Source organism: Rhizobium sp. RSm-3 (assembly GCF_001854685.1).
Classification (GTDB): Bacteria; Pseudomonadota; Alphaproteobacteria; order Rhizobiales; family Rhizobiaceae; genus Rhizobium; species Rhizobium ecuadorense.
In genome coordinates this window covers 167,421-225,091 of sequence record NZ_MAWZ01000046.1, presented here as the reverse complement: position 1 = coordinate 225,091, position 57,671 = coordinate 167,421, and the positions used below count along the sequence as shown (strand labels likewise).

The following is a 57,671-nucleotide window of genomic DNA, read 5'->3' as shown; positions in this document are numbered from 1 at the left end:
CAAGGCGATGGAGCATTCGCTTTGCCAAAGCCGCGCCGCCAAGGCCTTTCTGTTGCACGCGCAAAATGCGCTGATGGAGTGGGTCATCGCCTAGATTCGGCGCACTTGCTCCCCCCGGCATGCTCAGGCATTGTTGAGGCATGAGGAGAGTTTTCATCTTGCTGCTGGCGTTCTGGCCGGACTTTGCGCTGGCCGATCAGGCCTTCTATACGGCGAAATCGGGCAATTCGGATGCGCCGGTGCTGACGGTTTATTCTTCGCTCGACGAGCCGTTGGCGCAGCCGATGATCCGGGGTTTCCAGGAAGCCAATCCCGACGTTGCGGTCAAATACGAGGATATGCTGACCGGCGATATCTACGACCGGATCGTCAGGGAGACGGATGCCGGCAAGAAGACCGCGGATTTCGCCTTTTCCTCGGCGATGGACCTGCAGGTCAAACTCTCCAACGACGGATATGCGCAGGTCAGCAACCTGCCGATGAGTGCGGCATGGCCGAAATGGGCGAACTGGCGCAACACCGCCTATGCGCTGACCTTCGAGCCGGCGGTGTTCGTCTATCACAAGCCGAGCTTTGTGCATGAGCCGGTGCCGAGCTCGCGGGCGGAATTCGTCGATTACCTCAACCGCAAGGGCAACGACGTCTATGGACGGATCGGAACCTACGATATCGAGCGCTCCGGCGTCGGTTTCCTGTTCATGGCGCGCGACCAGGAGCAGTTCGGCGATATCTGGTCGGTGATCGGAGCGATGGGGGCTGCCGGCGTCAAGCTCTATTCGACGAGTTCGGCGATCCTGGAGCGTGTTGCCGACGGGCGCTTCGTGCTCGGATACAATATTCTCGGCTCCTATGCGGCCGACTGGGCCTCGCGATATCCGGATGTCGGCATCGTGCTGCCGAAGGATTATACCGTGGTGATGTCGCGGATCGGACTGGTGCCGCAGGCAGCCGCCGAGCCGGAGCTCGGCCGGCGTTATCTCACCTTCTTCATGTCGAGGGAAGGGCAGACGATCATGGCGCGCGAGCTGCAGATCCCGGCCGTCAGCCCGGAGGTGGCGGGAGAAAATACCGCCAATACGCTGCAGGAACTGCTCGGCGCCCAGCTTCGACCGGTGCCGGTCAGCCCCGGGTTGATGGTCTATCTCGACCAGGTGAAACGGGCGCGGCTGATCGCGCACTGGAACGAGGTTCTGCGGGCGCAGTGAAGCGTTTCAGGGTTCGGCCGGTCCACACATAGGACTTCGGTTTAGACCGGCGCCTGGCAATTGCGGCAAAAAAGTGGCCTCCTCTCCTGGATATCTCGCCGATGTCAGCTAAATGACAGCTTGTTGTGGTGGCTTTGGCTACTTCTTCTCCGTGGAGGCGGAGAGCTGAAGCCTTGGGAGGTATTCTGCTCGTCATCAGGACAATCGTGTCCGCTGTCGGCCGTTCCTCCCGATTCCCAGAGAATAACAGGCGGTTCGCTCAGCCGCCCACGGAGGACACATCGTGAAGCATAGTTTCATCGCAACTCTTCTTGCAGCGACCATCGCGCTGCCGGCCTATGCGGCCGACTACACCATCATCGCGCCGGCCGCTCCCGGCGGCGGCTGGGACCAGACGGCCCGTTCGCTGCAGACCGCGCTGCAGCAGGAGAAGATCTCCGGCAACGTGCAGGTCCAGAACGTGCCTGGCGCCGGCGGCACCATCGGCCTGGCGCAGTTCAGCAGCCAGGCTGCCGGCAATCCGAACTCGCTGATCGTCGGCGGCTATGTCATGGTCGGTGCGATCCTCACCAACAAGTCGCCGGTAACACTCAAGGACGTCACGCCGATCGCCCGTCTGACCGGTGAATATGAAGCCGTCGTCGTTCCGGCCTCTTCCGAGATCAAGACCATGGCCGATCTGGTTGCGGCGCTGAAGAAGGATCCGGGCGCAGTTTCCTGGGGCGGCGGTTCGGCCGGCGGTACCGACCACATCACGGTCGGCCTGATCGCCAAGGCCTCCGGCGTCGACCCGACGAAGATCAACTATGTCGCCTTCTCCGGCGGCGGTGAAGCGCTCGCCGCCATTCTCGGCGGCCAGGTCACGGCCGGCGTCTCGAGCTACAGCGAGTTCGAATCGCAGGTGAAATCCGGCACGCTCCGTCTTCTCGCCATCTCCAGCGACAAGCGCATCGACGGCGTCGATGCCCCGACGCTGAAGGAAGCCGGCACCGACGTCACCATCCAGAACTGGCGCATGGTTGCCGCAGCCCCGGGCCTGTCGCCAGAACAGGTGGCAGGCGTCACCGCCGATTTCGAGAAGCTGCACAGCTCCGCCACCTGGCAGGAAACGCTGAAGACCAAGGGCTGGGCCGACACCTATCTGTCCGGCGACGCCTTCAAGGCGCAGCTCGAGAAGGATGTCTCCGCCACCGAAGGCATTCTCAAAGATATCGGACTTGTTCAATGAGCGAGGATAACACCTCCTCGGCAACGACACGCCGCCCTGATTGGGCGGCGTTCATCATTGCCGTTTTCCTCTTCGTCATCGCCGGCGTGATGGCCTGGGATGCCTCGCATCTGAAAACGATCGCGCAATACGACCGCATCGGCCCGGCGACAGTGCCTCAAGTGGTGGCGTTCGGCCTCTTCTGTCTCGGGATCTGGACAGTCGCCGAAGCTTGGCGCGGCGAGTTTCCGGAGCGCGATCAGCAGGAAGTGGCGCCGGTCATCTGGATCGTTGCCGGTCTTGCCGGCCAAATGCTGCTCCTGCGCGTTGCCGGCTTCTCGATCGCCACCGGCATCCTCTTTGCGCTGACGGCACGCGGTTTCGGTAAACGCAAGCTCTGGATCTCGCTGCCGCTCGGCATCGTTCTCAGCTTCGTCGTCTGGGCGATCTTCTCGCAGCTGCTGCAATTGACGCTGCCGGCCGGCCCGCTCGAACATCTGTTCTTCTGACCGCGCGGGACGCGCTGTCAGCTCTTTTGATTTTACGCGGTGCCTGACCCGATCGCATGATCGGGAACGCCGCTTGGGACACCAAGATGAGCACATTCGAATTCCTATGGCAGGGTATCCTGGTTGCGATGCAGCCGATGAACCTGGTTTATGCGCTGGTCGGCGTAACGCTCGGCACTGCCGTCGGCGTGCTGCCCGGCATCGGCCCGGCGCTCACCGTGGCGCTGCTGTTGCCCGTCACCTACAAGCTCGATCCCGGCGGCTCGCTGATCATGTTCGCCGGCATCTATTACGGCGGCATGTATGGCGGTTCGACGACCTCGATCCTGCTCAACACGCCGGGTGAAAGCGCCTCGATCGTCACCGCGCTCGAGGGCAACAAGATGGCACGCGCCGGGCGCGGCGGACCGGCTCTGGCGACGGCGGCGATCGGCTCCTTCGTCGCCGGCCTGATCGCCACCCTCGGGCTCGCCTTCATCGCTCCCTATATCGTCAAGCTGGCGCTGGTCTTCGGGCCGCGCGAATATTTCGCGCTGATGGTGCTTGCCTTCGTCACCGTCTCCTCGGCCTTCGGCGATTCAGCGCTCAGGGGCCTGACCTCGCTGTTCATCGGCTTCGCACTCGCCATGGTCGGCATCGACCAGCAAACGGGGCAGGCGCGGCTTTCCTTCGGCATTCCCGACCTGCTCGACGGTGTCGAAGTGACGACGCTTGCGGTGGCGATGTTTGCGATCGGCGAGACGCTTTACATCGCCGCGCAGGGCAACCGGATCGCCGAGAAGGTCGAGGCGGTCAAGGGTTCGCTGTGGATGACGGCGCAGGACTGGTCGCGTTCGTGGAAGCCCTGGCTGCGCGGCACGCTGATCGGCTTTCCGATCGGCGCCATGCCGGCGGGCGGCGCCGAAATCGGCACTTTCCTCTCCTACGCCACCGAAAAGCGGCTGGCGAAGAACCCCGAGGAGTTCGGCCATGGCGCGATCGAAGGCGTGGCCGGTCCGGAGGCTGCCAATAACGCCTCGGCCGCCGGCACGCTGGTGCCGCTTCTGACGCTCGGCCTGCCGACGACGGCGACGGCGGCAATCATGCTTGCCGGCTTCCAGCAATACGGCTTGCAGCCGGGGCCGCTGCTGTTTGCCACCAACCCGCAGCTCGTCTGGGGGCTGATCGCCAGCCTGCTCATCGCCAATGCGATGCTGCTGGTCTTGAACCTGCCGATGATCGGGCTCTGGGTAAAGCTGCTGACGATCCCGAAGCCGTGGCTCTATGCGGGCATTCTGCTGTTTGCGACGCTCGGGACGATCGGCGCCAACCCGTCGGTGTTCGAGCTCGGCATGTTGCTCGCCTTCGGCCTGCTCGGTTACGTGATGCGGCTCTTCGGCTATCCGATTGCGCCGACCGTCGTCGGCCTGATCCTCGGGCCGCTTGCCGAGCAGCAGCTCCGCCGTGCGCTGGCGATCAGCCAGGGCGACGTCACGACGCTGGTGATGTCGCCGATTGCGGCAGGCCTGCTGATCGTTGCCGCAGCGGCCTTTCTCATCCCGCTGATCCTGCGGATTCGCGGCCGCGGCCAGGTGCTGTCGCAGCTCGCGGCAAACGAAGACTAAAAAGACGACATTACCCCTGCCTCAAGGCCGGCCATGGAAACATGCGCCGGCCTTCTGTTTTTGCATGGCTGCGGTGATTTTCTGAGCATTGTGGTAGTGCCTGCGCGATACCATCTACAAGCGGTCAATCAAAACAAGAGGAAATGGACAATGTCCGCCATCCGCAGTTCAGTTCGCACGGGTTTCTTTGGTCGCGCATTTGCCGTGCTTGGCGCCGCAAATGCCGTCAGCGCCGCCGTTGAAGCCGGTCGCCGACCGCGTGCCCGCGATCTGAGGGAACTTGGCATCGACCCGGCCGCCTTCGGTCAGGCTTCCCGCTGACACCTTCAAGTCATGCATGAATGAATTAGCCCGCAACCCCCGTGAACTGCCCCGAAGGTTGTCGTCCAACTTTCGGGGGCAGTTCACTAGTGGTCGCGGGCTTTGTTTTGTCCGAAAGAGAGTGCCGCAACGCCAAGCGCTGCGGCCTTAGTCTTTGTTTATGCATGTCGCCCGGAGCCGCGGCGCAGTTCCGGGCGACATGCATTGTCATCGTCAGGCGTGAAGCTCTTCCTGCCGGGCGGCGTGATCTTCCATCCGCTCGCGCTTGTTGTGGCGGATCGACGACCAGAGCGACAGGCCGATCAGGGTAGCGCCGCCGAGACCGGTGATCACTTCGGGGATGTGCACCAGGGTCTGCGCATACATGATCACCGAGAGGATCAGGATGGCGTAGAAGGCGCCGTGCTCGAGATAGCGGTATTCGGCAAGCGTTCCCTTTTCCACCAGCATGATCGTCATCGAGCGCACATACATGGCGCCGATGCCGAGGCCGATCGCGATGACGAAGAGGTTCTGCGTCAAGGCGAAGGCGCCGATGACGCCGTCGAAGGAGAAGCTGGCATCCAGCACCTCGAGATAGATGAAGGCGCCGAGGCCGCCCTTGGCGGCAGCGCTCATCGTCTGCTGCGAGGCATCGAGCAGTTCACCCACCACCTCGACCGCGAGGAAGGTGAGCAGCCCGTATATGGCGCAATGAACGAAGATGCTGGCTTCCTCGCCGCCGATCAGCCAGGAGAAAACAAGCATCAGCGCCAGCACGAAAGCGATCTCGATGCCCCTGATGGTGGCCGAGCGCGCCATCACCTTTTCCAGGCCGCGGAACCAATGGACTTTCTTCTCGTGGTCGAAGAAATAGCTGAGGCCGACCATCAGCAGGAAGGTGCCGCCGAAGGCTGCGATCGGCAGATGCGCGTCATTCATGATGCGGGCATATTCTTCCGGCTCACGGGCGGCAAGCACAAGCGCATCCCAGGGGCCGATCCGCGCCGCGATCGCAACGATCGCCAGCGGAAAGACGATGCGCATGCCGAAGACGGCGATGATGATGCCCCAGGTGAGGAAGCGCTTCTGCCAGACCGGCGTCATCTCCTTCAGCTTGTTGGCGTTGACGATGGCATTGTCGAAGGAGAGCGAGATCTCCAGCACCGCAAGCACTGTGCAGATGAAGAAGACGGTCGCCATGCCGCCGATCGTGCCTGTCGTCTGCCAGCCGAGCACGGCGCCAAGAACGAGGCCGAGGGCCGTGACGATGAAGGCCCAGCGGAAATAGCTGAGCGAGGAGTGGTGGGTCGCGGGCTGGCTCATGGCCGCACCTCGCGGCCGCAAATCATGGTGGAGAGGGGGAAATGCGGCATGCCACGACGGGCATGCGGATAAGGCATGTTGAGCTTGTTCATCGATGAAAAATCCGCCGGCTATGCTGCAGGCGGTACCGACATCACGAGAGCGCCGTAAAAACTCTCGCCAGAGGGGCCCGGCACCAAAATTACCCGTAGCCGATGTCTGGAAGGCTGCGGGACAGGCCTTAGTTAATCAACTTCCCCTGTCAGTCAAGTCCGGCGGCGGCACGGAAATGAAGTGTTTTTTTGGAACCATCCCGGTGCCTGCTCGTTAGACCCTGGTTGAGCTTAAAAAGGAGGCCGATGATGCACACTTCGACCCATGTTCCCGACAAACGCACGGAGGCGTCCGACCGCATGAAGCGGGCGAAGCCGAACCGCATGCAGAAGGCGCAGGTGCTGCCGCCGCATCATGTCGACCTGACGCTGACGCCGGGTGTCTATCACGACATTCACGTGCCGGCCCACGTTACCGGTGCCGACCTTTCAAAGGGTGGTCCGGACATCAAGAGCGCCGACCTTAAAGGCAAGGCAGAGACCAAGAAATAACCGGCATTCCGCAAGCCTTTTTGGCGCCCCGACAGCAATTCGAACAGGTGAGAAATATATGACGATCAACTTTGTGCCCCGCGAGATCTTTATCCGGCACGAAAATGAATGGCAGGCTGCACGCGAGGCGGCGGATGAGCGCATCGATATCGGCAAAAGCCAAGAGCCGCTTGCCCCGTCCATCGGCGCCCCGTCCTTCGGCACAAAGGCATCGGTTGGAAAAAACAATCCTTCGGCCGCACGCTCGGAATGAGCAGACCGGCCATCACGCTGATACGGACGTCCGGCATATGCCGGACGTCCGTTTTTTATTGGTCGTCATCCCGATCGGCACGCCGTCCGGAATTGTAGCCCAACCATTGTTCGAGCTTGCCGAAGGCAAACAGCACGCAGATGGCGGCCAGCGTCGTGAAGAAGGCGATCGGCCAGTAACCGAAGCCCATGGCAAGGCCGATCGCGCCGGAGAGCCACATGCCGGCGCCCGTCGTCAGCCCGTGCACCCGACCTTTGGCAAAGACGATCATGCCGGCGGCAAGAAAAGCGACGCCGGCAGTCACCGCTTCGATGACGCGCAGCGGATCGATCCGCACCTGCGCGTCATCGGCAAAACCCGGCATGTGCACAGCCTCGATCGAAATGATGGCGAAGAGGGCCGCAGCAAGACTGATCAGAATATGGGTGCGGAAGCCTGCCGGGCGGTCGCGTGCCTCACGCTCGAAGCCGATCAGCCCGCCGAAGACGATGGCGCCGAGCAGGCGGGCGAAGATGACGGGATAGTGGATACGCGACGCCGGTATCATGTCGGCGATGATCAGATCCATGGATTTTTCCTACAGTGGATGAATTTTTCGCTGGCTAACGTCTGAGCGTGCCTTGTCCCATAATATGAGTGACCACCATGAAGTCGCAGAGGCGTGAGCCGACTCACTGGCGCAGCCTCGTTTGCTACCTGCTTCTCCAAAAAAATCGGTTCCATCAAACTTTCCGAGGATATTGTTGCTTCCGCTAGAACTTTAGACATTCGATTACCGGCCTGGAAATAGAGGGCTCGCTATGTGTCGCTCCAGAAGGGGACATTCTTATGCCGGACATCGACATCAAGGCACAGGCGCTTTCCGACGCCCGGACGCGGATTCTGAAACTGCAGGAGCAGATGACCGAGCGCGTCTTAAAGATGGCTGCGGAGGTCGAAAAGCTCATGGAGATCGTCCCGTCTGCTGAAGCGAAGGCCTTCCTGAAGCCAAGATGCGGCGGCGAACGGATGGTCGGAGCGGAGGACTGGTGCCGCGCAATGCGACGGCAGCCCTTCCATGATCGGTTCGGAAACCTTGTCCAGATCGGAGCGCTCTCTTCCACGCTTCGCGGGCGTACAGGCAAAGGCAGATCTAAGGAAGACGCCCGCTGGAGATCAAAGGGGTTCACCTATGCGCCGATACCGAAGGCGGCGCCGACGAACGAGGACGCCATGAAGGAGGGATTCGTCCCCGGCCTGACACTGCGCATGCGCGCGCGGCTACAGGACTTCCCCGATGATTGGCAGTTCGTTGGCGGTTTTGAGAAGGTTGCAGTGCAGATCGGCAATGCCGTCACCGTCAGAGTAGCAAAAGCGATCGGCCTCGCGATTGTCTCGGCCTTGAAAGGTCTTGAGATCGACTGGGAAAATATGCTCCCGCACCCGCCGCGAACGCAGCGCCAGGTTATCGAAGCTCCACCCTTGGCTCCTCTCGACCACGCTGAAGACCATAAAAGCTTCGCCAATCACAGCTTGACAACGAATGGAGACAGGAAATCCGATGCCAAAATTATCTGTCGCGATGATCTTGCTTATTGCCCTCTGGACTGTCTCCGCTGAGAAATCATTCGCAGCAATGTGGTTGGTACGGGGGCCAGCCAATACCAGCATGGCTGCCGATCCCGCCTGTAAAGCGCGCGACGTCAAGCGCGACACACCTGATGACAACCATCTGTGGATTGACTGCTCGATCGGTGAAAAGCACGTCACGCTTTTGATCGTTTCGGTCGCGCCTTTCGTCGCAAAGGACTTTACCTTCTCAAATGCCGGCCCGATGTTTGCGAAGATTACGGCCGGAACAGAATGGTCGATCTTCAACGACAAGGTCGAATTCATCGGCGGCACGTCTTTCGCGGGTTTCGAGCCTTTCGCCCAAATGAGATTGATTGGCAGGCTGTGTGACGTCGGCGAGCAATGCCCGAACCCACAGGAAAGAATCGTTGCCCTCAAGATGCTTGGAACTTCTTCGGTGACGGTTTCCTTGATCGTGATGGGAGACGTAGAGCAGAAAGACTACATTGTGCATGGAAAGCCCGCTGCAACTTACCGGTATTTCCCAGACCCCATCGCTACCATGGTTGACACATTTAACTTTGCGACAATACAAAACCCGCCATATTAAAGACAGCGCCTCGGAGCAGTGCGCAGGATTCCTGCGAGGCAAAAATTACCGTGAATCTGGCCCTAAGGGTCCTGTTCCGATTTGCAGGCAACTGTCATTCCTCTCTAAACGCTCGAACTACCTGATCGGCAAGAGGCTTCGTAAGATAAGCGAGTGCCGTCCTCTCCCCCGTCTGAACGAAGGCTTCCACTGGCATGCCGGCCACGGGCGTCAGATCGTCAAGACGGGCCCATTCCGCGACGGGAATGGAAACTCTGAGGCGATAATAACTCTGGCCGGTCCGCTGATCGACGATCAAATCTGCTGCGATCTTAGTCACGTGGCCGTTTAACTCCGGCGTCGTTCTCTGGCTGAAAGCGGAAAACCGCAACATGACATCCTGTCCAACTGCTACTTGGTCAATATCCTGAGGTGAAAGCCTGAGCTCCGGCGTCAGTACATCATTGTTGGGCACGATCTGCATGATCGCTTCGCCTGGTGTGACAACGGCGCCCGGCGCATGAACAGCTAGTTCATGGACGATGCCGGCCTGCGGCGATCGAATGTCGATGTGCCGCAACTCATCCTCGGCTGCGATGAGCCGCTCGGAATATTCTCCAATCTCGCTTTCCGCCTGACGCAGTTGGTCCGATACCTCCGTTCTCTGATCATCATCGACCTGAATGATCTGCAGCTCGGTTTCGGCTATTCTTCCCTTTGTTTGCGCCTCGGACGCAACGAGATTTCCAAGTTCTCCGGAGAGGTCTGCAGCTTCTCGCTGCAACGCATAGACGCGGGTTGCCGGAATGATCCCCTGATCGAGCAGCGGCTGCAAGCTCGCAAGTTCCTTGTTGATGATGGAGATCGCCGCCTGTTTGCCTTGCTGCTGCGCGGTCAGCCCCTCCGTCTCCTTCGAGAGTTGCCGAACGCGTTCCGCGAGCTGCGCCTTGCGTCCCCTCGCGGATGATCTTCGATCATAGAATAGGCGCTGTTCGCCGTCGAGCATCGCAGCAACCTCCGGATCTTTCCGATGTGTGAGGAGCGCCTCCGGGAAAGAGATGGCCTCTTTCCCGTCCCGTTCGGCGGCCAGGCGCGCCGTTCGCGCGGCCAGCTCTTTCAGCCGCTTCGAGACGATCGCCAGACTGGCACGCGTCTGCGTGTCATCGAGGTGTATGAGTATCTGGCCGGCTTCGACGATGTCTCCATTCTTGACCAATACCTCGCCAACCGTACCACCCTTCTGATGCTGGACGGGTTTTACGTAGCTGTCGACTACAAGCGTTCCGGCGGCGATGACGGCACCCTGGAGCCGGATCGTGGCTGCGAGCCCCCCAAGGACGCCAACCAACAGGACGATAGCTGCCAGAGCAACTAGCGTCAGATGGCGGATGGCTCGTTCTGCCAATGGCGCATGGCCGGATTTCATTGCGCCATCCCCTCGCCGGACACCATCAGCCGAACAGGAGCAGATACTGTCGTCGGCGGTGGCGCTATCTTTTTTAAGACCTCGTCCTTCGGACCGAACGCCTGGGTCTGACCATTTGCAAGAATGAGAACCAAATCGACGCCCGCAAGCGCGCTCGGGCGATGGGCGATGACAATTGCGATGCCACCTCGTGCCCGGATACCGATGACGGCCCTTGTCAGTGCTGCCTCCCCTTCCGCATCGAGGTTGGAATTGGGCTCATCGAGAACGACCAGGAAAGGATTGCCGTATAAGGCCCTTGCCAGTGCAATTCGCTGACGCTGCCCTCCCGAAAGTGTGGATCCTTGCTCGCCAATTTTCGTGTCGAAACCGTCGGGAAATTGAACGATCATTTCATAGACGCCTGCGGCCCTTGCCGCCGCGATGATGTTTTCGGATGACGCTTCAGGATCGAAGCGCGCGATGTTTTCGGCAATCGATCCGCCGAAGAGGGAAACATCCTGGGGCAGGTATCCGACATGCTCGCCAAGTGCCGTTGGATCCCATTGCGACAGCATCGCGCCGTCCAGACGAACCGCACCCGCAAGCGGCTGCCACAGACCGACTAGGCTCCGGGCGAGCGATGATTTTCCCGAGGCGCTGGGGCCGATGACGCCGACCGCATCACCGGCTCGCAGCTCGAAGGAGATCCCCCGCAAAATCGGGTTCTTTGAACCGGGCGCGGCGAGGTGCAAGTTCTCGACTTTCAGCCCGTCGGTCGGAGCAGGCAGAGACACTTCGCGTTCGCTGCTCGGCATGAGTTGCGAGAGCTGCACCAGGCGAGACCAACTATTTCGCGCCGCAACAAATCCTTTCCATTGTCCAATAGCCAGTTCAACGGGCGCCAGCGCACGGCTGACGAGGATGGAACTGGCAATCATGATCCCGCCGGATGCTTCCTGACGGATCACGAGCACCGCCCCTACGGCCAGCACCGCGGATTGCAGCATCATTCGAAGGATCTTCGAAAGTGTTCCGAGTGTGCCGGTCACGTTCGATGCGCGCAGATGATTGCTAAGATAGCGATGATTGATTTCGTGCCATTTCCGGCCAAGACGGTGGCCGAAGCCCATCGCCAGAACAGCCTCGGAATTTCGCCGCGTCGCTTCAGCAAGGGCAGTTCGTTCGGAGGCGATTTTAGCGGCCTCCTTCGCAGGCTCACGGGATTTCTGTTCCGCCAGGATCGTGAGGCCGATGAGCATCACAGCGCCGCCGAGAGCAGTCCATCCGATCCAGACATGGAAGAAAAAGCAAAGGCCCAGATAAAACGGCATCCAGGGAATGTCGAACAAAGCGGTTGGCCCAGGACCCGACAGGAAACCTCGCACCGTGTCCATGTCGCGCACCGATTGGAGGCCGTCGCCGGATACCTGCATGCGCGAAGGAAGAAGCACAAGGGAGTTGTGAACCGTCTCTTCGAAGCGCTCGTCCACGGAAAGCCCGATACGCACCAGGAGCATCGAGCGGACGAGTTCAAGAACACCCTGAAAGACATACAGAGTGGCAGCGATGATGGCCAGGCCGGCCAGAGTCGGGAGACTTCGGCCGGGAATGACACGGTCATAGACCTGGAGCATAAAAAATGAACCGGTCAGGGCGAGGATGTTGACGATCGCACTCGTCGCCCCGATGCCGAGAACGGCCTTCTTCAGCGAAAAAAGCACCGCCACAAGAAACACCTGTGGCGGCTTGGTATTACCTGTCGACAAACTCAGACTCCGCTCATGCTGCGGCCACGAAACGGAAGTCGTCCTGGTGCAGCGCGGTCAGAGCAACGTTTTTCAGCAGGATGGAATTGTCGCCGTCCTGCGTGATCAGCGTGTCCGAACCCGATTGCGTGGCAGAGGCGATCACCGATGCGAAGTCTGCGAAGACATCGGTCTCGATATCGATGACATCCATCGAGCCGGCGCCTGTGGAAAAATCGACAATGGTATCGTGGCCGAAATTGCCCCGGAAGATGAAGGTGTCATCGGCCTCGGTACCTACAAGGACGTTGTCGCTGCCGGCCGCGGATGCCGGGCTGACCGAGGCGAGAATTGCGCTCGGCGAACCGATACCCATGATCGAATCGCGATCCCAGACAGTACCGTCTGCGAACTCGATCTTCTCAAAGCCCCAATAATCGGTGTCAGCATAGTACTGCTCATCAAGCGTGATCGTATCCCCGGTGCCGACAACTGTCAGCTTCAGGTTGATCCCGTCACGTTCGGCAACGATGTCCGACTGGTTCAGATCAGTGAACTTGAGAACGTCGACTTGATTGGCGGCCTTGGCCTCGTCGTCGATGTAATCGGTACCGTCTCCCGCTGCGTAGAGATAGGTGTCACTACCATAGCCGCCCAGGAGGAAATCATTACCAAGGCCGCCATTGAAGACATCATGATTTGAAGTTCCATACAGCGTGTCGTCACCACTTGTTCCAACGACCGTAACCTTGTCGACGGCGTTCAAGGCAAATGCGGTGATGGCGTCGCGGCTCCATGAACTGCCGTCCGCGAATTCGAACTTGTCGATACCCCAATAGCCGGGGTCTTCGTGTAGTTGTCCTTTGAGGGTAATGACCGCGCCCGTGGGAACGATCGTCAGTTCGACATCATCTCCATGGCGAGCGGCTACCAGATCGGTCGCGTTCAGGTCAGTGAAGCGCAGGACATCCAGGGCATCAGTGAAGCCGACCTCGTCGTTCAAGGTGTCACTTCCATCCCCTTGGCGATAAAAATAGACATCACCGCCGGCGCTGCCGTTGATCACATCGTCGCCCTGACCTCCGAAGAAGTAGTCCTTGCCCCAGTTGCCATCGATCGTTTCTGCAGAATTGGTGCCATAGATCCAACTGGTATCTGGCAGATGATCCAGGGTAAGCGAAGTGCCGTCGGCAAACGCCAAGGTCTCCAGCGACCATCCCTGGGCGGCACTATAATACTGCGTGTTGATTGTGATGACGTGACCGGTCGCATTGACCGTAATGAACATATCTTCACCAGTGCGCGATATCGTCAAGTCGCCGATATTGAGATCGGTGAAGCGAAGCACGTCGGTATCGCCGAGTGCAATGGCCACGTCCGATATCGTGTCGTTGCCGTCGCCAGAAGCGTAGTAATAGGAATCGTTGCCTTCCAAACCATCGAGAAGATCGTCGCCTACGCCGCCATAAAGGGAATCGTCGCCAAGATGACCGTTGACGGTGTCATTGCCAGCCGATCCGTTGATCGTATCGTTACCCATCGATCCGGTGATTGCATCATCGCCCGCCGTCCCTGTGTAGGTCAGTGAGGTGCCAACGCCGACGGAAATGCTCAGATCGTTGAACTGCAGCTTCTCAATGTTGGTTATGACGTCGGTGAACGAGCCATCGACGACCACGACACGACCATCAACCCCCGAGATCGTATACGCGCTGAGATCGTACTCGAAGACCGCTACGTCCGAGCCCGCACCGCCATCTATCCGATCGCTACCATTGCCGCCCCGAATCTGGTCGTCGCCCGCGAGGCCTGCAATTACATCATCTCCTCCCGTACCGAGCAGAGTGTCGCCTCCGCTCGTACCAGTCGTGGGTGCAACGGTATTCGTGATGTTCATAAGAACTTCGCGATTCCACGAGGATCCATCGGCGAAATCGATTTTCTCGAAGCCCCAATAGGCAGCGTCGCTGTACCACTGCTCATCGAGTGTGATGACATCGCCGGTCGCCAGAACCGTTATGTCGAGATTGACACCATTGCGCCTTACAGAAATGTCCGATGCGTTGATATCCGTGAAGCGAAGCGTGTCGACCGCCTCGGGCTCATTAGCCTCGTCGTCAATGTAGTCGGTCCCATCGCCGGACGTATAGACATAGACGTCCGCACCCAGGCCGCCGAGCATTCGATCGTTGCCCCGCCCCCCGATGAAAGTGTCAGCGCCATCTGTTCCCGTAAGCGTGTCATTTCCTGCCGTTCCAGTGATCGGCCCCTGCGGAGCGGCTCCGATGGCCATGATGTCGGACCGGTTCCACGAACTGCCGTCCGCGAACTCGATCTTCTCGAATCCCCAGTAGCCATTTACGGCGTACCACTGCTCGTCAATGGTGATGACGTGACCCGTCGCCAGCACCGTTATGTCCAGATTGACGCCATTACGCGCCACGGAAATGTCCGATGCGTTGATATCCGTGAAGCGAAGGGTATCGACTGAGTTCGGCTCGGTCGCTTCGTCGTCGATGTAGTCGGAGCCATCCCCAGACGAGTATATGTAAACGTCCGTCCCTCCCGCGCCGTACAAACGGTCATCGCCCAGGCCGCCATTGAAAACGTCGTCGCCGGAGGTACCGTTCAGGGTGTCATTTCCGCTCGTCCCGGTAATCTCGCCGCCACTCTCAGCCGCCATGATGACCGATCGATCCCAAGAGCTTCCATCGGCAAACTCGATTCGCTCGATGCCGGCGAAGTCGGACTGGCTCGAAAATTGCTGCCAGACCGTGATTGTGCTCCCGGTGCTCAGAATTCTGACCTGGAGATCGGCGCCGCTGCGGACCAGGACGACTTCGGATGGATTGAGATCAGCTAGACGAAGAACATCGACATCGCTCAGGCGGTCATCTTCTCGGTCGGTGATGTTGTCATTTCCATCGCCCGACGCGTAGATGTAGACGTCGGATCCGGCGGCGCCGTCCAGCCAATCGTCCCCTCCTTTGCCCTCAAGGGTATCGTTTGCCGATGCGCCCGTCAGAAAATCGACGGCGCTTGTTCCGACAAGCGTCTGGCTGGATTCGTTGATCGCCAGCAAGTCAGCACGAGACAGATAGCTGCCATCAGCGAACTCGACTTTCTCGAGTCCGTAAGACCCGGCTGGATCGAACTGGTCGTCGATCGTTATTATTTCGCCGGTCGCCAGTATCGTAATCTTGAGGTCCAGACCGCTTCGAGCCAATGAGATACCGACAGCGTTGATATCCGCCAGCCGCAGGACATCGTTGTCTGAGGAAGAAGAGTAGAAATCGTCGATGCGATCATTACCGTCTCCGGAGTTATAGACGTAGGTGTCGCCGCCCGAGCCTCCCCTCAGCAAGTCGTCACCCAGGCCGCCGCTGATCGTTTCGTTGAACCAAATGCCGTCCAGAGTGTCGTTTGCCGACGTTCCGACGATATTGGGGATCCGGCCAAGCTCCATGAGAGCGTCTCGGTCCCACGAGCTTCCGTCGGCGAATTCGATCTTCTCGAAGCCATAGACGTCGTATTGAGAGGAATACTGGCTGTCGATTGTGATTGTTGCGTTGGTGCTGAGAATCCTAATTACCAATGCCAGGCCGTCACGCGTTGCGTTTATATCGGACGCGTTGATATTCGTCAGGCGAAGGACATCAACGCTGCCGATGTCGCTTCCTTCGTCATCGAGAAAGTCATTCCCATCGCCGCTCGCGTAAACGTAGACATCACTCCCAAAGCGCCCCTTTATCGTATCGTCGCCAAGACCACCTGTGATGATGTCGGCCTCCGACGTGCCCACGATCGTGTCATTGCCTGATGTGCCTATGATGGGCTGCGCTTCCAGAGCCATGATCGTAGCGCGGTCCCACGAAGTGCCATCGGCGAACTGAATTTTCTCGAGGCCGAAGTCACCCCATGTGGTGTACCACTGATTTTTGACGGTAATCACGTCACCGGTAGAAAGGACAGTGATCTTCAAGTCGGTTCCGACATGGGCAGCGCTTACGTCGGCGGCATTGAGATCCGTGAACCAGAGGGTGTCGACATTATTTGGCCAGCTCTCTTCGTCGATGATGTCATTGCCGTCGCCTGCCGAGTAGAGATAGGTGTCGCTTCCTCGGTCGCCGATCAGCGTGTCGTCGCCGAGACCACCGCGATAAACTTCGTCTCCATCGTCGCCATGAAGCGTATCATTTCCATTTGTTCCGTCATGGTCGATGTCACCGCCGAAGGCGCCGATCTCGAGGATGGCCTCCCGGTCCCAAGAAGTGCCGTCCGAGAACTCGATTTTTTCGATGCCCCAATAGCCATCTGACAGGAACTGCTTTTGGACGGTGATCACTTCCCCAGTGGCATTGATAGTGATCGTCAAATTGTCCCCATTTCGGGCAGCCGTCACATCTGTCGCTGTCAAATCGTGCAGACGAAGAATATCGATCTCGTTGGAGCTGTTGACGCCGTCATTGATGATGTCTTGTCCCTGCCCACTGGCGTAAGCGTAAATGTCGTCGCCGAAGTCGCCAGACAGCGAATCGTTACCGCCGAGGCCGGTGAGCAAATCATCACCCCTGGTCCCCTGGAGACCGTCATTCGCTGAGGTTCCCACAATTCCCTCGGGTTCGACCGAGCTGATATGCGTTATGATATCCTGTTTCGTCCAGATCGTTCCATCGGTGAACTGAATGCGCTCGATTCCGTGTTCGTGATCATCTGAGATCGATGACTTAACGAGAATCGATCCGCCATCGCCAGCGCCAAGAGCACTTTCCGCAATTTCGATAACCAGATCATTTCCTTTTTGCCGTAGAACGATCTCGCTCGGAGCTATGTCGGATAGGACCAACTTATCGAGTCCGCTGAAGTCGGCGGTTTCGATAACTGTGTCGTTGCCATCTCCGCGGGCATAGCCGTAGATGTCGTCGCCAACCCCACCCGTCAGGCGATCGTTTCCGATATTGCCGTAGAGAACGTCGTTGCCTTCCTCGCCTTGAATTTCATCCTGTCCGCCGCGGCCATAAACGACATCGTCTCCAGCCCCGGTATGTATACGCTCATCGCTATCTGCATCCGAGCCGGGCGGGTCGTTAGGTCCGTGAATGGTATCGGCGTTTGGCGTTCCTTCACTAGGAGATGAATAGGCTTGAAGCTTTATTCCGAAATCGCCCTGCTTGAATCCTACGATCGCAGCGTAGGGAGTGCCGTCGTCTGGATACTCTGGCAATAAGAAGATGTAGGGGCGGCCCTTGTCATCAAGGATCGTAGAAACCAGGATTCTTGCCACCCATTGGGTTTTCGCAAGATCGTCAGTTGTCCAGGAAATATTTCGATAGTAGGTGCCGTTGTCATTCGTGGAAACGGCCTCGTAGGTACCCGCAATTGCGATCGCATCTGTCGTCTCGACAGTTTGACCGCCAGCCATCTGGGTAACCTTGTGGTTCTGCACCCAGATTTCGCCAACCCCGTCTCCGGAGGTTTCATCAATAACGTCTATAAGCTCCAGCGATTCAGCCAGGGTGCCTGTATAGTCCCTGTCGTTTTTGTGCGAGATGAGGTAGCGGTCGTTTCCGGCACCTCCCTGGAGCACATCTTTCACCCCGTCGTTCCATTCAGGATGATAGTCGCGAAGCACGACATTCTGGAAATCGGTAACGTCACCGCCGGCCAAGATATCATCATCGTCCCCACCGAAGAGGTGATCGATGCCCTGCCCGCCTGACAGGCTGTCATCATTTGCTCCGCCGTAGACAAAATCAGCACCCGCACCCGCGAAAGCGGTTTGCTTGCCGTCGTAACCAATAATTAGATCCCGGCTGGGCTGCGGGTCGGCACCTGTTGTCAATGAGCCTCGCCGATCAACGGTCCAATTCGTTGGACCACTTACGGGGAACAACACGACCTGATCGATTGCCTCGCCATTGGTGTAACTAGATTGCTTCCAAAGTGGCACGCTAGTGTCTGAGTATCCCGCTTCGTTGGCTGCTAAGAAGACATCGAAGTAATGTCCTCTTGGTTGTTCACCGAAAACCTCCAGCATAACCGAATTGGTATATCGAACGGTCGCGCCTAAAAAGTCTGAAGACGGCGCCAGCAGAAGAGATCCATACCCGTCCGCGTCCACTATTTCGCTGCCATCAGCCGCTACGAGGTCAAGCTCGCCTGTAACGATGTGAACCAATTCATGAACGAATATGCCCCGTTCTGTGAGAGGCGCCTTGTTTCCTTTAAGATCGATATAGGTTGCGTCGGTCGACTCGGTCTTGTCGAGATAGATCGCGTTTGGACTGTGGGTTGAACCGTTGGAAACGTTGCTAACCTCAATTGTCCGCGTCGTTCCGAATAACGCCGAAGCGTAGCTCGATGCGGCGAGAGTTTCGATAGCGCGTTTAAGCTCCCCCTGCCGCTCTGCTGTTAAATTGTCGAGAAGCACAAAGGTCGTATTGCCGGCAACGACAGTGATCGGCATGGAAGTTCCCCCTCAATTTCGGAAAGCTCGTCGAATAGTTTCTTCAATAGCAGTTGATTTCGGTTCACAGCCTGGAATGAGACCGCGTTGCATACTTTCGACATCGGTAAGCAATGTTCGATCGCTAAGAGCGCCGCCGGGCTTGTCTTTCGATCGATCTCGCTTGAGAAGACAAAGCATTGACCTTCGGCTCTCGTCGAACTCCGCCGACACCGCAGCCAACTCGGGTTCTGACAGGCCGAGGAATTTTCCGCAGTTCTTGTAGGCGCAAATTTTGAAAGGCTTGTTCAAGAAGGCCACGACCGCGGATTTTTGGGTCATATAGACTGGATCGTCTTTTACAAAATCCTGGAACGCATTGAGATCGCCGCTCATTATCCTTGGGGCCAGATCGAAGCCTCGTGCTGCAAATACCAAACCCCAGCTAAAGTATCCAAGATTGAGTATGGTCGCTTCGCACCGAAGACGCTCCTCATCATGATATTGATTGCAATTTTGTAACTTCATCGCTCGAAATATCTTCGGAATTTGCAGTGTTTCCTTGCCGGCTGCAGCAGCTGCAGTTGCATACGTCATGATGCAGAGAAAAATGGAAAGGAAGGCAAGGAGAGAATTATTGCGGAAAAGCGCAAATCGCTTGGATGTTTTTGGAACTGGATCCGACATCGTTATTTTCCCGTTTGATCAGCACTTCACGTTGCCATAACTCGCCGTGTCGAGAATGTTTCACTCGCACTACTCAGCAGTGTCATGGAAGCATCCCGACGATTGCCGGATGGAGACGAGCGGGCGTTATTGGAGCCGGTCTGCGTACCACTGCAACCCGGCTATATCGCGGAAATGGATACTAGAGTTTTCTACACGTTTAAGTCAATAAGTTTTGCATTCAATAAAAAAGACAATTCTTGGTTTTATGTTCGAGCAACCTCGCTGCCGTCAATTTAGTGCGCACCTATCGCCCAAATTGCTCCTGCCACTGTGCGCATGGTGCATGAGCCTATGAATCAGCAGCCGCACTGCCCGCCAGAATGTTCCATCATGGCGGCGAGGAAATCCTTTTCGAAGGGCGCTCCGTAATGGAGGTGCCCGATGTTGTCATCCCACGTGTCCGTTGCCATGGAACGAGCTAGGCGTGTTCCGCAGGCATGGGCATGTGCGGATCGCGCGAATCCTTGCACATACGTCACTTCATCCGGGGGAGGAGCAGTCATGCATGCCTGTCCCCGGGTCCTTGCGGCCGTCGACGATCTTCGAGCCCGCCCCTTTGACTTGGCCGCAGCACCTTGCCAAGCCTGGGAAGGTCATGTTGGCGGCACGGCGGCCGATAATCGCCTGTTCGTGGAAGCTGTGCTTTACAGATACCGTGCCGGAATACCCTGGCGCGATCTCCCTGAGCGGTTCGGAGACTGGAAGATCGTCCACAAGCGGATGCGCCGATGGTGCGAAGGCGGCGTCTGCGAGCGTATATTCAAACACTTGGCCGCCGATCACGACAATGAATATATGATGCTGGATTCCACCGCCGTGCGCGCCCACCAGCATAGTGCTGGCGCGCAAAAAGGGGGGACTAGGCGATCGGCCGATCCCGTGGGGGACTGACGACGAAGATCCATGTGATCGCCGATGCGCTCGGAAATCCGGTTGCGAGCTCACTGACGCCGGGCCAGGCATCAGATCTGGCGCAAGCCCAGCCTCTTCTAGAGGAAGTTGATCCTCAGGTGTTCCTGGCTGACAAAGCCTATGATTTGTCCGGCTTTTTTCACCCGTGCGTGCGGATTCTCCCATGGGCTTCTCCCATGCCGGCCGCGGCCGGCATGTCGTTCGAGGCACAGATCGGTGAACCCGGCATCATACTGTCGCCGCGCCAACCTTTCAGAAAGGATTGGGCGGCGATAATTGCGGCCTCACGGGAATCGGACAGATGGCCAAGACAGCGACACGCGGCCGCCGCAAGGCGCCGGCGAGAGGAAAGAGCAAAGCGCGCAGCGGCGGTGGCGGATTGCTGCCCTGGGTGGTGATCGGCATTGCCGCGATCGGCGGTATCGTCGCCCACGACCATTGGAAGAGCATTGAGCCGATGCTTGCACGGCAATCGGCGCCCGTCACACGGGAAGCGGCGGAGCCGCGACCTGTCGTCAGGAAGGACGTGCCGCCGAAGCAGGTGGCGCTTGCCACACCCGCCCCAAAAGCCGCATCGCCGGTGAAGCAATCGGAGCTGCTGCCGCCGGCGACGATCCCGACGCCGGCGATCCAGCCGGTCAAGGCGGTGCCGTCCCCGCTTACCCCTGCCAATCCGGAAACAGGCACGGTCGCCTTCGGCTATTGCGGCCAGGGCGCCCATATCAACTGTGTCGGCGATGGCGGCGTCTTCTGGTACAAGGGCGAGAAGATCGTGATCGCCGACATGGCAAGCCCCGTCGTCGACCAGGCGCGCTGCGACGGCGAACGCAGGGTGGCCTTTGCCGCCAAGTCGCGGCTGCTGGGGCTGCTGAACGCCGGTCCCTTCACCATGAACGCCGCGGGCAAGACGGAGGCCTCAGGCGCGCCGCGCGTCGTCTCGCGCGACGGGCGCTCTTTCGGCGCGCAGCTGATCAATGAGGGGCTGGCGCGCAAGCCAGGGGCTGCCGGCGGCGCGTGGTGCGCTTGACGGCATCCGGCCTTTTCACCGAAGCAAAGCTACAAAACTCTCGCGCAGTTTGCCGGAGCTGTTTTTGTTATTTGCCCTTTTTTACCAGCTTGCCGCCGGTGCGGAAGCTGCCGGCGAAGGAGGAATCCTTGCTTTCGGCCGTGCATTCGATCGCAATCGGCTTGCCGGCATAGGGATTGCCGAAGGTGCAGAAGCCGGCGACCTTGACCTGGCCCGTCATCTTGTTGCCGACACCCGTGGTGACGAGGCTGAGCGGCAGGCGGGCATTGCCGTTGGAGGCGGGCTTGATGCCGCTGCCGTCGCCCTGAAAGCCGAGCGCCTTGCCGTCCGAGGTGAAGATGAAGGTCACCACGCCGTTGACCAGCGTGACGCTGGCAAGCTCGTTCTTGCAGCCCTTGGTGGCGTCGAACTTGGCAACAACAAGCTTGGCACATTTGCCGGAAAGGGTGATGACACCGGGCGCGCCTGGAAAGGTCTCGGGGGGAGACGCCGGCGCGGCAAAGGCCGGCAAGGCGAAGGCGGTGGAAAAAATTGCGGCGGCAATAGGCGCGGAAAGTCTCATTCTCTGTCTCAACCCCATCTGTCTGCAGCGGCGAATCGCCCGTGCGTCAATAGCCATACGTTGGATAGCTAGGCATTGGCACTGTTCTGTGACTTATTTTGGTCTTTACCGGCCGGCGCCCGGCGTCGAGCAATGTCAAAGCATGTTGCCCGGAAGTGTGCAGCGGCTTCGAGATAACGACATGCATAAAAGCGCGCCGCATGAATCGTGATAGGGCGCGCCTTAGGGATTTTTGAAATCATCCCAGAGGATCGCTGCACCAGCCGCGAATAGGGTGATCGGATCAGCCACAGCTTGATGCTGATGGGTTCGACGACATGAAGCTGCATATAACCGAAACCGACGAGGCCGACCCAATCAGGGTAAGGCCGAGGACTATGGATATCGCCTTGCGTGTCCTCTGCGTCGTCCGTCCCCCATTTCTCCATCTGCGGGGCTCCCGCAGCGTATTGAAAATCCGCGTGCCGATGACCGGAGCCGGAAAATCCCCAAGACGGGGATCTGTCAATGATGTCAGGGAGATCGGATGGTGGGCGTGACAGGGATTGAACCTGTGACCCCTACGATGTCAACGTAGTGCTCTCCCGCTGAGCTACACGCCCATCCGATGGCGGCGCATAGATCACAAAACCTTCGGAGCCGTCAATAGGCTTTTTTCAGTTTTGTGAAGCGCCGCCCGGCAAGCCTTATGCGGCAAGCATTTTGTTGACCTCGTCGACGAGATCGCGCAGGTGGAAAGGCTTGGAAAGCACCTTGGCATCCTTCGGCGCCTTCGAATCAGGGTTCAGCGCCACGGCCGCAAAACCGGTGATGAACATCACCTTCAGGTCGGGGTCGAGCTCGGTGGCGCGGCGCGCCAGCTCGATGCCATCCATCTCGGGCATGACGATATCGGTCAGCAGCAGGGAAAACGGCTCCTCGCGCAGCCGGTCATAGGCGCTGGCGCCATTGTCATAGGAAAGGACCTTGTAACCGGCCTTTTCGAGCGCTTTCACCAGGAAGCGGCGCATGTCGTTGTCGTCTTCTGCGAGAAGTATCTTCTGAGTCATCAATCCAGACCGCTGATCAATAAGTTTTTGGTGGGTGCCCGGGGTTTACACTAGTCTTTACCCGGTAAACAACCGGTGAATTGCCTGTGCGCGACCGCATCCCTCCTACATAGTATGGACTTGGGGCCGGGCAACTGGCAACATGGGCAAAGCAGCCAGTTCATGACATGGTAAAGAGGGCCGAAAGTGCCGGAGATACGCGAATACGAGCTTTTTGAGGTTCATGAGCCCGTGTCGCAGACCATTCCCTTCGTCTACAACTCCCCTCATAGCGGCCGTATTTATCCACCGGAATTTATCGCCCAGTCCAGGCTCGAGGGCATCGCCATACGCCGTTCCGAGGATCATTATGTCGACGAGCTGTTCGGTTCGGCCGTGGTACTCGGCGCACCGCTCCTGGCCGCCAACTTTCCGCGCGCCTATCTCGACGTCAATCGCGAGCCCTATGAGCTTGATCCCAGGATGTTCGACGGGCTGCTGCCGCCCTATGCCAATATCAACTCGCTCCGGGTCGCCGGCGGGCTCGGCACTATTCCGCGCATCGTCGCCGAGAACATGGAGATCTATGCGCGGCGGCTGCCGGTGCAGGAGGGGCTCGACCGGGTCGAAGCGGTCTACAAACCCTATCATGCGACGCTCCGGCGGCTGATCGCGCGAACGCATGTACAGTTCGGTTTCGGCGTGCTGATCGACTGCCATTCGATGCCCGGCAATGTGCGCGTCGCCGGCAGCACCGCGCGGCCTGATTTCATCATCGGCGATCGTTACGGCACCAGCGCTTCGGCCGAACTTTCGCGCGCCGCCATCGCCATCCTCGAGGAAATGGGCTTTGCGGCGATCCGCAACAAGCCCTATGCCGGCGGCTTCATCACCGAACATTACGGCCGGCCCTCGCGCGGCCTGCATGCGCTGCAGATCGAAGTGAACCGGGCGATCTATGTCGACGAGGTTACGCTGGAGAAACGCGCCGACTTCGCCGCGGTGGCTGAGGCGGTCACGGGTTTCATGCAGCAGATGGCGGATTATGTCGAGAAATTCGCCGGCGACCGGGCGCTGGCCGCCGAATAGCCTGCGTCGATTTCACCGATATTATCCGGCCATGTCTGCGGGCCAAAAATCTCCCGGCCAAAAAAAACCGCGCTTGTAAGCGCGGCTAAGTCTAGGGAGGAAACACCCAAGGAGGGTATTTACAGTCAGAAGACTGTACCAAGGACGCTACTATTGCATTGCACAAATGTCAAGCAATATATTGCGCTGCGACATCTTTGGGCAGTGGGCGCGCAATGGAAGCGATTGGAGGGTTCACCCACGTCCCGATCGAACTGCCTGCTGTGTTTGCATTCCCGCTGCTTTTCGTTATGAAAGCGTCACGCCAGCCAGCCAAACGGATCCCTCATGCTTCCTGACCGCTCGTTCTTCAACCGTCTGGCGGAGGCCGCCAAGGCCGAGACGCTGCCGCGCTTCCGCTCCGGCCTCGATATCACCAACAAGCTTTCTTCCGGTTTCGATCCGGTGACGGAGGGCGATCGGGCGGCCGAACTCGCCATCCGGGCGCTGATCGAGGAGAATTTCCCCGACCACGGCATTCTCGGCGAGGAGCACGGCAATGTCGGGCTCGATCGCGACTATGTCTGGGTGATCGATCCGATCGATGGCACGCGCGCCTTCATCTCCGGCCTGCCGGTGTGGGGAACGCTGATCGGCCTGCAGAAGGAAGGGCGGGCGATCATGGGCATGATCGAACAGCCCTTTACCGGCGAGCGTTATTTCGCCGACCAGAACGGCTCGCTCTATAGCGGCCCCGAGGGCGAGCGGCGGCTGGCGACGCGCCAATGCGAGGCGCTTTCGAACGCCATCCTGTTCACCACCTCACCGCATCTCTTCGCCGGCGAGGAGATGGAGAAATACCGCGAGATCGAGAGCCAGGTCCGGCTCTTCCGCTACGGCTGCGACTGCTACGCCTATGCGCTGCTTGCCGCCGGCCATATCGATCTCGTCGTCGAAAACAGCCTGAAGCCCTATGACGTCGGCGGCATCATCCCGGTCATCGAGGGGGCGGGCGGCATCATCACCACCTGGGACGGCGGACGGCCTGAGAACGGCGGCTCGATCATCGCCGCCGGCAGCCGGGCGGTCTACGATCAGGCGATCGCCATCCTGCAGCGCTAATCCCGGGTTGGCTTGCCAATCCCTGGGTTGGCTTGCCAGTCCCCCGGGGTTGGCTTGCCAATCCCCCGGTTAGCAGCGCTACCGGTCACGTGCCGAGGGCGGGGAGGTCCTGGTTTTCTTCGGCGTCGCTGCCGGGAATGAAGGCGTGGAAGGCGGCAAGGGCGGCGGCGCGATAGGTATCCCGTTCCTGGAAGATTTCGTGGCGGGCGCCGTTGATCGGCACCAGTTGGCCGGCGCGGAAATAACGCGAGAGCCGCTCCTGCGCCGTGTAGGGAACGACGCCATCTCGCGTCGGGGCGATGACGATGGTCGGGATGGTGATCGAGAAGAGATGGTTGGGCGAGGTGACCCGGTCCATCGTGCGAAAAGCCTCGGTCAGCCAGCGGGCCGTCGGCGGCCCGAGCGTCAGCTCCGGATGGGCTTTCATCATCGCGACATTGCGCTCGAAGCGGGTTTCGTCCGAGGTCAGCGGGTTGTCGCGGAAATCCGGCTCCTTCAGTTTCGAGGTCAGCGGCAGGAAGCCGAGGCCGAGTGCCGTCAGTGTGCCGGCAAGCGTTCGGATGACGCGGGGCGAGGCCGACTGGCCGGTCAGGCCGATAAAGGGTGCCGACAGCACCATGCGATCGATGCGGGTGGTAAGATAAGGCGCGGCCGAGAGCGCGATCAGCCCGCCTGTGGAATGGGCGAGCAGGTAGAAGGGCAGGCGGGTATCCGGCAACACCACCTTTTCGAGGAAGGTGTCGAGGTCACGTTCGTAATCGACGAAGCGGCGGATGTGGCCGTGGTTGCGGCGCTTCAGAAGCCGCTCCGAACCGCCCTGGCCGCGCATATCGAAGGTGGCGACCCAGAGACCCTTGGCCGTCAGGTCGCGGATCGTCTCGAAATATTTCTCGATATATTCGTTGCGGCCGTGCAGGATGACGACCGTGCCCCTGGCGACCTGGGCACTGGCGCGGAAGACGGCGTAACGCAGCCGGTGGCCGTCATGGGTTTCGAAGAACCCTTCCGTGCGGTTTTCCGGGGCGGGATTGTCCGGCGTCGAATAGAGAATCTGATCCATGACTTTGCAATGCGCCGCTGCTGACTGCTTCGCATCAGGGATAGCGCATGGCATCCGGCTTGGAAAGCGGCGACCCCGTAGGGCGGGAAAGCGCGAAAAGGGCCGGCAGGAGCATGAGGGTGCTCACAGCCGGCCGAGTTTGAGGCTGAAGAAGAAGGGACGATGCACTTCAGCCATCGGGACCAGATTCACCCGACGCTGCGATTTCTAGGCGGATGCGTGTGAACGCGCTCCGAACCGGCCGTTCATGCGGGGTTCACGGCGCCGGTCGGGCGATTTCGGGAGGGGCTTGAACTCGCCAAATCCCATCACCATCTCCTTCCTGCGGGTGCCGAAGAGGGCCCGCGCAACGGTCCCGAGGCCGCCAAAGATGGGGTTTCAGGGGCATTTTATCGCAACACGTCGCTTCCACAGGAGGACATCATGCGTCACGTAGACTTCTCTCCCCTTTATCGCTCGACCGTCGGTTTCGACCGGCTCTTCACCATGCTCGACAGCCTCGCCCAGCCGGAGCAGGCCCAGACCTATCCGCCCTATAATATCGAGCGCACCGGTGAAAACACCTATCGGATCACCATGGCGGTCGCCGGTTTCGACGAGACCGAACTTTCGATCGAAGCCCATGCCCATGTCCTGTCCGTCAAGGGTGAAAAGGCCGATGAACCTGCCGAAAGCGGCGAATTCCTCTACCGTGGCATTGCCAAGCGCGCCTTCGAGCGCCGCTTCCAGCTTGCCGACCATGTCGAGGTGACCGCCGCTTCGCTGAAGAACGGCCTGCTGCACATCGACCTTCTGCGCAACATTCCGGAGGCCATGAAGCCCCGCAAGATTGCGATTGCCGCAGAGCCGGTCGAGGCTCCGAAGGCCATCGAGGCGCAGGTCATCAACGGCTAATCACATCCCTTAAGAAAAAAACGGCGCTCCGATCGGGGCGCCGTTTTTTATTGCGGCAATAGGTTCAGGCCGGGCTGGCGGCTTCGTCTATTTCCTTTTCGGTTGCGCGGCGGGCCGCGGCGGCGGCGTATTTCTGGGCGATGACGGCGCAGACCATCAACTGGATCTGGTGGAACAGCATCAGTGGCAGCACGATTGCGCCGATCGACTGGCCTGAGAAAATGACGTTTGCCATCGGCACGCCGCTTGCGAGGCTCTTCTTCGAGCCGCAGAAAGTGATGGTGATCTCGTCGGCCTTGCCGAAGCCGAGCCAGCGGCTGCCGAACATGGTCAGCACCAGCACTAGCCCCAGAAGAACCATATCGGCGACGATGACGACGGCGATATCGGCGATCGAGAAGGTGTGCCACAGGCCCTCGACGACGGCCGTCGAGAAGGCGAGGTAGACCACCATCAGAATCGAGCCGCGATCGACAGGCATCAGGATCTTCTTCTTGGCGCGGATCCAGTCGCCGATCCAGGGCTGCAGGATCTGGCCGACGATGAAGGGGGCAAGCAGTTGCAGCAGGATCTGCCGAAGCGCGTCGAAGGAGAAGCCGCCATGGCCGCCGACGGAAAACAGCAGGCCGACCAGCAGCGGCGTCAGAAACATGCCGAAGATATTGGAGGCCGAGGCCGAGCAGATGGCGGCAGGCACGTTGCCGCCGGCCATCGAGGTGAAGGCGATCGACGACTGCACCGTCGACGGCAGCACGCAGAGGAAGAGAATGCCGAGATACAGCGGCTGCGGCAGGATCGCGTCGGGGATCCATCCGAGCGCCAGGCCGAGCAGCGGGAAGATGCCGAAGGTCGTCAGCAGGATGGCGAGATGCAGGCGCCAGTGCAGCAGGCCCGCGATAACGACGTCGCGCGAAAGGCGGGCGCCATGCAGGAAGAACAGCAGCGCGATGGCAAGATCGGTGGCGATGCCGAAATAAGCTGCGAATGTGCCGCTCGCCGGCAGCAGCGAGGCGAGAATGACGGTGCAGACCAGCAGGATCGTGAAAGTATCGGGCAGAAAGCGGCGCATTGCGGTCTCGCGACTTGATAGATAGTCATTGTTTTGTCGACCATTGTGATCCACGATGCAAGGAATAACAGTTATCGAGGAACTGGATCATGCTGGACCTTTCGCAACTGCGCAGTTTTGTCGCCGTCGAGCAGATGGGCAGTTTTACGCTCGCCGCAGAAAGGCTCGGCCTTGGCCAGTCGACTGTCAGCCAGCATATCCAGCGGCTGGAGGCGGCCCTAGGGCGCAAGCTCCTGGCGCGGGACACGCATAAGGTCATACTGACCGGCGATGGCGAGGCGCTGCTGTCGCATGCGCGCAGCATGCTTTCGATCGAGGGACAGGTGCAGTCGCTGTTTCGCAGCAACAGCCTGCGCGGCAGCCTGCGTCTCGGCGTATCGGAAGATTTCGTCACCAGCCAGTTGCCGGCGGTGCTGGAGGATTTCGTTCGGTCTCATCCCTCTGTCGACCTCGAACTGACGGTGGCACTCTCCGGCGTCCTCTACGAGATGCAGGACAATGGCGAAATCGATCTGGTGCTCGCCAAGCGCCGGCTCGGCGATGCCCGCGGAAAGCTGGTTTATCGCGAACCGCTCGTCTGGCTGGCGCGCGATCCGGAGCGTGTGCTGGCCTCCGGCCCTTTGCCGCTGATCGCCTTTCCGCCGCCGAGCGTCACACGGGTGATCGCGCTGGAGGCGCTGGCGCGAAACGGCGTGGCGTGGCGGATCGTCTGCACCTGCGGCAGCCTCAGCGGATTGACGGCGGCCGCACGGGCCGGCATGGGCGTGCTGGTGCAGCCGCGCAGTATGGCGCCCTCAGGGCTGAAGGAGATCGCCGCGGGAAACCTTCCGCTGCTGGAGGATGTGGAATTCGTGCTGGTGCCACGCAAGGGGGCGGACCAGGCGCTGGTCGCCGCACTGTCGGACGATATCCTGCAGAAGGTGAGGCGGCTGAAGTCGGCGTGAGTGATTGCCGCGGTCAGGCGGCCAGGCACTTCAGGAAACCATCCACATCCGCTTCCGTCGTCGCGAAGCTGGTGACGAGGCGGATCAGGGTTTCATTCTCGGAAACCAGTTCAGGCGTTGTCGCCGGCACCGGCCATTCGTAGAATTTTGCGCCCTTTTCCTCGGCGTTTTTTGCCGCATGTTTGCTAACCACGGCAAAGACTTCGTTGGAAGCGGTCGGCCAGGCGAGGCGGGCGGCGCTGCTGGCGCCGATACCGGCGCGCAGGCGGCCGGCCATGCCGTTCGAATGGCGGGCAAGATCGAGCCAGAGGCCGTTTTCGAAATAGGCATCGAACTGGGCGGCAATGAAACGCGACTTGGAGAAAAGCTGGGCGGCGCGCTTGCGGATGAAGGGCATTTCGCGCGCCCGATCCGGATCGAAGAAGACGATCGCTTCCGCACACCAGCAGCCGTTCTTGGTGCCGCCGAAGGACAGCATATCGACGCCGCGTTTCCAGGTCATTTCGGCCGGGGTGGCGCCGAGTGCAATCAGCGCATTGGCGAAGCGGGCGCCGTCCATGTGAAGCGGCAGGTTGCGCTTTCTTGCGATGGTGGCGATCTCGCCGATCTCGGGCAGGGAATAGACCGTGCCGATCTCGGTTGCCTGGGTGATGGTCACTGCGCTGGCGCGTCCGTGGCGGAGGGCGTCTTCCGGAAAACCTGCGATTTTTGCGGAAAGCTTGGCCGGATCGATCTTGCCGGCTTCGCCGTCGACGGCGACGAGGCGGGCGGAGCCGGAGAAAAACTCCGGAGCGCCGCATTCATCCTCGATCACATGCGCCTCTGAATGGCAGAAGGTGATGCCGCCGGGGCGCTGGACGCTTGCCAGCGACAGGGAGTTGGCGGCCGTGCCGGTGGCGACGAAGAAAACCGAAACCTCACGCTCGAAGATTTCGCAAAAGCGAGCCTCGACCTTCTTGTCGAGATCGCCGGCACCATAGGCGGCGGCAAAACCGGCCGATTCCGCCAGCAGACGTTCGGCAATGGATCTATGGGCGCCGGCCCAGTTATCGGAAGCAAAGAACATGTGGGGAACCGTTGGAAGGGAGAGTTTGGCAGGGCCGAGGCGGAGATTACGCCAAAGCTTCACAGGATCAAGGCTGCTGCCCATGACACATCACAAAAATTGAACTACGCAATCAATAAACAAAATAACAGAATATTTCGTAATTTTATTTCGCATCGGCGACCGATTCGGTAATCTTCCGTCGCAAATTGATGTTTTTTCGGGGTGCGCTCTTGCGGACCCGAATGCTTTCTGGCATAGAACAGATGAATTAGGACAGTGTTGCTGTCCTATTTTGGCCCGAGTGGCCGAAGAAGCGCCGAAAACCCTGGAACGGACGGGCTTTCACGCTATAGTTCTTCCGAGCGTCAAGCCTTAAGGGTGGTGCGCGGAGGGCGAATGGCAGGCGCGGAACGCGACGGTTTGCTTTCCTCATAAGCAGATGTCTGCGGCCGATCTTCACCATGCAACAGCGCTGTCATGCGCCGAACCTATTTTGGTTGCGGCCCAGGACGAAAAGCCGCCCGCGGCCCCGCGGGCTTCGACAGGAGGAAAGATGATGACGAAGACGCCATCCATGGAATTTGACCGGTTCGCTGCTGCAGAGGTGCGCGCGACGGCCAATATGTCCAAATCCGCCTCCGGCCTGCCGAAGAAACAAGGCCTCTACGACCCGCGCAACGAACATGATGCCTGCGGCGTCGGCTTCGTCGCGCATATGAAGGGTGAGAAGTCGCACCAGATCGTCAAGGACGGCCTCTTCATTCTCGAGAACCTGACGCATCGCGGCGCCGTCGGCGCCGATCCGCTGATGGGCGACGGCGCCGGCATCCTGGTGCAGATCCCCGACCGGTTCTTCCGCGAGGAGATGGCCGCGCAGGGCATCACCCTGCCGCCGGCCGGCGAATATGGCGTCGGCCATATCTTCATGCCGCGCGATGAAAAGCAGATCGAGCACTTCAAGAAGGTGATCAAGGATGTCGTCACCGAGGAAGGTCAGGTCCTCATCGGCTTTCGCGACGTGCCTGTCGATAATTCCTCGCTCTCCAAGGCGCCGGCGATTGCCGCAACAGAGCCGCATCATGTGCAGGTCTTCATCGGCGCCGGTGAGGATGCCGAAAACAATGACGAGTTCGAGCGTCGGCTGTTCACGCTGCGCAAGGTGATCTCCAACCGCATCTATGACGAGTTCGACGGCGAGGAGAGCAATTTCTATCCCGTGTCGCTGTCGTCGGCGACGGTGGTCTACAAGGGCATGTTCCTGGCCTATCAGGTCGGCGTCTATTACAAGGACCTGACCGACCCGCGTTTCGAAAGCGCGGTCGCCCTGGTGCACCAGCGCTTCTCGACCAACACCTTCCCGTCGTGGAAGCTCGCGCATCCTTACCGCATGGTCGCCCATAACGGCGAAATCAACACGCTGCGCGGCAACGTCAACTGGATGGCGGCGCGCCAGGCCTCGGTTTCCTCGCCGCTGTTCGGCGAGGACATCTCCAAGCTCTGGCCGATTTCCTACGAGGGGCAGTCGGACACGGCCTGTTTCGACAATGCGCTCGAATTCCTGGTGCGCGGCGGCTATTCGATGGCGCATGCCGTGATGATGCTGATCCCGGAAGCCTGGGCCGGCAATCAGTCGATGGCTCCAGAACGCAAGGCCTTCTACGAATATCACGCCGCCCTGATGGAGCCCTGGGACGGACCGGCTGCCGTGGCCTTCACCGACGGCAAGCAGATCGGCGCCACGCTCGACCGCAACGGCCTGCGGCCGGCGCGCTACCTCGTCACCGATGATGACCGTGTCATCATGGCGTCCGAAGCCGGCGTGCTGCCGGTTCCGGAGGAGAAGATCATCCAGAAGTGGCGCCTGCAGCCGGGCAAGATGCTGCTGATCGATATGGAAGAAGGCCGGATCATCTCCGACGACGAGGTGAAGTCGAAGCTGGCGACGGCGCATCCCTATCGCAACTGGCTCGGCCGCACCCAGCTGATTCTCGAAGAACTGAAGCCGGTGGAGCCGCGGGCGCTGCGCCGCGACGTGTCGCTGCTCGACCGCCAGCAGGCCTTCGGCTATACGATTGAGGATACCCGCATCCTGATGTCGCCGATGGCGACGACGGGCCAGGAGGCGATCGGCTCGATGGGGACGGATACGCCGATCTCGGCGATGTCGGAAAAGCCGAAGCTGCTCTACACCTATTTCAAGCAGAATTTCGCGCAGGTGACCAACCCGCCGATCGATCCGATCCGCGAAGAGCTGGTCATGAGCCTCGTCTCCTTCATCGGCCCGCGCCCGAACATTCTCGACCACGAAGGCATGGCGAACGCCAAGCGCCTGGAAGTGCGCCAGCCGATCCTGACCAATGGCGATCTCGAAAAGATCCGCTCGATCGGCCATACGGAGGACCGTTTCGACACCAAGACGCTCGATTTCACCTATGACATCGAGCGGGGTGCTGCCGGCATGCCCGAAATGCTCGACCGGCTCTGCGAACGCGCGGAAGCTGCCGTCAAGGGCGGCTACAACATCATCGTGCTTTCCGACCGCCAGATCGGGCCGGATCGGATCGCCATTCCGGCGCTGCTGGCAACGGCTGCCGTGCACCATCACCTGATCCGCAAGGGGCTTCGCACCTCTGTCGGTCTCGTCGTCGAGACCGGCGAACCGCGCGAGGTCCATCATTTCTGCCTGCTCGCCGGCTACGGCGCCGAGGCGATCAACCCTTATCTTGCCTTCGATACGCTGCTCGACATGCATGCCAAGGGCGAGTTCCCGAAGGAAGTCGATGCGTCCGAGATCGTTTACCGCTACATCAAGGCGGTCGGCAAAGGCATCCTCAAGGTCATGTCGAAGATGGGCATCTCGACCTATCAATCCTATTGCGGCGCGCAGATCTTCGATGCGATCGGCCTGTCGTCGGAACTGGTCGACAAGTATTTCTTCGGCACCGCGACGATGATCGAAGGCATCGGCCTCGAGGCGATCGCGGCCGAGACCGTCGACCGCCATAACGCGGCCTTCGGCGCGGATCCGCTGCTGGCGACGACGCTCGATATCGGCGGCGAATATGCCTATCGCATGCGCGGCGAAAGCCATGCCTGGACGCCGGATGCGGTTGCCGCCCTTCAGCATGCCGTGCGCGGCAATGCCGAGGATCGCTACCGCGAATTTTCCGAGATGGTGAACAATTCGGCGCTGCGGATGAACACGATCCGCGGGCTGTTCAACATCAAGAGCGCCGAGGCGCTGGGCCGCAAGCCGGTGTCGATCGACGAGGTCGAGCCGGCGGCCGATATCGTCAAGCGTTTCTCGACCGGGGCGATGTCGTTCGGCTCGATCTCCAGAGAGGCGCATACGACGCTAGCGATCGCCATGAACCGGATCGGCGGCAAGTCGAACACCGGCGAGGGCGGCGAGGAATCCGATCGCTACATGCCGCTCTCGGATGGTTCGATGAACCCGGAACGGTCGGCGATCAAGCAGATCGCCTCGGGCCGCTTCGGCGTCACGACCGAATATCTCGTCAATGCCGACGTACTGCAGATCAAGGTGGCGCAGGGCGCCAAGCCCGGCGAAGGCGGCCAGCTGCCGGGTCACAAGGTCGATGCGACCGTTGCCAAGACCCGCCACTCGACACCTGGTGTCGGCCTGATCTCGCCGCCGCCGCACCACGACATCTATTCGATCGAGGATCTGGCGCAGCTGATCTACGATCTGAAGAACGTCAACCCGACCTCGGACGTCTCGGTCAAGCTCGTCTCCGAAGTCGGCGTCGGCACGGTTGCCGCCGGCGTCGCCAAGGCGCGCGCCGACCATATCACCGTCGCCGGCTTCGACGGCGGCACCGGTGCGTCGCCGCTGACCTCGCTGAAACATGCCGGCAGCCCCTGGGAGATCGGCCTTGCCGAGACCCAGCAGACGCTGGTGCTGAACGGCTTGCGCTCGCGCGTCGCGCTGCAGGTGGACGGCGGTCTGAAGACCGGCCGCGACGTCATCATCGGGGCGCTGCTCGGCGCCGACGAGTTCGGCTTCGCCACCGCGCCGCTGATTGCGGCCGGCTGCATCATGATGCGCAAGTGCCATCTCAACACCTGTCCGGTGGGGGTGGCGACCCAGGATCCGGTGCTGCGCAAGCGCTTCAAGGGCACGCCTGAGCATGTCATCAACTACTTCTTCTTCGTTGCCAACGAAGTGCGCGAAATCCTCGCCTCGCTCGGGTTCACCCGGCTCGACGAGATTATCGGCGCCTCGGAGCTGCTGGAGAAGGACGAGATGCTGGCGCATTGGAAGGCCAAGGGTCTCGACTTCAGCCGTATCTTCCACAAGGTCGATGCCGCCAAGGAAGAGACTTTCTGGACGAGCCGGCAGCAGCACCCGATCGACGATATTCTCGACCGCGCGCTGATTGCGCAGGCTCAGCCGGCGCTGACCGACAAGACGCCCGTCGCCTTCGAGGTCGGCATCAAGAACGTCGACCGTTCGGCGGGCGCGATGCTCTCCGGCGAGGTCGCCAAGCGTTATCGCCACCGCGGGCTGAAGGAAGACACGATCAATGTGACGCTGCGCGGCACGGCAGGCCAGAGCTTCGGCGCCTTCCTGGCGCGCGGCGTCACCTTCAACCTGATCGGCGACGGCAACGACTATGTCGGCAAGGGCCTTTCAGGCGGCAAGATCATCATCCGGCCGCCGGAAAACTCCAGGATCGTCGCCGAGAACTCGATCATCGTCGGCAACACCGTGCTTTACGGCGCGACCGAGGGCGAATGCTACTTCCGCGGCGTGGCGGGCGAACGTTTCGCCGTCCGCAACTCAGGTGCGATCGCTATCGTCGAGGGCGTCGGCGACCATGGCTGCGAATATATGACCGGCGGTGTCGTCGTCGTGCTTGGCGCCACCGGCCGCAACTTCGCGGCCGGCATGTCCGGCGGCGTCGCCTACGTGCTCGATGAAACCGGCGATTTCGCCAGCCGCTGCAACATGGCGATGGTCGAACTCGAGCCGGTGCCCGAGGAGGACGACATGCTGGAGAAGCTGCATCATCACGGCGGCGATCTCATGCACAAGGGACGCGTCGACGTTTCCGGCGACATGACGCGCCATGACGAGGAGCGCCTTTACCAGCTGATCTCCAACCATCTGCATTATACGGGCTCCACCCGCGCCAAGCAGATCCTCGACAGCTGGGCCGATTACCGTCCGAAGTTCCGTAAGGTCATGCCTGTGGAATACCGTCGTGCGCTCGAGGAAATGGAGCGCAGCCGGATGGGCATTGCCGCGGAATGATGTGCAATGGGACAATCGTCATCCGCTGACCCGATGCGGCGGATGACGGAGACTCCCGATGACCCCGTGACGATCATGCCGGCGGCGGAAAGCCGTCCAGATCGCGCGGATGTTTCAGAGGACATGCTCCAATGACGGTCAAGAGAAGCAACTTGCCCCGGGTACCGGGACTGACGATAGACAGATTGGCTGCGGTGAGGCGGTCATGAGGGTAAGGGACGAAGATATGGGTAAGGTAACAGGGTTTCTGGAAATCGACCGGCAGGTGGCGAAGTACCAGCCGGCGTCGGATCGTATCCGTCATTTCCGTGAGTTCACGATCCCGATGTCGGACCCGGAAGTGCAGAAACAGGCCGCGCGCTGCATGGACTGTGGCATTCCCTATTGTCATGGCCCGACCGGCTGCCCTGTGCACAACCAGATCCCCGACTGGAACGACCTCGTCTACAACAACAACTGGGAAGCGGCGATCCAGAACCTGCATTCGACCAACAACTTCCCGGAGTTCACCGGCCGCGTCTGCCCGGCGCCCTGCGAGGAAGCCTGCACGTTGAATCTCGAAGATGCGCCGGTTGCCATCAAGACGGTCGAACAGGCTATCGCCGACAAGGCCTATGAGCTCGGCTTTATCAGGCCGCAGCCGGCCACCGTCCATACCGGCAAGAAGGTCGCCGTCATCGGTTCGGGTCCCGCCGGCATGGCGGCCGCTCAGCAGCTCGGCCGCGCCGGCCACGAGGTGCATGTCTATGAGCGCGAGACCAAGCCGGGCGGCCTGCTGCGCTACGGCATTCCCGACTTCAAGATGGAGAAGAACTTCATCGACCGCCGCGTCGAGCAGATGAAGGGCGAGGGCGTCACCTTCCATTGCGGCGTCAATGTCGGCGTCGATGTCAAGGTCGAGCAACTGCTCGCCGATCATGATGCCGTCCTCTATTGCGGCGGCTCCGAGACGCCGCGTGAGGCGGGCATTCCCGGCACGGACCTTGCCGGCGTGCATGATGCGATGCCCTATCTGGTGCAGCAGAACCGCCGCGTCGGGCGCGAGAATATCGACAGCGTCGGCTGGCCGTCGGACCCGATCCTTGCCGGGGCCAAACATATCGTCGTCGTCGGCGGCGGCGACACGGCTTCGGACTGCGTCGGCACGGCGTTCCGCCAGGGAGCCGTCAAGGTCACCCAGCTCGACATCCGGCCGCAGCCGCCGGAGAAGGAAGACAAGCTTGCCGTCTGGCCCTTCTGGGCGACGAAGATGCGCACTTCCTCCTCGCAGGCCGAAGGCGCCGTGCGCGAGTTCCAGGTGGCGACGCTCGAATTCGTCGGTGAAGACGGCGTGCTGACCGGGGTCAAGTGCTGCGAGGTCGACGAGCGCCGGCGGCCTGTTCCGGGCACGGAATTCGTCATCCGCGCCGATCTCGCCTTCATCGCCATCGGTTTCCGCGGCCCGTTCACGACGAGCGTCCTGAAGGAACTCGAGGGCAAGCTGACGCTCAACACCGACAAGCGCGGCTCGACCAACGTCGTCGCCAACGACCGCGACTACAGGACGTCGGTCGACAAGTTCTGGACGGCGGGCGATGTCCGCCGCGGCCAGTCGCTGGTGGTCTGGGCAATCCGCGAAGGCCGCCAGGCGGCGCGCGCCATCGACGAGGCATTGATGGGGTCGAGCGTTCTGCCGAACTGACCGCAGCCCGCATAGAACTCCCGAGACAAAACTCCGCCTTTCCGGCGGAGTTTTTTGTTGGGGGCATGCGCTGGTGCGACCGCCGCTGGTGCGACCGCTTGACGCAAAGGCATCCGCCGCAAGCCTCAAGCAATGCCGGGACGCGAGATTTTCCAGCGGACGCCGAGCTCAGGAGGAGCCGGCGGCGACCGAAGCCGCACAGGCATTTCACCAGGATTTTTCACATGGTTTCCGCAGTTGACAGCACAAGGCTGGTTTCGGCCCAATATGCGCTGAAAAACCTTCGCAGCTCCGACGACGACAGTTCGCAGGATACGCAGAATTCGTCGGCCGCCAGTATCCTGAGCAGCTACGGGCTCGATTCGAGCTCCGCCTCGCTGCTTTCCAATCAGGCGCTGTCCGGGCTGCTCGACACGCTTTCATCCCAAAGCGATACTTCAGATGAGGCCGACGCGACGGATGACGGCGCCGACGTGACCAGCGCCTCCTTCATGTCGATGCTGAAGCAGCAGCTGCAGGATGCGGCGGCGGCCGAAGGCGAGAGCGGCAAGGCCCATGACATGCTGGCCGCGCTGGAAGCCGGCACGCTGACCATCACCGATCCGACGCAGGGCGTATCGATTGCCGCCTGGGACGTCGACGATCCCGACGAGGCCGATACCGAAAGCAAGGCCGGCAAGCAGGTCGATGTCAGCGGCTGGAGCGATTTCCTCGATGCGCATCTGGAGCGCGGCGCTGATGGCGCTTTCGTCAAGGAAAACGGCAGCTATGTCGACCAGACGAACGACAGCAACGCCTTCTTCGGCCTGATCGGCTCGGATTATTATTATCTGAGCTGGCCGCAGGCGGGGGCGGTGTAAACGGAACGAAAAGGAAGGCTGCCGCGCGGAGTTTTCATTTGACCGAGACTTCGGCTGGCGTCTTTGCCGCAGGCAGGCGGTAATCATCGACACGGCCGGGCGGCGCGGGCGTCATTTCGCCCTGCTCGACCAGGAGGTCGCGGGGCGATCGTGTCAAAGCCATTGGCGGGGGCCTGGCGCCGAGAAGTTCGGCGCCGCCGTCGAGATTGGGATCGGAGAGGCTGATCGGCACGGTATGTTCGACCGGATTGGCGGGAAGGCCGAGCCCGGGCAGATTGCTTTCGTCCAGGCGGATCAGATCCGGGCTTGCCTGGGTGCCGAGAATGCGGCGGGCGGGCTTTTCCACATAGAAGGCGAGCTTGCGCCGGCCGGCCTGTGTCAGGTTGATGCCATCGGAGGTGCGCAGGCGCACCTGCTGGCCGTTCACATCCGAGCCGGTGACGATGAAGTTGCTGTTTTCATCGACGAAACCATCCCAGATGTCGACGAATTCGCCGCCGATGCTTTCGACCTGGTTGCGGTAAAGCTGGTTCATCTGGACGGCATCGGCCGTCATCTGATCGGATTCGAAGGCGGGAAGGCCGACCCAGAGCAGCGGGATCTTGCGGTCGGTAACCTCTTTGCCGAAGGAGAGGACGCGGCGGCGGTATTCTGTAAACCAGCCGTCGGTGCGGAATTTCTCCTTGGCGGTATCGGTCACCATCTGCTGGCGGTCGTTGGCGCCGAGCATGACGACGACCATTGCCGGCTTCAGCTCGTCGATCATCTTCGGCAGCTGTTCCGGCCAGTCGTAATAGTCGTCGCGGACGAGGCCCGATGAGACATTGCCGCGGGCTTCGACGACCACCCCGGGCGAAGTCTCGAAGGCGGCGGTGAGGCCGTCGCCAAGCCCGCTGGCCAGGAAATCGCCGACGATCAGGATCTTCCTGGCATCGCCGAGCTTCTGCACCGCCGGCTCCTCCTGCACGGGTGCGCGGAGCGGCGGCGCGGTGCGGGTGTTGACGACGGCTTTCTGCGCCGGCGGGCGCTTGCGCTGCTGCTGGCGCTTCGGCTGCGGGACGTCGGGCGCCTGCGGCCCGTCGTCGAGATAGCGCCGCCCGAGAAAGAAATCGAGGATCGAACGGCGCTGGTAGCGCTGCTCCTGGGCTTCCGCCATATGCACCGGCGCAAGCGCGCCGAGGCATAGCGAAACCGCCGCCAGGGCGAACACGAGCCAACGGATGGGGGTCCGGTCAATTTTCTTCGTCATGGGCAGTTCCGCATCTGCCGGCATCTTGCACGCAGGACAGGCCAGCGTCCACATCCGCTATTATCTAGGTCACGATTCCACCGCTTCTAGCGACGCAGTGCGTTCAGAAGCGGCAATGAGGGCTCGCCATCCGGCTGCATGCCGATGCGCTCTTGCACGGCCGATATCGCCGCTTTCGATCCCGAACCGAAATTGCCGTCGACCTCGCCATTGTAATAGCCGAGTGTCTTCAGACGGGTCTGCAGCTCGAATTTTTCGGTGATGTCGAGGGCGCCGTCCGGCCGCGGCCAGCGCTGCTGCATGCCGCCGTAGCCGGCGATCTGGTCGGCGAGCAGGCCGACGGCAAGCGCATAGCTGTCCGAGGCATTGTAATTCTTGATGGTGAAGAAGTTGGCGGTCATCAGGAAACCTGGGCCACTGGACCCGGCCGGCATTTTCAACATGGCTTTGGTGGCGCTCTCGCGGAAGGCCTTGCCGTTCGGGCGGGTCAGGCCGAGGGCCGCCCATTGGGCGAGCGTGTGGGTCTTGCCGGCCTGCTTGGCGGCTGCGGCGGGAACGACAACCTCGTAGCCCCAGGTCTTGCCGGTATCCCAGCCGTTCTTCATCAGCAGATTGGCCGAGGTCGCCAGCGCATCGGGCACGGAGTTCCAGATATCACGATGGCCGTTGCCGTCGGCATCGACGGCGTAAAGCAGGTAGCTTGTCGGAATAAACTGGGTGTGGCCCATGGCGCCGGCCCAGGAACCGGTCATCTCGCGGGCAGGCACGTCGCCGTTCTGCAGGATCTTCAGCGCGGCGACCAGTTGCTTCTTGGCGAACTTGGCACGGCTCGGATCGGCATAGGCAAGCGTTGCCAGCGCGCGCGGCACGTAATGCAGCCGGTCGTCCTTGTCGAGGATCGCGCCATAATTCGATTCCATCGACCAGATGGCGAGCAGAATGGTTTTGTCGACGCCGAATCGCTGTTCGATCGCAGCCAGCGTTCTTGCGTGCTTGGCGGCCATCTCGCGGCCGATCTTGACCGTATAGGGATTGACGCGGGAGTCGATGTAGTCCCAAATCTTCGAAGTGAATTCAGGCTGGTAGGCCGCCTTTTCCAGCACGGTCGGGTCGGGCTCGCTCACCCCGGAAAAGGCATTTTGATAAGTTGCCTTACTGATGCCACTCTGAGCGGCTGTTTGGTAAAAATCCGCGATCCATTTCTGGAACCGGGAATCGGCTTTCGCGTTGTCGGGGACCAGTCCCACATGGGCGGCGACAATGAGGGCGAGAGCAAGACCACGAAGGGAGTATTTGTGATTCTGGGTCATCGACAGTGTTATCCGTCATCTTCAGTTTCTGGCGCAGCGGGGCATCATGTCCGCCCAGACCCGAGACTATAGGAACGGAGTCAACAAATTCTTTACCATGGCGATCCGCTGCGGTCACCATTTGCAAAACAGTAGCAATTCTATACTAGTTAAAGCTAAAAAGCTCCATTTCCAAAGCGATATGAATCGAAGCAGGAGGCCGGGTGTGGCTCAACACAACAAAGTTCGTAAAGCAGTATTTCCGGTTGCCGGGTTGGGAACGCGATTCCTCCCCGCAACCAAGGCTGTTCCGAAGGAAATGTTGACCGTCGTCGACAAGCCGATCATTCAATATGTCGTCGACGAGGCGATCGAGGCCGGGATCGAACATCTGGTCTTCGTCACCGGACGCAACAAGCACGTCATCGAAGATTATTTCGACATCCATTTCGAGCTGGAGCAGACGCTCAAGGAACGCGCCAAGAAGGCTGAGATCACCCTTCTCGCCCAGCAATTGCCGAAGGCCGGTACGGTGAGCTTCACCCGCCAGCAGGAGCCGCTCGGCCTCGGCCACGCGGTCTGGTGCGCCCGCGAGATCGTCGGTGACGAGCCCTTCGCCCTGCTGCTGCCCGATATGATCATGAAGGGCGACAAGGGCTGCATGAAGGGCATGATCGACCTTTACGGCCAGAGCGGCGGCAATATCATCGCCGTCGAAGAATGCGCGCCTGATCAGGCGCATAAATACGGCATCGTCGGTGTCGGCGAGGCGATCGGCGAGGGCTTCCGCATCACCGGCATGGTGGAAAAGCCCGCCAAGGGAACCGCGCCTTCCAACTTCTTCATCAACGGCCGCTACATCCTGCAGCCGGAAATCTTCAAGATCCTCGAAACCCAGGAGCGCGGCGCCGGCAACGAGATCCAGCTCACCGACGGCATGCTGAAGCTCTTGAAGGAACAGGATTTTGCCGGTTACCACTTCCGCGGCACGACCTATGACTGCGGCGCCAAGGACGGCTTCATCCTGGCGAACGTCGCCTACGCCCTCGAACGTGCTGACATCCGTCCGTCGGTCGAAGGCGGCTTCAAGGAATTGCTTGCGAGCCTGAGATAGGGCTTCGCCCAGCGTATCAATTAAAAGAGCCGCGCGCATCCAGACCGGATGCGCGCGGCTTTAGAATTCGGTCAGTTCGGCCGGCTGATCTCGTCCAGATACCAGTTGATATAGCGCAGTTCGTTCTGCTCCATCGGCGCGATCGGTCCCGGCACAAAATAGTGCGAGAGCACGCCGCGCGACGTGTGCTCGATGATGGACTTGTCCTCGTCGGTCGTCACCGTCCAGAGCCACACGAGCTTGGCGAGATCATAGTCTCTGCCCTCCTCGGCTTCACTGTTGACGAGCCAGATCAGTTCCATTTCGCAAGCTCTCGGGCCCTTCGGAATGAAGCGATAGATCATACCGTGATCGGGATAGCAGACGAGAAATGAGGTGCCGCCGAGATGGACGGAGGTGACGCCGCCATCAAATTCGGTAAATCGGCCCATCAGTATGCTGAGCGGCGAGCCGTCCTGGCTGCCGGTCTTAACACCGTCATAAAGCGCATAACGGAACGCGTGGATGGCTTCTCTGCCCGTCGCCGATGTCTGCCAGTGATCGCCGGAACCGACCGCGATGCCGAGGGCGCATGTGCGTTCCTCCATCGCGGCGTTCAGCGCCTCGATCATGTGCAGTGGCTGTTCCAGCGCGTGAGTCTGCGAATATTCGGGGTGCGCCGGGCCGCAGTGGTAGCATTCCACATAGTTTTCCACCGCCAGCTTCCAGTTGGCGTCGACCGGATAGGTCTGCCGATGCGCCACCTTAGCCTGCCGCCAGCCATATTGGCCGCAGGTCGCAAGGAGCAGATTTTCGACCTCGGAGAAATCGAGCGGGTCGTCTGCGAAGGAAATGAAGATCAAGCCTTCGACCACACGGACATGCAGCGTCTTCAGTCCGTAATCCTCCCGGTTGAAGTCTTTTGGCATCAGCCTTGCTGCCTTCAGGCTTCCATCATTGCCATAGGTCCAGGCATGGTAGGGACAGACGAAGCCACGGGCATTGCCCTTATCCCGGGTGCAGACCTCGGCGCCGCGATGGCGGCACACATTGAGCAGCGCATGAATTGTTCCATCGGCATGTCGCGTGACGATCACCTGCTCCGAGGCCATGCGAAACACTTCGAAGTCATTCGGATTTGGAACAACGCTCTCATGCGCGAGGCAATGCCAATGGCGGCGGAACACGCGCTCCAGATCACGCTCATAAATGTCCGGATCTATGTAGAATGGCCGGGCAAGACCGTGGCCCGGCTTATGAGCCGCAATGAGCTGATCGATGCGGTCGACCGATGGCGCAGCCGGTGTTTTGGTTTCAGGTGCTAGCATGGGAATGTCTCCGGAAATACCGATAGGTCCGTCATCACATCCGGACCCTCGCGGCATTCGGATCATACATCGGCGCAAGTGATGGCTCGGCTCTCACCCTCGTTCCCGCAATCTCGATCTCGTAAAATGAGCCAAGCACTTTCGCCACGCTCTCACCCTCACAGGGCACGTAACCCAACCCAATTGCACCGCCGAGGAAATGGCCGTAATTACCGGAGGTTATCGTGCCGACGATCTCTCCGTCGCGGATGATTGCCTCGTTGTGAAAGAGCAACGGTTCAGGATCTGTGAGCTTGAATTGCACCAGCCGGCGATCAAGGCCCGTTTCCTGCTTGCGCAAGACGGCATCGCGGCCGATGAACTCGCCTTTGCCCGTCTTGACGGCGAAGCCGAGGCCTGCTTCCAGCACATGATCTTCATCGGTAATGTCATGGCCAAAATGGCGGAACGCCTTTTCGATGCGGCAGCTATCGAGCGTGTGGATGCCGCAAAGCTTCAGACCGAGGTCCAGGCCTGCCAGTTCCAGCGCCTCAAAAACGTGGGCGGCCTGGTCGGTGGAGACATACAGCTCCCAGCCGAGCTCGCCGACATAGGTGACGCGGTGAGCGCGCGCCAGTCCCATGCCGATCTCGATTTCCCGCGCGGTGCCAAAGGGATGGGCATCGTTGGAGAAATCGTCAGGGCTGATCCTCTGCACCAGCTGACGTGACTTCGGACCCATCACGCAGAGCACGCTTTCGGCCGCCGTCATATCGGTAACCACGACATTTTCATCGGCCGCGTGCTTGCGCAGCCAGGCAAGATCACGCTGCAGTGTCGCACCTGGAACAATGAGCAGGAAGGCGGTTTCGGTCAGCCGGGTTGCGGTGAGGTCACTTTCGATGCCGCCACGACGGTTCAGCATCTGCGTGTAGACGATACGGCCGGCGGGCACGTCTATCTGGTTCGCGCAGAGCCGTTGCAGGAAGCGACAGGCGTCTCGCCCTTCGACCCGGATTTTGCCAAAGGAGGTCATGTCGAAGAGACCGACGCCGGTCCTGATTGCCAGATGTTCCTCGCGCTGGTTTTCAAACCAGTTCTGCCGCCGCCAGCTATACTCGTATTTCCGCTCTTGCCCTTCCCTGGCGAACCAGTTGGCACGCTCCCAGCCGGCCACTTCGCCGAACACGGCGCCACGCGCCGCAAGGTGCTCATGGATCGGCGAGCGGCGTATGCCGCGCGCGGTCGCCATCTGCCGATAGGGGAAATGGTCCGCGTAAAGCAGGCCGAGCGTCTCCGTGACGCGCTCCTTCAGGTAGAACCGGTTCTTCTGGAAGGGCTGGGCGCGCCGGATGTCTACATCCCAGAGATCGAAGGGCGGTTCGCCGTCGTTCATCCATTGGGCAAGCGCCATGCCGGCGCCACCGGAAGATACGATGCCGATCGAATTGTATCCGGCCGCCACCCAATAGCCTTTCACTTCCGGCGCCTCGCCGAGATAATAGCGATCGTCGGGAGTAAAGCTCTCCGGTCCATTGAAGAAGGTGTGAATGCCGGCAGTTTCCAGCATCGGCATCCGGTTGATCGCCATTTCGAGGATCGGCTGGAAGTGGTCGAAATCCTCCGGCAATTGGTCAAAGCAGAAGTCCTCGCGGATCGCCTCGCCCGCCGGCGGCCAAGGCTTGGCGACCGGCTCAAAGGCGCCGATGAGCATCTTGCCGGCATCTTCTTTGTAATAGGTACACTCGTCCGGGACACGCAGCACAGGCAGAGACTTCAGCCCTTCAACCGGCTCGGTGACGATATAGAAATGCTCGCAGGCATGCAGCGGCAGGGTGACGCCGGATTGCCGAGCGAGATCTCTGCCCCACATGCCGGCGGCGTTGACGACATTTTCCGTCTCGATCGTGAAACGCTCGCCGGCCTGCTCGCAGACGACACCGACGACTCGACCATCTCTGGCAAGCACCTCGATGACTTTTACGCCTTCGATGATGGTTGCACCGTGCTGCCGCGCTCCCTTGGCGAGCGCCATGACGATGTTTGCCGGGTCGCATTGTCCGTCGAGCGGCAGGTGAACCGCTGCCTTGACGTCGCCGATGTTGAGATGGGGGTAAAGCGCCTTCGCCTCTTCCGGCGAAATCTCGCGAACGTCGATTTTGAACGCCCGGGCCAACGAGGCCTGACGGTAGATCTCTTCCTTACGCTCTTCGGTCAGGGCAACCGTGATCGAGCCATTTTGGCGCATGCCGGTGGCGATGCCGGTTTCGGCCTCCAGCCTGACGTAGAGATCGGCGGAATATTTGGCGAGGCGCGTCATGTTTTGCGAGGCGCGGAGCTGACCGATGAGGCCGGCCGCGTGCCATGTGGTGCCTGAGGTGAGCTGTTTGCGTTCGAGCAGCACGACATCGGTCCAGCCAAGCTTGGCCAGGTGGTAGGCGATGGAACAGCCTGAAACGCCGCCGCCGATGATCACGGCGCGTGCCTTTTGGGGGATGGGTTTCGTCACGCTCGCAGCCTCTCGTTCTCGGGATCCCATAACGGCCGGTCGGACTGGACGACGGCCTTGTACCGGTCACCGAAGATTTCAACCTCCAGCTCCGTGCCCGGCACCGCCAGATCCGACCGCAGCATGCCGAGCGCCACGGACCTGCCGACGCGGTAGCCCCAGTTGCCCGACGTTGTCTCTCCGACCAACTGACCGTCGCACCAGAGCGTCGACATATAGGGGGCGTCACATTCGCCGGCATCGACGACCAGTGTGACGAAGCGCTTCGTCACACCTTGCTGCTTCTCGCGCCCGAGCGCCGCCTTGCCCTTGAAATCGGGTTTTGCCCAGTCGACGAAACGCTCCAGCCCGCCCTGCAGTATGGTGTAATCGGTCGAAAGGTCGCCCTTCCAGGCGCGGTAGCCCTTCTCGATACGCAGGCTGTCGAGTGCTTCCATGCCGAAGGGCTTCAGACCATGCTTCCCGCCCGCGGCCCAGACCGCGTCGAAGACCGTGGCCGTGTCGTCCACCTTCGTGTGAAGCTCCCAGCCAAGCTCGCCGACGAAGGAGACGCGCACCAGCTGCAGCCGGCGGCCTGCTATCTGGCAGGACTGGTGCGTCAGCCACGGCTTGGAAAGATCGGCGTCCGTGATGTCTGCAAGGATGGCACGCGATTGCGGCCCTGACAGTATCTGGCAGGCCAAATCGTCCGTCACATCGTCGAGCGTGAATCGCGCGTCTTTCGGCAGATGCTTCTGCAACCATGCGAAATCGTGCCACTGCGCTGTCGCTGCGGTGGTCAAGAAGAAAAGGTTCTCTTCCAGCGCCATCACCGACATCTCGGTGACGATACGGCCTTTGTCGTCGGCAAAATAGGCAAGTCCGATGCGGCCGGGTTTCGGCACCTTGCCGGTGATCAAGCCGAGCAGCCAGTCGCGTGCACCCTCACCCTGCAGGCAGTAGCGGGAAAAGCCCGGCAGATCGAGAATGCCCGCAGCATCACGCACTGCCAGGCATTCCTCCTCGATCCGTTTCTGCCACGGCCCCGCCCGATTCCAGGTCTGCGTTGTTTGTTCCGACGTGTCATCGCCTGATTTGGCGTACCAGTTGGCGCGCTCCCAGCCATTATAGGGCTTGAATTGCGCACCAAGTGCTGCGATCCGATCATGGATCGGTGAGAGTTTCCTGTTGCGACCAGCAGGCCAGGCGTGCTTCGGGAAATGCATCGCATATTCGTGGCCGTACACTTCCATACCCTTGGCGATGCAGTAGTCCTGGTCGGAAGCAAAGCGCGTGTAGCGACGCGGGTCGCAGGACCACATGTCCCATTCGGTCTGCCCTTCGGTCAGCCATTCGGCCAGCACCTTGCCGGCGCCGCCCGCCTGGCAGATACCGAAAGTGAAGACGCAGGCCTCAAACGCATTCGGCACGCCCGGCATCGGCCCGATCAGCGGATTTCCATCCGGTGTATAGGGGATAGGCCCGTTGATCATGCGCGACAGGCCGGCCGTGCCGAGGATCGGCACGCGCTCGACTGCGTTATTGAGATACCATTCCAGCCGCTCGAGATCGTCAGGGAAAAGCTGGAAGGAGAAATCCTCCGGCATCGGATCGTCGGCCGTCAGCCAATGCGCCTTGCAATTGCGCTCATAGGGACCGAGGTTCATTCCGGTCTTTTCCTGCCGCAGATAATAGGAGCTATCGACGTCTCGCAGCAGCGGCAGCTTGTGGCCGACCTCCTTGGACCAGGCGGCAAGCTCAGGAATTTCTTCGAACAGCATGTACTGATGGCTCATCACCATCATCGGCACCTCGCGGCCGAACCATTTGCCGACTTCGCGGGCGTAATAGCCGGCGGCATTGACGACATATTCGCAGCGGATATCACCCTCCGGGGTGGAAACGATCCATTCGTCGTTTTCCCGGCGCGCACCGGTTGCGGCACAGAAGCGGAAGATCCTCGCCCCCAGGTCGCGCGCGCCCTTCGCCAGGGCCTGGGTCAGCTGCGCCGGGTCGATGTCGCCGTCATAGGGATCGTGGAGCGCGCCGATGAGGTCATGGGTCTCGACAAAAGGATATTTCGACTTGATCTGCTCGGGCGACAGGATGTCGAGGTCCATGCCCTGGTAGCGTCCCATGCCGACCACGCGCTTGAATTCCTGCAGCCGCTCGTTCGAGTGGCCGAGCCGGATCGAGCCGGTCACGTGGTAATTCATCGGATAGTCGACCTGAGCGCCCAGCTCGCGATAGAGCGAGGCCGAATAGCGCTGCATGTTCATGATCGACCAGGAGGAGGAAAACGTCGGCACATTGCCGGCCGCATGCCAAGTCGATCCGGCCGTCAATTCGTTTTTTTCCAGAAGCACCGCGTCGGTCCAGCCCGCCATGGCCAGATGATAGAGTGCGGAAACGCCGACAGCACCTCCCCCGATGATCACAACGCGCGCGTGAGATGGCAAATTCGACATGGCTGCTCCTCGTTCAAAGGCAAGTCTGGCAACGAACGGGAACGGCATCAAGCGGAGGGAACTTGCTTTATTGATCGAAGAATTCGATTAGATAACGCGAAGATTGCCCTCGCCCCAGTGAGCCCGGAAAGAACATGCAGATTGATCTCATCGAGACTTTTCTCGACCTGATGGAAACCCGCAGCTTCAACCGCACGGCGGAGCGGTTGAACATCACGCAATCAACCGTTTCCCATCGCGTCAAGGCGCTGGAGGCGCAGTTCAACCGAAAGCTCTTCACGCGCAACAAGGGTGGCACCGCACCGACGGCGTCGGGCCTGCGGTTCCTCGATCATGCGAAAGCCCTGCAATACCAGTGGCATGAAGCAACTCGGGCGGTCGAGAATGCGGGCGCCTATGAGCGATCCATGCGGCTTGGCATCCAACACGACCTTGCCGAAATCTTTGCCGGGCGCTGGCTTTCTGCGGTCCGCGCTGAGCTGCCTGGGACATCGATCTACCTGGAAGCGGACTACTCGATCCAGATGAACCGAGACCTCGCAGCTGGAGATCTCGATCTGGCCGTTCTCTATACGCCGCACTATCTGCCCGACCTTCACTATGAAAGAATCGGGGAAATGACATATAATCTGGTCAGCACAGTCGCGTGCACCGTCGGCGCACTTCGACCGGAAACCTATATCCAGGCCATCTATTCACCGGCCTTCGACCGTGCCCACAGACTGGCTTTGCCGCATCTGTCGGCAGCACCGCTGGCGTCGGGGCAGAACACCGCCATCACGGGTTTGCTCACGACGCTGGGGGGCGCTGCCTACGTCATGAAAAGCAGCGCCGCGCGACTTGCCAAGGAGGGTGTCGCTTTCCCGATAGAGGACGCTCCACCCATTCAACAGACGGTCTATGCCGCAACCAGCATCCGCACACGCCACGCCCATCAGCACCGTCGCATCATCGGCATCCTGCAGGATCTGATAGCATCAGCCTGAGCCGGTGGCAGATCACTTCGGAGCAATTTCGGAAGACGCTTTTGCGTGTGGTCTGGGGCAGGTAGCGCTGCGCTAGAACCAGGATGATTTAAGGCCGGGTCGGCCTTAAATCTGAATCCTGTTCTAAATTAAAGAGTTAGAGCATGATGTCGCCCGAAAACCGCTCACACTTTTCGGCATCATGCTCTAGCGTTTGAGCTTCAGGCCGACGCCGGCGCGGAATTGCTGCGAGTCGTCGCCGTCCTTGCGCGTGGTCAGCTCGTAGCCGAGCGTGCTGGTCAGATCGAGATAGCGGTTGATGTTCCAGGTCAGCCCAGTCGCCGCGGTGTAGACGAGCTCGTCGTTGGTGGTGCTGTCAGTGGGATAATCGCGCCATATGACGCCGCCGATCATCGTGCCCACCAGATTGTCGCGCAGCTGGTGGGTGACCGTCGTGGTCAAGGCGTGCGAGACGTAGCCACTCTCGCCCGCCGTGGTCGAGGGCTGGATGCTCGTCTGCAGGTCGAAATTGACATCGGTGCCGCGGATCGGCGACCAGAGCAGGCTCGCATCGAGTGTCGCGGTATCAATCGACGACAGACGGCTGTCTTCGAAATCCGCCATCTCATAGCCGACACCGACTTCACCCTTCAGCTTTTCGCCGAGATCGACCTCGACGCCTGCCTTGGCGCCATAGCTATGGCCGGAACGCTCGTAGCCGGCGGAATCGCGCGTCTCGTCATAGAGGGTTCGGCCGACCGTCGCCTCGATGAAGGGGATGAGCGCGGGAGACAGCTCGTAGCCGACGCGGCCGCGCAGCGTGCCGGTCGTCTGATCGCGGTCGCTCAGCGCAACGGTTGTGCCGTTCGAAAGCGTGGCGTCGGAATAGATCGAGCGGGTCAGCGCCAGCGCCGTCGTGCCGCGCAGGATGCCGAAATCGCGTTGGACGGAGGCGCCGGCTGTGAATTCCTGCACGTCGGACTGTTGCGCGGCATTGGCAATGGCGTCGGGGTCGTCTGTATCTTCCCGATAGAAATTATAACCGGCGGTGAGGTGGGCGACCGTATCGTCGGGAAGATCCAGCCTGAGGTCGCTGTTGATCTTGAAGGAAGGCTGCTCCTCGCCCTCGCCGCTGACATTCTTTTGCCAGGCGCCTTCCGAGGTTACTGTCAGCTGGTGTAGGCCCCAGTCGGAGGTCAGCGTCGCGGCCGCATCGGTTTCTAGGAAGGAGCGCTGCTCTCTGGTATTGCCGTCCTTGGTGGTCTCGGTGTTGATGCTCTGGGTGACGCTCGGGCGCAGCACGAAGGTGCCGATCGGAATGCCCGGCGTTTCCGCCGTCGAGGCACTTTCGGCAGCCCGGCGTCGCGGCAGCGTTTCGTCGATCGGTGCTTCGCGGGTGTTCAGCCGGCGGATGTCGTCGTCGAGGATGGAGCCGGTAATGTCGTCGCCGGATTGCGCGTCCGGTATGGCGGGCCTCTGGGCATCGTCTGCGTTTGTGGCCACACTGTTTGCCGCCGGCGCGGCCGAACCGTCGCTCTCGTCATCGAAACCGGCTTCTGATGCCGCACCGGTCGTAGCGCGATTGTTCTCGGAGGATACTGCGCGGCTGGTCGCCGACTGCAACGAAGCGGACTGCGCCAGGGCAGCCGTCTGGCTGAGAAGCAGGCCACCGAACGCAGCAAAAGAGACGGCACGGCTCATGGCGCGGAGCGGCGTCACACTGCTCGTCTGTTTTGGTTGGCCCATGCAATTCGCGCCTGACATGCTTTCGGTTCTTACCCAAAGGTAAAGCCTCGTGGTTAATCATTCGTTGCCGATGGCGGGCGCCGTTCACATTTCGGAAAGCGTGCGGGGTGGACTTGGAAAGTGAAAAGGTCTAACGCAGCTTCATGAACAGAAGAGCGATAAACCTCGTTGAAAACAGCGTGCTCGAATCGGCAAAACGCACGATAGAGACTGAAAGACGCGGCCTTGAAGCGCTCGAACAGGCCTTCGACGATGGATTGGCCGCTCCCTTCACCCGCGCGGTCGAAGCCATCAGCGACATCTCCGGCCGTGTCATCGTCACCGGCGTCGGCAAAAGCGGGCATATTGGCGCCAAGCTTGCGGCGACGTTCGCGTCAACCGGGACACCTGCTTTTTTTGTACATGCGGCGGAGGCCAATCACGGCGACCTCGGCATGATCGCGCCCGATGACGTGGTGTTGGCGATTTCCAAAGGCGGCGAGAGCGCCGAGCTCAAAAGCATCATTTCCTTTACGCGGCGTTTCTCCATTCCGCTGATCGCGATCACCTGCAGCGACCGTTCCTCGCTTGCAACCGCCGCCGATATCGTCCTTCTCGTGCCGAACGAGCAGGAGGCCTGCCCAAATGGGCTGGCGCCGACAACCTCGACGCTGATGCAGCTTGCGATCGGCGATGCTTTGGCGGTGGCGCTGCTGGAGGCGCGCGGCTTTACCGCCACGGATTTCCATGTCTTCCACCCCGGCGGCAAGCTGGGCGCGAGCCTGATGCATGTCGCCGATATCATGCATAGCGGCGAGCGGCTGCCGCTCGTGGCCAGGGGCACGGCGATGCCGGAGGCGATCACGGTGCTGTCGCGCAAGCATTTCGGCTGCGTCGGCGTGCTTGACGAGGATGGGCGGCTCTGCGGCATCGTCACAGAAGGCGACATGGCGCGCAATCTGACCCGCAATCTTGCCGAGCTTGCCGTCGACGACATCATGACGCGGACGCCGAAGACGGTGAAGCCGACGATGCTGGCGACCGCCGCGCTGGCGCTGCTCAACCAGCATCACATCGGCGCGCTGATCGTCATCGACGACGACCGCCGGCCGGTCGGGCTGGTGCATTTCCACGATCTGCTGCGGATCGGCGTCGCCTGATCAGAGTGGTTTGATCAGAGCTGTTACATCAGACGGGCTCGACTGTCAGGTCGCGGCCGTTGCTCGACACCACCTTCACCTGCGTTCCCGCCGGCAGGTCGGGTCCCATTACCTGCCATAGCGTATCGTCGAGGCGGATGCGGCCGCGGCCCTCGCGGATCGGTTCGTGCAGCGTCGCCGTGCGGCCGACCAGGCTCGCGCCGCGCTGATTGAGGAAGGGCTCGTCGGTCGTCGAATTGCGCAATGTCAGCCGGCGGCCGGCGAAGGTCGTGGCGACGGCAAGCAGCGCAAAAAGGATCGCCTGCAGTTCCCAGACCCAGAAGGCGCTGTCCCAGAAGATGAGCGACAGCGCGCCGACGATCAGGGCGGCAAGGCCGATCCAGACCAGGAAGAAGCCGGGCACGATCATTTCGGCGGCGAGCAGCACCAGGCCCGCGACCCACCAGCTCCAGGGACCAAGTTCGGCGATGATCTTCGCCAGCATGGTTTAGCGCTCCTGATCGGGATTGAACGGATTGGGGGTCGACGGGCTGATCGGCGGCGTCGAGCGCGCCGGCGCCGGGCGGGGACGCGGCAGCGGCGGCGGCGATGCCTGGTTATTGCCGGCATCGCCGAACACTTCGCGGGCAATGGCGCCGATGCCGCCGAGCGAGCTGAGGATGGAAGAGGCTTCCATCGGCATCATCACGATCTTGGAATTGGATGCCGAACCGATCGCGGTGAGCGCCTCGGTGTATTTCTGCGCGACGAAATAGTTGATTGCCTGAATGTCGCCGGCGGCAATCGCTTCCGAAACCATCTTCGTCGCCTTGGCTTCGGCCTCGGCGAGGCGCTCTCGGGCTTCGGCATTGCGGAAGGCGGCCTCGCGCTGGCCCTCGGCCTGGAGAATGGCGGATTGCTTGGCGCCTTCGGCCCTGAGGATCTGCGCGTTGCGCGAGCCTTCGGCTTCCAGCACCTGGGCGCGCTTCTCACGCTCGGCCTTCATCTGCCGGGCCATCGCATCGACGAGATCGCGCGGCGGCTGGATGTCCTTGATTTCGACGCGGGTGACCTTGATGCCCCAGGGCTGCACGGCCTCGTCGACGACGCGCAGCAACCGGTCATTGATCGCATCGCGGTTGGAGAGCAGTTCGTCGAGATCCATCGAGCCCATGACCGAGCGGATATTGGTCATGGTCAGATTGAGGATGGCGTTTTCGAGGTTGGCAACCTGATAGGCGGATTGGGCGGCGTTCAGCACCTGATAGAAGGCGACGGCATCGGCCGAGACCGAGGCATTGTCCTTGGTGATCACCTCCTGGGTCGGCACGTTCAGCACCTGCTCCATCACGTTCATCCGGGCGCCGACACGCTCGATGAAGGGCGTGATCAGGTTGAGGCCGGGCTCCAGCGTGCGGGTGTAGCGGCCGAAGCGCTCGATCGTATAGCGGTAGCCCTGCGGCACGGTCTTGATCCCGGCAAAGAGCACCAGGATGACGAAGATGACCAGCACGATCACGACGATGTCGAAGCCGCCGAACAGCATGAATTCCTCCTATCGGCGCATGCATGCGCGCCTCACAACTGATGTGGTGAGGTAGCATGTTCTTTGCGAGGAAGAAATGACCCACGAAGGCCCCGCCTCCAAGGAAAAGAAGGATGGGTCAGGGCGGATTTTTCAGCGTGGGATCTCTCAGATCCAGCCCTGCAATTCGCGGCGGACGACCTTTTCCAGCACCTTCATGCCGTCCTCGCCGTCGTTGAGGCAGGGAATATGTGCGAACTTCTCGCCGCCATTCTCGTGGAAGGAATGGGCGGCCTGTTCGGCGATCTCTTCCAGCGTTTCCAGACAGTCGGAAACGAAGCCCGGATTGATGACGGCGATGCGCTTGACGCCGTCTTGGGCGAGCTTCTCCACGGTCTTGTCGGTATAGGGCTGCAGCCATTCCTCCGGCCCGAAGCGGGACTGGAAGGTAACCATGAAGTTTTCCTTGGTCAGCCCCAGCCGCTCGCGTAGCAGCCGGCCGGTCTTCTGGCATTGGCAGTAATAGGGATCGCCCTTTTTGAAATAGGACATCGGAATGCCGTGGAAGGAGGCGAGCAGCATTTCCGGCTTCCAGTCGAGCGTCGCTAGATGCTTCTCGACGGACTTTGCGAGGGCGTCGATATAGGTCTCGTCGTCGTGATAGTCGGGCACGGTGCGCAATGCCGGCTGCCAGCGCATCGAAAGCAGCTTCTGGAAGGCCTTGTCGTTGACGGTGGCGGTGGTCGCTGCCGCATATTGCGGATAAAGCGGGAAGAGCACGATACGGTCGCAGCCTTCTTGCTTCAGCGCGTCGATGCGCGAGGCGATCGACGGGGTGCCGTAACGCATCGCCCAGTCGACCTTGACGTTTTCGAGATCCTTCAGGCGCCCGGCCATCAGCTCGGACTGATTGCGCGTATAGGTGCGGAGGTAACTTTCGTTCTTCTCCTTGTTCCAGATCAGCTCATAGGCCTTGCCGACCTTCTGCGGGCGGGTGTTGAGCACGATGCCGAACAGGATCGGATACCACTTCCAGGGCGACCACTCGATGACGCGGCGATCGGTGAGGAACTCCCGGAGATAGCGGCGCATCGACGTGTAGTCGGTGCCGTCGGGCGTGCCGAGATTGACCAGCAGGACGCCGATCTTGCCTGACTTGACGGCCGGATGGTCTGCCGGGCGGAGTGAAATATCTGCTGTCATTCTGGCCCCAACGCTCTTTTGTCTCGTCGGCTCATACGCAGCCTCAAGATCATGGTTCACCCTATAGAAAGAAAAGCCGGCCCGGGAAAGCCCGGGCCGGCGATGGAAATCGGGACAAATCGTCTTACTTGGCGGGAACCTCGATCTCTTTGCCGACCGTCAGGTGACGCGGGTTCGGACTGCCGTTGGCCTCCGAAAGCTTCCGCCACAGCGTGCCGTCGCCATAGAAGGTCACGGCAAGATCCCAGAAGGTATCACCGGCGGCGATGACGTGGGTGGAAGGCGTCGTTGCGACAGGTGCGGAGGCTGCCGGCGCCGGTGCTGCCGGGGCAGGCTCGGTGGCTGGTGCGGGTGCCGCAGGGGAGGGTGCGGGTTCGGCGGTTGGTGCAGGGGCTGCCGGCGCTGCCGGTTCGGCAGCCGGCGCCTGCGCCACAGCCGCGCCATTTTCGGTGACGCGGCCGTCGGTATAGGGCTTATAGGGTGAGTGGGCGGCCAGATATTCGGCGGTTACGTCGGCAAGATCCGGACCGAAATCATAGGCGTTCTTGCCTTCCTTGAAGATCGAATAGCCGTCGCCGCCGGCCCGCATGAAGTTGTTGGTGGCGACTTTGTAAGTCTTGGCCTGGTCGATCGGAGCGAAGGTGTCGCCCTCCTTCACCTGGACATCGCTGACGCGGCTGCCGACAGGCTTGGACTGATCGAAGGCGAATTTCAGGCCGGCGACTTGCGGGAAGCGGCCGGCGCCCTGATCGATCTGGCTGACGCCGTTTTCGAGCGCCTTGACGACATCTGCGCCGGTGGCCTCGAATGTGGCGAGCGTATTCTGGAAGGGCAGGACGGTGATGACTTCGCCCTGGGTGACTTCACCGCCGTCGATCGAGGCGCGCAGGCCGCCGCCGTTCTGGAAAGCGATGGCAACGCCCTGGTTCCTGGTGCGGTCGAGCATGGCATCGGCCACCAGATTGCCCATCGAGCATTCCTTGACGCGGCAGACCTTGCGGTCGCCGTCGATCGGGGCGTCGGAGGAGCCGATGACCTTCTTGCGCAGCTCTTCGATCGGTTTGGCGAGTTCCGCGATGCGGGCCACGACTGCCGGATCGGGCGTAAAGCTGGAATCGATCAGGATCGGATCGCCCTTGGCATCCTTGACGACGCCGCTATCGTCGAAATTGACGACGAGATCGCCGAGATACTTGCTGTAGGAGGCGGCCTGGACGACCGGCACCTTGTAGCCACCGGGATTGTCAACCATCGTCGGATAGGGGCCTTCGGCCTTCGGGTCGGTATTGGAGAGCAGGCTATGGGAGTGGCCGCCGACCACGACATCGACATCCGGGATCTTGGCGATCAAAGCGAGGTCGCGGGGATAACCGACATGGGTCAGAGCGATGATCTTGTTGACGCCCTGGCCCTTCAGATCCTGAACGGCTGCCGTAATGGCCTGGACGTCATCTGATATCGTGACATTCGGGCCGGGGGAGGAAAGTTCTGCCGTATCATTGGTGACGGCGCCGACGATGCCGATCTTCTGGCCGGCGACATCGAGCACCAGCGACGGCTTGATGCGGTCGCCGAGCTTGGAGGCGGCTGTCGCCTTGACGTTTGCGGTAACGACAGGGAACTGCACCTTGTCGAGGAAGGTCGCAAGCCCGTCCTCGCTGTCGTCGAATTCATGGTTGCCGACGGTCATGGCGTCGAATTTCATCAGGTTGAGGAATTCGGCTTCGGCCGCGCCCTTATAGGTGGTGTAGAAGAGCGATCCCTGAAAATTGTCGCCGGCATTCAGCAGGAGGACATTCTTGCCGGAAAGCGCCTGACGGCGCTGGTCGACCGCGGTCTTCAGGCGGGCAGCGCCGCCGAAGCATTCCTTCTTGCCTTCTTCCTCGGCCGAGCAGGTGGAGTCGAACTTGTTGATCGATTCGATGCGCGAATGGAAATCGTTGATATGAAGAATATTGAGTTCGTAATCCGCAAAAGCGGCGCCCGCGCTCAGCGCCAGCATGGACGCGGTCAAAAGACCGAAGCTGAAAGACTTCGTCATCCCTGTTCTCCTGATTGAGGCGAGAGATCCCCCTGATCCTCGCCAATCGCTTCCTTAGTCCGCCGGGGCGTTTCCCGGCCTGCGGATGTTCCATCAGTCGATGGACGACCGCAAGAGAAAGCTGGGCCAGGACGGGCGCTTTCCAAGGGGGCGGGGTAAAAAAGGCCGGGTGACTATCCCAGGCATTCGCCGTCGGTGGCGTTTCGGTAGAGTTCGTGCACCGCCTCTGCGATATTCGGAACCGTGGCGAGCGCGATGATCAGGCAAACAAGGGACAGGGTGCGGCGAAAGCGCCGGCCGGTCCGATAGACGAGAAACGCGCCTGCGCTATAGATCAGGACTGCCGGCAGGGCAAAGATCAGGACTTGCAGCGGCCCGTCGCAATCGGGAGCGGCAATGCTCTGGGCCCGATAGACGTTAGCCGGCAAAACGACCGCCAGGGCCGCAAGCGGCATTGCAAGCAACAGGACGAGATAGCCGGCGAAGGCCCGCATGGTGTTCATCCCCGCAAGCCTATCACCTCATCCGCTCCTGTCAGCCTCGGCGGGAAAGCGTGAATTGTGCGCCGGAATCGGAGGTGCAGTTGAGCTGGCTCGGGTTGACGAGGGCGCAATTGACCTTGGACTGGGTCTTGCGCACCAGAGAGGTCATGTTGATCTCGACCAAGGTCGGCGAGGTATTGATATAGGTGCCCGAGGCAAGAAGCTGGTTGCTGTCGGTCGTGCGGGTGGTGAAACTACCGCCCTGGAAGGTTGAAACGATACCGTTCGGATCGCTCCAGTTGCCTTCGACGCCGGTGGCGGCCGGTGCTGTTGCAACCGGCAGGCTGCGCGGCTCTGGCGAAACGCAGGCGGCAAGCGCGGCGGCGGCACCGACAAGAACGAGACCAGTTCTGATTTTCATAAGGCTTCTCCCGGCGATTCGGCGTGGCGGACAGCCGCCAAGTTCGGGCAAAACATGGCGCGCGCCCGCCGCGAAGGCAAGCCTTGGCGGGGTGCCGGGCGGCATTTAGACAGCCGGCGTTACAAAAATGCCCGCCTTGCGGCGGGCATCTTCAAACTCGCGCGAGCGATCTCAGCGAACGAGAATGTTCCTGAACTGCCAAGGATCTTTGGTGTCGATGTCCTCTGGGAAGAGGCCAGGACGGCCGTCGAGCGGAGTCCAATCGGTG

The 57,671-nt window shown here is 60.7% G+C and carries 45 protein-coding genes, 1 tRNA gene and 2 pseudogenes (2 of these 48 cut by a window edge); 22 read left to right on the top strand and 26 right to left on the bottom strand.

Going from position 1 to position 57,671, the window contains the following annotated elements; all coding sequences use genetic code 11:
* From BBJ66_RS26380 to BBJ66_RS35090, 6 genes are all read left to right on the top strand, one after another.
* Nucleotides 1-94, top strand: partial view of an ornithine carbamoyltransferase gene (locus BBJ66_RS26380; protein ID WP_071090984.1) — the 3' portion only. It extends 776 nt beyond the left edge of the window; 94 of the gene's 870 nt are visible here — the last part of the coding sequence; its start codon lies off the left edge, out of view; it ends in the stop codon at nt 92-94.
* A 64-nt stretch (nt 95-158) separates the two neighbouring features.
* A complete protein-coding gene (locus BBJ66_RS26375; RefSeq protein WP_071090981.1) occupies nt 159-1,205 on the top strand; it encodes an ABC transporter substrate-binding protein in 1,047 nt (348 codons plus the stop codon).
* A gap of 283 nt (nt 1,206-1,488) precedes the next feature.
* Nucleotides 1,489-2,433, top strand: a complete 945-nt coding sequence (locus BBJ66_RS26370) for a Bug family tripartite tricarboxylate transporter substrate binding protein (protein ID WP_071090978.1) — start codon at nt 1,489-1,491, stop codon at nt 2,431-2,433.
* A complete protein-coding gene (locus BBJ66_RS26365; protein ID WP_071090975.1) occupies nt 2,430-2,921 on the top strand; it encodes a tripartite tricarboxylate transporter TctB family protein in 492 nt (163 codons plus the stop codon). Before BBJ66_RS26370 ends, BBJ66_RS26365 begins: the two co-directional genes overlap by 4 nt.
* 86 nt (nt 2,922-3,007) lie before the next feature.
* Nucleotides 3,008-4,525 (top strand): tripartite tricarboxylate transporter permease, encoded by a 1,518-nt coding sequence (locus BBJ66_RS26360; protein ID WP_071091232.1) that lies wholly within the window; start codon nt 3,008-3,010, stop codon nt 4,523-4,525.
* 150 nt (nt 4,526-4,675) lie between these two features.
* Nucleotides 4,676-4,846, top strand: coding sequence for a hypothetical protein (locus BBJ66_RS35090; RefSeq protein ID WP_190238037.1), 171 nt, complete (start codon nt 4,676-4,678; stop codon nt 4,844-4,846).
* Between the two features lie 213 nt (nt 4,847-5,059).
* Here BBJ66_RS35090 and BBJ66_RS26355 read toward each other — a convergent pair whose 3' ends face one another.
* On the bottom strand, nt 5,060-6,151 hold the full coding sequence (locus BBJ66_RS26355) for a DUF475 domain-containing protein (RefSeq protein ID WP_071090972.1): 1,092 nt from the start codon (nt 6,149-6,151) through the stop codon (nt 5,060-5,062).
* Nucleotides 6,152-6,489: 338 nt separating this feature from the next.
* Here BBJ66_RS26355 and BBJ66_RS26350 point away from each other — a divergent pair, with 338 nt between their 5' ends.
* Together BBJ66_RS26350 and BBJ66_RS26345 are read left to right on the top strand one after the other, a co-directional pair.
* Nucleotides 6,490-6,735, top strand: coding sequence for a hypothetical protein (locus tag BBJ66_RS26350; RefSeq protein ID WP_071090969.1), 246 nt, complete (start codon nt 6,490-6,492; stop codon nt 6,733-6,735).
* Between the two features lie 58 nt (nt 6,736-6,793).
* Nucleotides 6,794-6,988: a hypothetical protein gene (locus BBJ66_RS26345; protein ID WP_071090966.1), complete on the top strand. Its 195-nt coding sequence runs from the start codon at nt 6,794-6,796 to the stop codon at nt 6,986-6,988.
* A 55-nt stretch (nt 6,989-7,043) separates the two neighbouring features.
* Here the strand turns inward: BBJ66_RS26345 and BBJ66_RS26340 are convergent, their stop codons facing one another.
* Nucleotides 7,044-7,556, bottom strand: coding sequence for an MgtC/SapB family protein (locus BBJ66_RS26340; protein ID WP_071090964.1), 513 nt, complete (start codon nt 7,554-7,556; stop codon nt 7,044-7,046).
* Nucleotides 7,557-7,816: 260 nt separating this feature from the next.
* Here BBJ66_RS26340 and BBJ66_RS26335 point away from each other — a divergent pair, with 260 nt between their 5' ends.
* Both BBJ66_RS26335 and BBJ66_RS26330 read left to right on the top strand, forming a co-directional pair.
* Entirely contained in the window at nt 7,817-8,587 is a 771-nt protein-coding gene (locus tag BBJ66_RS26335; protein WP_071090961.1) for a DNA cytosine methyltransferase, read from the top strand.
* Nucleotides 8,529-9,149, top strand: a complete 621-nt coding sequence (locus BBJ66_RS26330; RefSeq protein ID WP_071090958.1) for a hypothetical protein — start codon at nt 8,529-8,531, stop codon at nt 9,147-9,149. Before BBJ66_RS26335 ends, BBJ66_RS26330 begins: the two co-directional genes overlap by 59 nt.
* Nucleotides 9,150-9,243: 94 nt before the next feature.
* On the opposite strand, the gene BBJ66_RS26325 is transcribed toward BBJ66_RS26330, so the two are convergent.
* From BBJ66_RS26325 to BBJ66_RS26310, 4 genes are read right to left on the bottom strand one after another with little or no spacing between them, the layout of a single operon-like run.
* Nucleotides 9,244-10,554, bottom strand: a complete 1,311-nt coding sequence (locus BBJ66_RS26325; RefSeq protein ID WP_071090955.1) for an HlyD family type I secretion periplasmic adaptor subunit — start codon at nt 10,552-10,554, stop codon at nt 9,244-9,246.
* Nucleotides 10,551-12,302, bottom strand: a complete 1,752-nt coding sequence (locus tag BBJ66_RS26320) for a type I secretion system permease/ATPase (RefSeq protein ID WP_071090953.1) — start codon at nt 12,300-12,302, stop codon at nt 10,551-10,553. The genes BBJ66_RS26325 and BBJ66_RS26320 overlap by 4 nt, the downstream gene beginning before the upstream one ends.
* Before the next feature lie 13 nt (nt 12,303-12,315).
* Nucleotides 12,316-18,747: a calcium-binding protein gene (locus tag BBJ66_RS26315; protein WP_116429672.1), complete on the bottom strand. Its 6,432-nt coding sequence runs from the start codon at nt 18,745-18,747 to the stop codon at nt 12,316-12,318.
* Nucleotides 18,748-18,759: 12 nt separating this feature from the next.
* Nucleotides 18,760-19,413 (bottom strand): hypothetical protein, encoded by a 654-nt coding sequence (locus BBJ66_RS26310; RefSeq protein WP_071090950.1) that lies wholly within the window; start codon nt 19,411-19,413, stop codon nt 18,760-18,762.
* A gap of 633 nt (nt 19,414-20,046) precedes the next feature.
* Between BBJ66_RS26310 and BBJ66_RS26305 the strand changes: the two are divergent.
* Nucleotides 20,047-20,492 (top strand): annotated as a pseudogene (locus BBJ66_RS26305) (IS5 family transposase); the annotation flags it as partial.
* A 176-nt stretch (nt 20,493-20,668) separates the two neighbouring features.
* Nucleotides 20,669-21,394 carry a hypothetical protein gene (locus BBJ66_RS26300; RefSeq protein ID WP_071090947.1) on the top strand — a complete coding sequence of 242 codons (726 nt, stop codon included), beginning with the start codon at nt 20,669-20,671 and terminating at the stop codon, nt 21,392-21,394.
* Between the two features lie 67 nt (nt 21,395-21,461).
* Here the strand turns inward: BBJ66_RS26300 and BBJ66_RS26295 are convergent, their stop codons facing one another.
* From BBJ66_RS26295 to cpdR1, 4 genes and pseudogenes are all read right to left on the bottom strand, one after another.
* Nucleotides 21,462-21,956 (bottom strand): hypothetical protein, encoded by a 495-nt coding sequence (locus BBJ66_RS26295; RefSeq protein WP_116429671.1) that lies wholly within the window; start codon nt 21,954-21,956, stop codon nt 21,462-21,464.
* 222 nt (nt 21,957-22,178) lie between these two features.
* Nucleotides 22,179-22,401, bottom strand: a pseudogene (locus BBJ66_RS35840) (hypothetical protein).
* 82 nt (nt 22,402-22,483) lie between these two features.
* A tRNA-Val gene (locus tag BBJ66_RS26285) sits at nt 22,484-22,558 on the bottom strand.
* A gap of 84 nt (nt 22,559-22,642) precedes the next feature.
* A complete protein-coding gene (gene cpdR1, locus BBJ66_RS26280) occupies nt 22,643-23,005 on the bottom strand; it encodes a response regulator CpdR1 (RefSeq protein WP_003542883.1) in 363 nt (120 codons plus the stop codon).
* Between the two features lie 186 nt (nt 23,006-23,191).
* Between cpdR1 and BBJ66_RS26275 the strand changes: the two genes are divergently transcribed.
* Entirely contained in the window at nt 23,192-24,073 is an 882-nt protein-coding gene (locus BBJ66_RS26275) for an N-formylglutamate amidohydrolase (protein WP_049734711.1), read from the top strand.
* 327 nt (nt 24,074-24,400) lie between these two features.
* Nucleotides 24,401-25,174 (top strand): histidinol-phosphatase, encoded by a 774-nt coding sequence (gene hisN / locus BBJ66_RS26270; protein ID WP_049734710.1) that lies wholly within the window; start codon nt 24,401-24,403, stop codon nt 25,172-25,174.
* An 85-nt stretch (nt 25,175-25,259) separates the two neighbouring features.
* Here the strand turns inward: hisN and BBJ66_RS26265 are convergent, their stop codons facing one another.
* A complete protein-coding gene (locus BBJ66_RS26265) occupies nt 25,260-26,234 on the bottom strand; it encodes an alpha/beta fold hydrolase (RefSeq protein WP_071090943.1) in 975 nt (324 codons plus the stop codon).
* A 423-nt stretch (nt 26,235-26,657) separates the two neighbouring features.
* Here BBJ66_RS26265 and BBJ66_RS26260 point away from each other — a divergent pair, with 423 nt between their 5' ends.
* Nucleotides 26,658-27,128: an Hsp20 family protein gene (locus BBJ66_RS26260; protein WP_049734708.1), complete on the top strand. Its 471-nt coding sequence runs from the start codon at nt 26,658-26,660 to the stop codon at nt 27,126-27,128.
* 64 nt (nt 27,129-27,192) lie between these two features.
* On the opposite strand, the gene BBJ66_RS26255 is transcribed toward BBJ66_RS26260, so the two are convergent.
* Nucleotides 27,193-28,197 (bottom strand): bile acid:sodium symporter family protein, encoded by a 1,005-nt coding sequence (locus tag BBJ66_RS26255; RefSeq protein WP_071090940.1) that lies wholly within the window; start codon nt 28,195-28,197, stop codon nt 27,193-27,195.
* Nucleotides 28,198-28,286: 89 nt separating this feature from the next.
* Here BBJ66_RS26255 and BBJ66_RS26250 point away from each other — a divergent pair, with 89 nt between their 5' ends.
* Entirely contained in the window at nt 28,287-29,141 is an 855-nt protein-coding gene (locus BBJ66_RS26250) for a LysR substrate-binding domain-containing protein (RefSeq protein WP_071090936.1), read from the top strand.
* Nucleotides 29,142-29,154: 13 nt separating this feature from the next.
* Here BBJ66_RS26250 and BBJ66_RS26245 read toward each other — a convergent pair whose 3' ends face one another.
* The gene (locus BBJ66_RS26245) at nt 29,155-30,207 is read right to left on the bottom strand and encodes a threonine aldolase family protein (RefSeq protein WP_071091223.1); all 1,053 of its coding nucleotides are present in this window, start codon (nt 30,205-30,207) and stop codon (nt 29,155-29,157) included.
* A gap of 535 nt (nt 30,208-30,742) precedes the next feature.
* Here BBJ66_RS26245 and gltB point away from each other — a divergent pair.
* The 3 genes from gltB to BBJ66_RS26230 all read left to right on the top strand — a co-directional run bounded on the left by gltB (nt 30,743) and on the right by BBJ66_RS26230 (nt 38,008).
* Nucleotides 30,743-35,467 carry a glutamate synthase large subunit gene (gltB, locus tag BBJ66_RS26240; RefSeq protein WP_190238036.1) on the top strand — a complete coding sequence of 1,575 codons (4,725 nt, stop codon included), beginning with the start codon at nt 30,743-30,745 and terminating at the stop codon, nt 35,465-35,467.
* A 226-nt stretch (nt 35,468-35,693) separates the two neighbouring features.
* Entirely contained in the window at nt 35,694-37,148 is a 1,455-nt protein-coding gene (locus BBJ66_RS26235) for a glutamate synthase subunit beta (RefSeq protein WP_071090930.1), read from the top strand.
* A gap of 224 nt (nt 37,149-37,372) precedes the next feature.
* Nucleotides 37,373-38,008, top strand: coding sequence for a hypothetical protein (locus BBJ66_RS26230; protein WP_071090927.1), 636 nt, complete (start codon nt 37,373-37,375; stop codon nt 38,006-38,008).
* A gap of 34 nt (nt 38,009-38,042) precedes the next feature.
* Here BBJ66_RS26230 and BBJ66_RS26225 read toward each other — a convergent pair whose 3' ends face one another.
* Complete coding sequence (locus tag BBJ66_RS26225; RefSeq protein WP_190238035.1) at nt 38,043-39,281, bottom strand: DUF459 domain-containing protein; 1,239 nt, start codon at nt 39,279-39,281, stop codon at nt 38,043-38,045.
* 62 nt (nt 39,282-39,343) lie between these two features.
* Complete coding sequence (locus BBJ66_RS26220) at nt 39,344-40,567, bottom strand: lytic murein transglycosylase (protein WP_071090924.1); 1,224 nt, start codon at nt 40,565-40,567, stop codon at nt 39,344-39,346.
* A 205-nt stretch (nt 40,568-40,772) separates the two neighbouring features.
* On the opposite strand from BBJ66_RS26220, the gene galU reads away from it, so the two are divergent.
* Nucleotides 40,773-41,660: a UTP--glucose-1-phosphate uridylyltransferase GalU gene (gene galU / locus BBJ66_RS26215; RefSeq protein WP_049734700.1), complete on the top strand. Its 888-nt coding sequence runs from the start codon at nt 40,773-40,775 to the stop codon at nt 41,658-41,660.
* A gap of 71 nt (nt 41,661-41,731) precedes the next feature.
* Here the strand turns inward: galU and BBJ66_RS26210 are convergent, their stop codons facing one another.
* From BBJ66_RS26210 to BBJ66_RS26200, 3 genes are read right to left on the bottom strand one after another with little or no spacing between them, the layout of a single operon-like run.
* Complete coding sequence (locus BBJ66_RS26210) at nt 41,732-42,967, bottom strand: aromatic ring-hydroxylating oxygenase subunit alpha (RefSeq protein WP_071090920.1); 1,236 nt, start codon at nt 42,965-42,967, stop codon at nt 41,732-41,734.
* Nucleotides 42,968-43,001: 34 nt separating this feature from the next.
* On the bottom strand, nt 43,002-45,455 hold the full coding sequence (locus BBJ66_RS26205) for a GcvT family protein (RefSeq protein ID WP_071090917.1): 2,454 nt from the start codon (nt 45,453-45,455) through the stop codon (nt 43,002-43,004).
* A complete protein-coding gene (locus BBJ66_RS26200) occupies nt 45,452-47,902 on the bottom strand; it encodes a GcvT family protein (RefSeq protein ID WP_071090912.1) in 2,451 nt (816 codons plus the stop codon). Before BBJ66_RS26200 ends, BBJ66_RS26205 begins: the two co-directional genes overlap by 4 nt.
* A gap of 134 nt (nt 47,903-48,036) precedes the next feature.
* Between BBJ66_RS26200 and BBJ66_RS26195 the strand changes: the two genes are divergently transcribed.
* The gene (locus BBJ66_RS26195; RefSeq protein WP_049734696.1) at nt 48,037-48,888 is read left to right on the top strand and encodes a LysR family transcriptional regulator; all 852 of its coding nucleotides are present in this window, start codon (nt 48,037-48,039) and stop codon (nt 48,886-48,888) included.
* Nucleotides 48,889-49,074: 186 nt separating this feature from the next.
* Here BBJ66_RS26195 and BBJ66_RS26190 read toward each other — a convergent pair whose 3' ends face one another.
* The gene (locus BBJ66_RS26190) at nt 49,075-50,613 is read right to left on the bottom strand and encodes an outer membrane beta-barrel protein (RefSeq protein WP_071090909.1); all 1,539 of its coding nucleotides are present in this window, start codon (nt 50,611-50,613) and stop codon (nt 49,075-49,077) included.
* A 143-nt stretch (nt 50,614-50,756) separates the two neighbouring features.
* Here BBJ66_RS26190 and BBJ66_RS26185 point away from each other — a divergent pair, with 143 nt between their 5' ends.
* Nucleotides 50,757-51,752, top strand: a complete 996-nt coding sequence (locus BBJ66_RS26185; protein ID WP_071090906.1) for a KpsF/GutQ family sugar-phosphate isomerase — start codon at nt 50,757-50,759, stop codon at nt 51,750-51,752.
* 28 nt (nt 51,753-51,780) lie between these two features.
* On the opposite strand, the gene BBJ66_RS26180 is transcribed toward BBJ66_RS26185, so the two are convergent.
* The 7 genes from BBJ66_RS26180 to BBJ66_RS26150 form a co-directional block, all read right to left on the bottom strand.
* Entirely contained in the window at nt 51,781-52,236 is a 456-nt protein-coding gene (locus BBJ66_RS26180) for an NfeD family protein (RefSeq protein WP_071090903.1), read from the bottom strand.
* A gap of 3 nt (nt 52,237-52,239) precedes the next feature.
* The gene (locus BBJ66_RS26175; RefSeq protein ID WP_071090900.1) at nt 52,240-53,277 is read right to left on the bottom strand and encodes an SPFH domain-containing protein; all 1,038 of its coding nucleotides are present in this window, start codon (nt 53,275-53,277) and stop codon (nt 52,240-52,242) included.
* Between the two features lie 147 nt (nt 53,278-53,424).
* On the bottom strand, nt 53,425-54,459 hold the full coding sequence (hemH, locus tag BBJ66_RS26170; protein ID WP_071090897.1) for a ferrochelatase: 1,035 nt from the start codon (nt 54,457-54,459) through the stop codon (nt 53,425-53,427).
* Nucleotides 54,460-54,583: 124 nt separating this feature from the next.
* The gene (locus BBJ66_RS26165) at nt 54,584-56,500 is read right to left on the bottom strand and encodes a bifunctional metallophosphatase/5'-nucleotidase (protein WP_071090894.1); all 1,917 of its coding nucleotides are present in this window, start codon (nt 56,498-56,500) and stop codon (nt 54,584-54,586) included.
* A gap of 173 nt (nt 56,501-56,673) precedes the next feature.
* Nucleotides 56,674-56,994 (bottom strand): hypothetical protein, encoded by a 321-nt coding sequence (locus BBJ66_RS26160; protein WP_071091217.1) that lies wholly within the window; start codon nt 56,992-56,994, stop codon nt 56,674-56,676.
* Nucleotides 56,995-57,034: 40 nt separating this feature from the next.
* Nucleotides 57,035-57,403 carry an outer membrane lipoprotein Omp10 gene (gene omp10, locus BBJ66_RS26155; protein WP_071090891.1) on the bottom strand — a complete coding sequence of 123 codons (369 nt, stop codon included), beginning with the start codon at nt 57,401-57,403 and terminating at the stop codon, nt 57,035-57,037.
* Nucleotides 57,404-57,574: 171 nt separating this feature from the next.
* Nucleotides 57,575-57,671, bottom strand: the 3' portion of a protein-coding gene (locus tag BBJ66_RS26150) for a homospermidine synthase (protein ID WP_049734688.1). Its footprint extends 1,355 nt past the window's final position; 97 of the gene's 1,452 nt are visible here — the last part of the coding sequence; its start codon lies beyond the right edge, outside the window; its stop codon occupies nt 57,575-57,577.

Coding starts and splice junctions, on each gene's coding strand:
- BBJ66_RS26255 (WP_071090940.1), bottom strand. CDS start 28,197: ATGCGCCGCTTTCTGCCCGATACTTTCACGATCCTGCTGGTCTGCACC.
- BBJ66_RS26365 (WP_071090975.1), top strand. CDS start 2,430: ATGAGCGAGGATAACACCTCCTCGGCAACGACACGCCGCCCTGATTGG.
- BBJ66_RS26265 (WP_071090943.1), bottom strand. CDS start 26,234: ATGGATCAGATTCTCTATTCGACGCCGGACAATCCCGCCCCGGAAAAC.
- BBJ66_RS26310 (WP_071090950.1), bottom strand. CDS start 19,413: ATGTCGGATCCAGTTCCAAAAACATCCAAGCGATTTGCGCTTTTCCGC.
- BBJ66_RS26340 (WP_071090964.1), bottom strand. CDS start 7,556: ATGGATCTGATCATCGCCGACATGATACCGGCGTCGCGTATCCACTAT.
- gltB (WP_190238036.1), top strand. CDS start 30,743: ATGATGACGAAGACGCCATCCATGGAATTTGACCGGTTCGCTGCTGCA.
- BBJ66_RS26225 (WP_190238035.1), bottom strand. CDS start 39,281: ATGCCGGCAGATGCGGAACTGCCCATGACGAAGAAAATTGACCGGACC.
- BBJ66_RS26190 (WP_071090909.1), bottom strand. CDS start 50,613: ATGGGCCAACCAAAACAGACGAGCAGTGTGACGCCGCTCCGCGCCATG.
- BBJ66_RS26200 (WP_071090912.1), bottom strand. CDS start 47,902: ATGTCGAATTTGCCATCTCACGCGCGCGTTGTGATCATCGGGGGAGGT.
- BBJ66_RS26175 (WP_071090900.1), bottom strand. CDS start 53,277: ATGCTGTTCGGCGGCTTCGACATCGTCGTGATCGTGCTGGTCATCTTC.
- BBJ66_RS26220 (WP_071090924.1), bottom strand. CDS start 40,567: ATGACCCAGAATCACAAATACTCCCTTCGTGGTCTTGCTCTCGCCCTC.
- BBJ66_RS26195 (WP_049734696.1), top strand. CDS start 48,037: ATGCAGATTGATCTCATCGAGACTTTTCTCGACCTGATGGAAACCCGC.
- BBJ66_RS26355 (WP_071090972.1), bottom strand. CDS start 6,151: ATGAGCCAGCCCGCGACCCACCACTCCTCGCTCAGCTATTTCCGCTGG.
- omp10 (WP_071090891.1), bottom strand. CDS start 57,403: ATGAAAATCAGAACTGGTCTCGTTCTTGTCGGTGCCGCCGCCGCGCTT.
- BBJ66_RS26325 (WP_071090955.1), bottom strand. CDS start 10,554: ATGAAATCCGGCCATGCGCCATTGGCAGAACGAGCCATCCGCCATCTG.
- BBJ66_RS26330 (WP_071090958.1), top strand. CDS start 8,529: ATGCCAAAATTATCTGTCGCGATGATCTTGCTTATTGCCCTCTGGACT.
- BBJ66_RS26360 (WP_071091232.1), top strand. CDS start 3,008: ATGAGCACATTCGAATTCCTATGGCAGGGTATCCTGGTTGCGATGCAG.
- hemH (WP_071090897.1), bottom strand. CDS start 54,459: ATGACAGCAGATATTTCACTCCGCCCGGCAGACCATCCGGCCGTCAAG.
- BBJ66_RS26260 (WP_049734708.1), top strand. CDS start 26,658: ATGCGTCACGTAGACTTCTCTCCCCTTTATCGCTCGACCGTCGGTTTC.
- BBJ66_RS26180 (WP_071090903.1), bottom strand. CDS start 52,236: ATGCTGGCGAAGATCATCGCCGAACTTGGTCCCTGGAGCTGGTGGGTC.
- BBJ66_RS26245 (WP_071091223.1), bottom strand. CDS start 30,207: ATGTTCTTTGCTTCCGATAACTGGGCCGGCGCCCATAGATCCATTGCC.
- BBJ66_RS26315 (WP_116429672.1), bottom strand. CDS start 18,747: ATGCCGATCACTGTCGTTGCCGGCAATACGACCTTTGTGCTTCTCGAC.
- BBJ66_RS35090 (WP_190238037.1), top strand. CDS start 4,676: ATGTCCGCCATCCGCAGTTCAGTTCGCACGGGTTTCTTTGGTCGCGCA.
- hisN (WP_049734710.1), top strand. CDS start 24,401: ATGCTTCCTGACCGCTCGTTCTTCAACCGTCTGGCGGAGGCCGCCAAG.
- cpdR1 (WP_003542883.1), bottom strand. CDS start 23,005: ATGACTCAGAAGATACTTCTCGCAGAAGACGACAACGACATGCGCCGC.
- BBJ66_RS26335 (WP_071090961.1), top strand. CDS start 7,817: ATGCCGGACATCGACATCAAGGCACAGGCGCTTTCCGACGCCCGGACG.
- BBJ66_RS26295 (WP_116429671.1), bottom strand. CDS start 21,956: ATGAGACTTTCCGCGCCTATTGCCGCCGCAATTTTTTCCACCGCCTTC.
- BBJ66_RS26250 (WP_071090936.1), top strand. CDS start 28,287: ATGCTGGACCTTTCGCAACTGCGCAGTTTTGTCGCCGTCGAGCAGATG.
- BBJ66_RS26165 (WP_071090894.1), bottom strand. CDS start 56,500: ATGACGAAGTCTTTCAGCTTCGGTCTTTTGACCGCGTCCATGCTGGCG.
- BBJ66_RS26350 (WP_071090969.1), top strand. CDS start 6,490: ATGATGCACACTTCGACCCATGTTCCCGACAAACGCACGGAGGCGTCC.
- BBJ66_RS26230 (WP_071090927.1), top strand. CDS start 37,373: ATGGTTTCCGCAGTTGACAGCACAAGGCTGGTTTCGGCCCAATATGCG.
- BBJ66_RS26345 (WP_071090966.1), top strand. CDS start 6,794: ATGACGATCAACTTTGTGCCCCGCGAGATCTTTATCCGGCACGAAAAT.
- BBJ66_RS26300 (WP_071090947.1), top strand. CDS start 20,669: ATGGCCAAGACAGCGACACGCGGCCGCCGCAAGGCGCCGGCGAGAGGA.
- BBJ66_RS26160 (WP_071091217.1), bottom strand. CDS start 56,994: ATGCGGGCCTTCGCCGGCTATCTCGTCCTGTTGCTTGCAATGCCGCTT.
- BBJ66_RS26210 (WP_071090920.1), bottom strand. CDS start 42,967: ATGCTAGCACCTGAAACCAAAACACCGGCTGCGCCATCGGTCGACCGC.
- BBJ66_RS26235 (WP_071090930.1), top strand. CDS start 35,694: ATGGGTAAGGTAACAGGGTTTCTGGAAATCGACCGGCAGGTGGCGAAG.
- BBJ66_RS26185 (WP_071090906.1), top strand. CDS start 50,757: ATGAACAGAAGAGCGATAAACCTCGTTGAAAACAGCGTGCTCGAATCG.